The sequence below is a fragment of the Plantactinospora soyae genome (genome assembly GCF_014874095.1).
GTDB lineage: Bacteria > Actinomycetota > Actinomycetes > Mycobacteriales > Micromonosporaceae > Plantactinospora > Plantactinospora soyae.
Window position 1 is genome coordinate 7,176,946 of sequence record NZ_JADBEB010000001.1, and the last position, 56,640, is coordinate 7,233,585.

The window sequence follows — 56,640 nt, forward strand, 5'->3', positions numbered from 1 at the left end:
CGCCGGCGGTGGCCACGGCGAGTGCGGCCAGCCGGGTGGCCGCTCGCAGGAGCCGCAGGCGGGGACGGGTCATGACGCCTCCCAGAGGGATCACGTTGCAGGTGGTGCCGAGATCCTGTCGCCACCGACGCCGGACGTCAATATGGATGGCTCTCACTAAATGTCGTTCCGAGGTGTGGAGTTGGAGGGTGCACGGCCGGTCTTGACCAACCCGGTACCGTCCCCCACCACCTGAGGACGGAACGCCGATCCGCAGTTATGCGTCGTACACGGCGTTTGCGGTGTCGCCGCCACAGGCGCACCAGTTGTCGACCCCGAAGCAGTCAAACGGTGGTCACCGGCCGAGGCCGGCCAACCGTCGTCCAGTCGGTAGGTGCGGGTGGAACGAGTTCACCGGCTTCGTGGCGGCCGAGCCGTCGAAGGATCTCAGGCAGGTCCGAGGCAGGAAAACAGACCTGCAGCAGCCGCATCGCGAAGCTCGATGGTTCGGCCTCGTCGAACATCGCCAGGTCCATCGGTCTGACCTTGACGTCCCAGGCATGCGGAGCAGCCCAGTGCGTCATCCGCACGTAGAACGCGTCACGCGGTCCGGCCTGTGCGATGGCGGTGAGGAACCGGAGGCCGTCCTGGATGGGAAAGTCAATGAAGGCCCACCCCTTGCGGGACTGTACGTACTCGACCATGTGCGGCAACAGGTTCACCCAGTCCGCGTTGCTCTCACCGGCATCCTGGCAGCTGGTGAGAGTCTTGAACCCGGTGCGCCAGAGTGCCTCGACCAGCGGCGCCAGCATCTCGTCGATTTCGGCGCACCGGTCACCAACCCGGACGACACGAACCGGGTGAACATTGGTCGGGTCTGTCATTCGGAGCAGGTTACCTGACCGTCTACTGCCTGGAGGGTCGCGGCGGCGTCCGTTGTTCGGCCAGGAGCGGACGCCGAACCCAACTGCTGACTGTGACGGTGCAGAGTGCGTCTGCTGGAGATGCTGGTTGGACGATGTGGACGTTGGCGTCACCACCAGAGCCACTGGGCGTTGTGGCGATGCTGCCGGATGGTGGGGATGGTGTCCACGACCCCGTCGCCGCGATACTCCTTGGAGGCATTTCGGCACGCGACTCGTGCTGCTTGACGTTCCCTGCCGGCCCAGACGTGATCGATGAACCAGCGGGGCGGGCCACCTCCGCCGACGAGGAAGCGCAGGCCGGTTCGCGGATGATGCGGACCGTCTTTGTCCGTACGAGACATGGTTGACCCCTTCCGGGGCCGCGAATGCGGCCACTAAAGGGGGTGGAACGCGGCGCTCATTGCTGCACGGGGGTCGATCACGACTCGCAGGATAGACCAGGCGTCCACATCTCGGCACCTCCCGACGTCGACCAGGGCGGACGGCCGGTCACCGGGCGCGACGGCTCCCCGCCGAGCACCCTCACCCGGACGGCGACAGAAGAAGCCAAGCCGAATGAGGCAATCGCAATTCGGGCTTTCCAGCTTTCTGACGAACGGCCTCGCCCCACCAAGGTGCTTATCTACGTAATCACCTTGCCTGGCTAGACGGGCGCGCACTGTTAGCGGCAGGGATACTCGCGGCGGTTGTCGAGCGCGGCGATTACGTCTCGCCACTCGATCCTGGTGACGCGATTCCGGAAATACCCGGGTGGTGCCTCGGCCAGGCCGTCATGGACGTCGTTCCTACCGACGCGTCGGGCTCGCCTAGACTGCGCCAAGTGATCGTGCGCAGGGCCGGCATGGCGGACGTGGCGGTGCTCGCTGAGCTACGCGGCATCGACGGAGACAAGCTCAGGGCGTACGCGGGTTGGGTGGCCGCCCACGCGGAGACGCACCTGCCGTTCGTCGCCGAGATCGACGGGCACGTGGTCGGCGCCGCCTGGCTTCTCGTCACGGAACGGCTGCCCAGCAACGAGTCGCTGCGGCAGCCGGTTCCGGGCGGCCAGCCGGCCCGCAGCAACGTCAGCCGTCCCGGCGAGGCAGGCGTCGACCTTTCAACCTCTGTAGTCGGCCGGAGCGCCGGCCGGCTGGTGGTACGGGCATGTACCACAACCGGCGGGCGAGCGGGATACCGTCCGGTCATGACGCCACGACCGAGCGGTGACCCCGGCATCGGCGAGCGCATCCGGGCACGCCGCCTGCTTCGTAGCTGGAGCATCCGGTACGCCGCCAGCCGCGCCGGCATCTCGCACGCCACCTGGAGCCGGATCGAGCGGGGCAGGCAGGCTGCCGACAACCGCTTCACGCTGGCCGACATCGCGGCGGCGCTGGACTGCGCGCCGGCGGAGCTGACCGGTGTACCGGTACCGGCGGCTGATCGGGACGTGGTGGCCGCGCACGCCGAGGTACACGCCATCCGGCAGGCTCTGGTCGACACCGACCTGTCCGAACCGGGCGCCCGGCCCTCGACCTCGGTCACCGAGCTGGCTCGTACGGTCGCACTGGTCGACACGTTGCGGCAGGCGTGCGATTACGCCGGTGCCGCCCGCCTCATGCCGAACCTGCTGCGTGACCTGCACGCGGAGACCGCCGGCCCGGACCGCGCAGTCGCGTTGCGGTTGCTCTGCGACGTCACGTTCATCGCCTCGTCGGTACTGCGCAATCTCGGCCGCCCGGCCGACGCGTGGCTGGGCGCCGAGCGCTGCCGGGACGCAGCCGAGGCCACCGACGACGTGACGCTTCGGGGATACGCCGCCTACGCGCGTGCCTCCGCGGCCGCCGCCTGCGGCTCCTACCAGCGGGGACTCGCTCTGGCCGAACGGGCAGTGGACGAGTTGCGCGGGCACACCGGCCAGGCAGGCGTCGGCGAGGTGCGCGGCTCGTTACTGCTGATCTGCGCGCTGGCCAGCCGCGGCCGGGGACGCCTGGACGACAGCCGGGCCTGGTCGGCCGAGGCAGCCGAGCTGGCCGGCCGCACCGGCGAGACCTCCACGATGGGGCTGTACTTCGGTCCGACCAACGTCGCCATCTGGCAGATCGGTATCGAGGCGGACGGCGGCGATCCGGGCCAGGCCGCACAGATCGCCCGGGCCACGAACCCGGCGGCCATCCCGGTCGGCTTCCGGCAGGTGTTCTACTACGCCGACACCGCGCGGGCCCTGACCCGACTGCGTGGCCGGGACCGTGAGGCGATCCGCTTCCTGCTCACCGCTGAACGGGTGGCGCCCCAGCACGTACACACCTCGGCCCTGGCCCACGAGACCACCCGGGCCCTGCTGGACCGCTCGAACCGCCGCGCCGGCGGCACGGAACTCCGTGGCTTGGCCGAGCGCCTACAGATCACGGCCTGACCGCGACCGCCCCCGCTAGCCGAGCTGGGCGGCGGGTCTCCGGCCCGCCGAACCGGGAAGGGCACCGGCTCGCGCCGGTGGTTCGTTCGGCTCGGCGCATTCTCGGTATGCTGCCGTCGTCGATCTATGCTGCGGGCCCGGCTTCTACGGCGAAGGATCATCCGTGAGCTTCCCTCAGTTACGGGCTCGTACCCGCAACTTCACCCTTGGTCTTCCTCAGCGGTTCCAGATCCGTGGGGACGGTCGTCAGGTGCTGTTCACCCGCACGCGTGCCGGCGACGATCCTGTCGCATGCCTGTGGGCGTACGACGTGGCGGCACGACGCGAGCGGCTGCTGTTGGACCCACGCGAGCTGGCTCTCGACGACAGTGACCTGCCCGCGGCTGAGCGCCGTCGCCGCGAGCGTGCCCGCCAGCTCGGTGGCGGAATCACCGAATACAGTTGCGGGGCCGACCAGTCGATTGTCGCGGTCGCGCTCGGCGGTGGGCTGGTGGTGCTCGACACGGCCACCGGCGTTACCCGGACTCTGGTGTCGGCCAGTGGCGTGGTCGATCCTCGGCCGGATCCGACCGCCCGACTCATCGGCTATGTCAGCGGCGGCGGTCTGCACGTCGTCGACGTCGAAGGTGCTGACGTGCGAACGCTGGCCGTGCCGGAGGCAACGCAGGTCGGTTACGGACTCGCCGAGCACGTTGCCGCCGAGTCGATGCACCGTCGGCGGGGCTGGTGGTGGGCCCCCGACGGTCAGCGCCTGGTCGCGGCGAGGGTGGATGAGAGTCGCGTACAGGAGTGGCACGTCGCCGACCTCGCCGATCCCACCGCCGCTCCGCTGACCATGCGATACCCGGCCGCAGGTACCGCCAACGCCGATGTCAGTCTGATCGTTCTCGGCATCGACGGGAGTCGGGTCGACGTCGACTGGGACCGGAGTGAGTTCGAGTACCTCGCCGCCGTGAGCTGGGACCGCAACGGTCTGACCATCGCCGTACAGAATCGGGCCCAGACCTGTGTACGGGTGCTGCGCGTCGATCCGGACACCGGCGCCAGCCGGGTCGAACACGAACAGACGGATCCAGCCTGGGTATCTCTGGTGCCCGGCGTACCAGCCCGTACCACCGACGGCGCTCTGGTCTGGACCGCCGACATCGAGGACACCCGGCACCTACTCGTCGACGGCGAGCCGGTCACGCCGTCCGGCCTGCAAGTGCACGAGGTTCTCGACGTCGACGGGAACACCGTGCTGTTCGCCGGCTCGACCGACCCGACCGAGCGGCAGGTGTGGACCTGGTCAGCTGGCGCCGGGCTGTCCCAGTTGACGACTGCCGGTGTACACAGCGGGCACCGGGCCGGCGGTACGACCGTCCTCGTAAGCCGCAGCCTGGACAGCCCGGACGCGCAGATCAGTGTGCGACCCGCCGACGGATCTCCGGCCCGGCTCACCAGCGACGCGCGAACGCCGCCGCTGACCCCTCGGGTCGACCTGTTCGAGGCCGGTTCGCTCCGGCTGCGTACCGCTGTGCTCCTGCCCACCGGCTACCGGCCTGACGACGGCCCACTTCCCGTGCTGATGGACCCGTACGGTGGGCCGGCAGCCCAGCGGGTGCTCGCCGCGCAGTCGATGTTCCTGACTCCGCAGTGGTTCGCCGACCAGGGCTTCGCCGTGGTGATCGTCGACGGACGCGGCACCCCGGGCCGCGGGCCGCGCTGGGAACGTCTGGTGCACGGAAACCGCGGCACCGCTCCGCTGGACGATCAGGTCGACGGCCTGCGCGAGGCGGCACGACGGCACCCCGAGCTGGACCTGACCCGCGTCGGAATCCGCGGCTGGTCCTACGGCGGCTACCTTGCGGCACTCGCCGTCCTGCGCCGCCCCGATGTCTTCCACGCCGCGATCGCTGGTGCCGCGGTCGTAGACCAACGCCTCTACGACACCCACTGGCAGGAGCGCTTCCTCGGCCACCCCGATGACAACCCGGAGGCGTACGACCGGAACTCACTGATGCGTTACGCCCCCGAACTGCGGCGCCCGCTGCTGCTGATCCACGGACTGTTGGACGACAACGTCCATCCGGCACACATGCTGCGGCTCTCCGCGAAGTTACTGGCCGCCGGCCGGCCACACAACGTGCTGCCACTACCGTCCGGCACCCACATGGTCGGCGAGGACGTCGCCGCCCACCTTCTGGAAGCACAGGTTCAATTCCTCCGTACGGCGCTGGGCGGTGACGCGACCGCGCGGATACCCGGCGAGTGAGGACAGCGGTACACGGCACACTCGCTTTCTGGCATGCTCGTTGCCATGTCCCGCCGTGACAGACGATCGTCACGAAACGCTGCCATCTGGAGGGTGGTGCGGATCGCCAGTGCCGTGGTCCTCACCGCCGTGATGGCGTCGACGGTGACCGGCCGCAGAGGACCGGTGTTCGGGGTCCTCGCCCTCCTGGTCTACGGGTCGGTGCTGAGCCTTGGTGCGCTGTCCCCCTCCCGGCTACGCCGGTGGTCGGCTGACCACGTCGTCCTGGATTCCCTGATCGTCGTACCCCTCGCGTTCCTTGCACTCCTGCTGATCCCCGCGCTGGCGTGGTGGGGTGCCGCCCTGATCGCCCTGGTAGTGGGAATGGTCTTCGTGCCGTTCGCGGTGCGCCGACGTACCGGGCCGCCGCGGACCGCAGGGACCCCGCCGAGTACCCGTGTCGGGTAGCAGGCCCGTCGTGCTGCGCTCGGCAACGTTTCTGCTGGAGTGCATGCTCCGGGCTGGGATGCGCGAGGTCGTCACGGTGGAGCCGGTGACGGGTGGGATCGCGGCGCTCGCGGGCATAGCCACCCGTCGGGACGCGCCGTCGGTGTTCGTCAAGGCCTTCGCCGAGGCGCCGGCCGACGACGTCTTCGTCACGGAGGCCGAAGGGCTGGCCGCCCTACGCGAGCTCGGCGGCGTGGCGACACCCGAGGTGATCCTGGCGGACCGGGAACTGCTTGTGTTGTCGGTGCTGAGGCCGAGGCCGCGCAGCGAGAGCTTCTGGGAGCAGTTCGCGCACATGCTCGCCCGCCTGCACATGGGCACGACCCATCCCCGCTTCGGATGGCACCGCGACAACTGGCTGGGCCGCCGCCGGCAGACCAACACCTGGGATGACGACGGCTTTGCCTTCTTCGCACAGCACCGGCTGCTTCGATGGCTCGGGCAGCCCCGCGTTGAGGCGGTACTCGACCGTGGAGACCGGGCGGCGCTGGAGCGGCTGTGTCACCGGCTGCCCGACCTGCTGCCGGACCGGCCGGCATGCCTGACACACGGCGACCTGTGGGCACAGAACATCCTGGCCACGCCGGACGGTCAGCCCGCGCTGATCGACCCGGCGGTCTCCTATACGTGGGCCGAGGTGGACCTCGCCCATGTGTGGTCCACCTCGCCCCCGCCCGAGGCGCAACGGTTCTTCGAGGTCTATGCGGAGCTGACCTGCCTCGACAGCGACTGGCGGACCCGAATGCCGATTGTCCAGCTGCGACAACACCTCGCCGTGCTGGCCCAGTTCGACGACGACTGGGGCGCGGGCGAACAGGTCCGTGCCACCCTTGCCCCATTCCGGACACGAACCTGACCAGAGGCCCGACGGGTGACCGTGGCTACCGCACGAGTCATGACTCCGGACTGGACGATATGCGCGACGACTCGGGACTGCTGGGAGGGCGCACCGACGCGTTACAGAACCGCGATGGCATCGTCGAGACTGCCCGGAAGCTGCTCGCCGAGCGGGGACTCGACCTACCGATGACCGCGATCGCCCGGCGCGCCGGGGGCGCGGTCGCGACCCTCTACCGCCGCTTCCCCACGAAGGAGTCGCTCATCATCGAGGCCTTCGCCGATCAGTTCGCGGCCTGCGCCTCGCTCATGGACGACGCACTGGCGGATCCCGATCCCTGGCGCGGGCGCGGCACGTCCTCGGCAGCAGGTCCTGACCTGACCCGGCTTGTCCGCCGGTCCCAGGCCGACCCCGGTGCTCTCCGACGGCCCGCGAACCTCAGGTCGGCCGCGACGCGTTGGCCATGATGGTCAGGGCGGCTCGTCGCGGGAGTCGGCGCAGCACCGCGAGGTTGAGTCGATTCCTGGTGCCCGAGACGACCCGGCTCGGGGTACGGGAGGCGTCGAGCGCGCGCAGGCCGGTCTCCACCACCTCGCGCGGCGTCTGGAACCGCACCCCCTTCTCGCTGGTGGCGGAGGTGGCGTAGAACTCCGTACGCGTCGAGCCCGGTGACAGCGCCAGCACCCGTAGCGGCGTGTGTCGCAGTTCGTGGGCGAGTGCCTCGGTGAAGCTGAGCACGTACGCCTTGCTGGCCGCGTACACCGCCATGCCCGGGGCAGGCTGATAGCCGACGATGCTGGCGATGGCCCCGTCGCCCGCGGCGAGCAGGTCGGGAAGCATCACCCGGGTCAGCTCGGTCAGCGCGGCGACGTTGACGGCGACCTGGTCATGCACGGTCCCGGTGGCGGCCCCGGCGAACGGGCCCGTCGCGCCCAGGCCCGCGCTGCTCCGTGTGACGGTCGGCATCCAGGACACCCACGGCGCCCCGGTCCGCCGTGCCCGGCGGCCCACCCGGAGGGAGGCGGTCCGGCGGCAGGCCGCCCCGACCCGACCGGGCCGCCGTGGTCAGTGCGCTCGCACCCAGAACTCGTTGCCGTCCGGATCGGCCAGCACGACGGCACCGTCGTCGCCGACCTCGAGCCGAGTGGCCCCGAGCGAGACCAGCCGGTCGACCTCCGCCTGCTGGGCGCCACCGGCCGGGGCGAGGTCGAACCGCTGCCGGTTTGTCGCCTCTTTCGGAGCCAGCGGCGGGCCGCCCCACGCGACCTTTGTCCCGCCGTGCGGTGACTGGATCGCGGTCTCCTCGTCCTGGTCCCACACCAGCGGCCAGCCCATCGCCTCGCTCCAGAAGAGGCCGACCTCCCGGGTACCGTCACAGGTAAGCTCGCCGAGCAGGCCGCAGCCGGCGAGGAAGGAGTTGTCCGGCTCGATCACGCAGAACTCGTTGCCCTCCGGGTCGGCCAGGACGATGTGCCCCTCCTCCGGGCGCTGCCCTACGTCGAGGTGGCTGGCGCCGAGCCCCAGCGCCGTCGCCACTATCTGCCGCTGGTCGCGGCCGGCGCTGGTCAGGTGAAGGTGCATGCGGTTCAGCCCCACCTTCTCCGTGCGGCTCGGGACGAACCGGAGGCCGAGCTGGGTGTCCCCGCCGGGCAGAAACGCACCGGCGGCGTCCTCGACGACCTCCCGACCGAGCACGCCGGCCCAGAACCGCGCCAGACGAGCCGGGTCCCGCGCATCGAAGGTAACCGTCAGCAGTCGTGGGAGCATCACCGCACAGTAGACACGGAGCCGGAACGACGCCAAGGCATTTTGGCCGGGCCGGAGGTGTCCTCGGTGATGCTGCCCGCGTGCGGGGTGGCGCTATTCGAGGCTGGCCAGTTCGTCCGCGAACAGGCGGAGCGCCCCGGCTACCACGTTCTCGACCAGGTGATCCGGGTTGCCGGTACCCGGAATGGCCAACACGTGCGGCCCGCGACTCAACGTCCAGGCGATCCGGATCTGCGCGGGTGTGACGCCGTGCGCACGTGCGATGGCGAGGACCGCGTCGTTGTCGGCGACGCCGCCGGCCTCACGCCCGTCACCGGCGATCGCGAAGAAGGGTACGAACGCGATGCCCCGTTCACCACACGTGCGCAGGGTCGTCTCGCTGGTGCGCCTATCGATGCCGTACGCGTTCTGCACGCAGACGACGGGGGCGATCGCCTGGGCCTGGGCGAGATGTCGCGGACGGACATTGGAGATGCCCAGATGCCGGATCAGGCCGGCGTCGCGCAGCTCGGCAAGCGCACCGAAGTGCTCGGCGATCGAGTCGAGGTCGTGTTGGCGCAGGTTCACCACGTCCAGGTGGTCGCGGCCGAGTTGGCGCAGATTCTCCTCGACCTGGCCCCGCAGCTGATCGGGTCGGGCCAGTGGCAGCCAGCCACCGGACGGATCGCGGCCGGGACCGACCTTCGTGGTGATGACCAGATCGTCGGGGTACGGCGCCAGCGCCCGGTTGATCAGCTCGTTGGCCGAGCGCCGCGGGGAGAAGTAGAACGCCGCGGTGTCGATGTGGTTCACGCCCAGCTCCACCGCACGGCGTAGCACCCCGATCACCCTGTCACGGTCGGTTGGCGTACCGGGACGGAAGGCGGCGGCGCCCGTCAGTCGCATCGCGCCGAATCCGATCCGGTTGACGGTCAGGTCGCCGAGTGTCCAGGTACCCGCCGAAGCCGCACTGATCTCAGGAGTTGGCATCGGACGAACATAGCCATGACCGCTGACCTGCACAGTCGTTCGTCTGCCCGATAGTGCCACGCCAGGGTCCCTGTTACGTTAATTGTGGGTAGGAAACTGGGCCGCCCGGCTACGACCCGTGACGGGATCCCTGCCTTACCGCACGTCCGCTCGGCGGCAGGAGCGGACGCTCATGCTTCTTCGTACCGGCGGACGTCCACGCCCGGCAGCAGCCGGCACAGTTCGCGGTCGAGCGCGGCCTCGTCGGTCACCCGAACGCCGAATGGTAGGCGGATGTCGTGGTGCCGGTGCGGAGTCTCCGCCCGCAGGGTCAGCCCGTCGGCGTCGACGGCCACCGGCACCAACCGGGCGCCGGAGGCGGTCAGGGCCGGGTCCACCAGCGCGGCGAATCGGTGCACGACGTGCCGATGGTGCCGGACCAAGCGGGCCAGGTGCGCCGCCTCGACGGCGGCGACCGGGTCGGGGCGCGCCGCACGGTAGTCCTCGACTGGTACCTCGACGGCGACCCCGTGCCGTTCGACGTGCACGCTGTCGGGCTCGACCGCCCACAGGGCCACCGGCGGCAGGCCGAGCAGTGCCGTAACGGCGTCGTCGTCGCACGAGTCGAGGACGGCCGGGTCGAACCGGCGGACCTTGCCGGTCACGGTCAGCCACGCCCGGACCCGCGCGCGCACCGGCACCGGCACCAGGTGCGTGACATCGAGCCGGACGGCGCCATCCGCGCCGCGGGCGGCGACGAGCAGCCCGCCGAGCGGATTCATCGCGTCAACGGCCACGACGACCGTGCCGTCGGGGAGGACGGCGTGTGCGTCGATCAGGTCGGCGGCGGTGCCGGCCACCTCCAACCGCAGCGAGGTGCAGGTCACGAGGGCGGAGCGGACCTCGACCGCGTCGGGTGACGGCCGATCGTCGGTTCTCGCCGACGACCGGTCGGGTTCGGATGCCACCATCGGCCTCCTTCCGGCACGGTCAACTTGAGGCGAGCCTACCCTAATAGGTAAGGCTTGCCTTATTCAAGCGACCGTGGCGCAGGGAGGCCGGTGGCCTTGCCGCAGCGACCAGGTCAGGCCGGCTGGTAGGTCAGGCAGTCGCTGACCGTGGCACCCGGGCCGACCTGGACGGACGGCGCCGTGCAGGCCAGGTTGGTGTTGTGTACGCAGTCGGTGCGGGCGCACGCGCCGACGCTGCCGGTGATCTCCGCGATACCCCCGCGCACCGACGACTCGACGAACGTCGCGCAGGACGCGGCTCCGCCGGCCGCTGCGACGGTCACGGCCGGCGCGTGACACCCACCGTCGTTGAAGCTGCACGTGGTGGCGGCGCATTCGCGCACGGCAGGCATCTGCAAAAGGGTCTTCATGGTTCCTCCGCTCACTGTTTCCCACCTTGACCGACCGAGGTGCGATCAAGTCAAAGAATAACCAGAAAATCGTCCGGCCGCGCGTTTCCCCGGGTCACGCAAGAGGGCCTACGGTGGCATCTTGCCTGCTCAAGTGGGCAATGCGGATAGCCATGAAATTATCTGGGAATGCGCCTCGGCACGCCGGTCAGAAGGTAAGGCTGCGCTTTGTTCTGACCTTTCGGAAAGGCAAGGCTACCCTTTGCGATCGCATTCGGAGCGCATCCTCGCGGCGGCAATCCGCAACGGTGTGCGGTGTGCGGTGTGCGGTGTGCGGTGTGCGGTGTGCGGTGTGCGGTGTGCGGTGTGCGGTGTGCGGTGTGCGGTGTGCGATGAGGCGGTGCCCTCGTCGTCATCCGTACGCGCCGGCCAGGCGTGTGCGGACAACGCCCGCGCGGCCGGCCTGCCCGGCACGCGCGGGTAGCGCGCCCTCTCGTCCGTGATCTCACGGTCGAGGCTGCCGCAGGGAACGGGGCGGCGAACCGGCAGGAGCACAGAGCCGGGGTCGGTACCGATGCTCACCCTGGTCGGTGGAACTCCGCCCGCCAGCGCGGGTCGTCGTGGTCCCCCGGGCCGGCGATCTGCTCGATCCGCCTGCCTCAGCCGGAGGAATCCAGTAGCGCCGCCGCCGACGTATGCGGGAAGCTCAGGTCGATGGGAGCCCTGGACGCGTACGCTGCGGGAGTCACTCAAGGGCGCGTGGTCGAGTTCCGCCCGAGCGGGTCATCCATGGTCCCACTGATCCGCAGCCGCCAACTGGTGACCGTTGCTCCGGTCGACCCGACCAAACTGGAGGTCGGAGACATCGTCCTGGCGCGGGTCGCGGGAACCACCTACCTGCATCTCATTTCCGCGCTCAACGCCAGCACCGGCCGGGTGCAGATCAGCAACAACCGGGGACGCGTCAACGGCTGGACGAACTACGCCCGCGTCTATGGGATCTGCACCGCGATCGACGGAGTGCCCCGGCCCCGAAGCCTGGACAAGGTGCGACAACCGTGAGCGGGCCGACCCATCTGCTGAACCGCCCGCGCCCACCGCGCCGCGCCCCGCTGCGATGGACACCGCCTCCGGCCGCCGCGGGGGGCCGACCAGCGGCCGGCCCCCCGCAGTGGTTGCAGGCTAGGGCCAGGTCAGCCCCGCCACGAACGCCTCGGCCTCGGCGCGGGTGAAACTCCCGGTGAGGAGGACGAAGACGTTGCGACCGCCAGGGATGTCGACGGTGAGGATGTCGCCCTTGACGCCTTGGACATCTCCGGTCCGCCAGTGCGCGGGATGCCCCGCCACGGTGGCGTTCGGGACTTCGCCGGCCGGGTCCGCGCCCCGGTCCCGGATGTCCAGGAGCGAGCCGTCGGCCCTGCTGTAGACCAGCCGACCACCAGTCGCGAGGCCCTCCGCGGTCATGTTCGTGTCACAACGGGACAACACGGCCGTGGGCGGCGCGGCAGCGGTCGCGAACCGTACCGCGCATGAGCTGACCCGATCGAACCGGAGGCTGGATGCCGCGGCGATGAGCGCCTCCTTGCTGGTCCCGTTGATGCCCCGGGCCGCGACCCAGACGCCGGTCACGGGTTGCCAGAGGATCAACTGCTGCACCGCGTGGACGTGGTACTGGGCCGGTTTGTCGTTGACGGTGACCTCACCCTGCCGGGTATAGCCGCGCGTCTGTTCGAGCGCCATGGCGCCGGCCCAGAAGTCCACCGCGACCGGGCTGCCGAGCCTCAGGTACTCCGAGCCGAGCATGCTGGCCCAGCCAGCCGGCAAAGAAGGGTTGCCGGTCGGTGACTCCGTCTGGATGGTGGGCAGCCCGGGCGGTGGGCCCTCGACCGACAGGTGCAGGAGCGTCGGATCGCTGCCGAGCACGCTCGGGTCGTCCTGGACCGTGGGTCTGCCCGGGACGGACGGTGGCATCGGCACCGCCGCCGGCCCCTGCCCGTCGGTCCCGGCCTGGTCGATGCCCTGACCCGTCCCTGCCGATGTGGCCCAGACCGCCACCGGTCCACCGACTCCGACGCCGAGCACCGCCACCACGACGAGTGTCACCGCCGCGCGGCGACGCCGCCGCAGCGTCACGCCCCGGCTCGTCGCCCCGGTCAGGAGAGGCGCGACGTCGACCAGACCCTCGGCCTGGATGGCCATGCTCTGGCGCAGTTCGTCTTCGATGTTCATCGTGCTCCTCCCATCTCCTTGGCCAGCTCCTGGACGTTGAGGTCGCGGAGTTTGGCAAGTGCGCGCATGGCGTGGGTACGGACCGTGGGAAGCGAGCAGCCAAGGATCTCCGCGATCGCGGCGTCATCGAGATCCTCGTAGTACCGCAGCACCAGCACGGCCCGTTGCCGGTGGGGCAGGGTCAGCACCATTCGCCACAGCCGGTCCCGTTCGACCACCCTGGAGTCCGAGCTACCCACCGTCTCCTCACGGGTCGAGTCGCCGTACGGCATCTCGTGGTTCCTTGCCAGCCGCCACCACGAGCGATTCGCGTTGACCAGCATCTGCCGTACGTACGCGTCCTGCCGGCCGCCTGCGGATATCCGCCGCCAGTGGACGTACGCACGGGCCAGGACATCCTGGACCAGATCCTCAGCCCGGTGCCGATCACCGGCCAGCAACCGGGCCAGACGGACAAGGCTCGGTCCTCTCGTGGTCACAAACTCGTCGAATGTCACACGGCGCCCCCTCATCGTTCGCGTCACCGAGAGAGACGCCCCGGGCCCGGGGGCCTGTTGACAGCCGGCGGCCACTGTTCCGCCAGACGCGACGGCGTCCGAACCGATCGGCCTCAACTCGGATCAGGTTCAGGCTGACGGCGCTGGTCGGAAGGCCTGGGTCAGCATGCTGCGGGCGGGATGCTCTGCTCGTACTGGAAGATGTTCTGCGGGTCGTACTTCGCCTTGATCCTGCGCAGCCGGTCGAAGTTGGCCCCCCAGTAGGCGGTCTCCCAATCCTGCATCCCGATGTTCGGCACGTTGGCGTAGGCGCCGTTCACGTACGGCCGCAGTGCCTGGCTGAACTCGGCGATCCATGCCTGGGCGATCGGGGTGGTGGCGTCGCCGCTGTCCGGCACTCCTCGGGTGCCCCAGCCGGTACCGGGCTCGGAGTAGAAGAGCACCTCGCGGTGCGGGAACGCCGAGCCGCCGCGGGGTTCGGCCGCGTGGGCACCCGTGCCGAAGGCCTGGGTGAAGAAGTTGCTGTCCTCCGAGGGGGCGTCCGCCATGTACGCCCGGATCAGGTTGATCGCCTCCGTGGGGAACGGCTCGGTGGTGAACTGCGAGAAGAACTTCCAGTTCGCCGGCTCCTCCTCAGTCGGTATCTGGAATCCGGCGTAGATGTCGCCCCATCCCCCGGTCTGCACCGTGACCTCGGGACTGCCGACCGACAGGATCGATTCCAGCAGTTCCCTCGCCTCTGCCTCCGAGCCGTCGGCGAGGACACCGAACAGCAGGATCTGGGATTTGTGGATCTCAAGCTGGGTGCCGAGGCGGTTGTCGGCGAACGGTGCGCTGCGCTGCCATGTGTCGAAGACGCCGTGCAGGTCGTCAAGGCCTTCCCAGGTCGCTTGCAGGTAGGCGACTCCTCGTAGTGGCGTCACGTGGTAGGTGAGTGAGGTGACGATCCCGAAGTTGCCGTTGCCCGCTCCACGGAGCGCCCAGAGCAGATCCGGGTGGTTTCTCGGGTCCACCTCGATCGCCTCGGCACCGTCGGCACCCGATGCGACGACGATCTCCGCCCCGATCAGGTTGTCGCACGCCATGCCGAGGTAGCGGGTGAGGAAGCCAAAACCGCCGCCGAGGGTCGCACCGGACAGACCCACGCTTCCCTCCGTTCCCGTCGTGACCGCCAGCTCCTGCTCTGCGAGCGTGGTCACCGCCTCCAACTGGTTGAGGCCGGCGCCGACTGTCGCGGTGAGAGTGGCGGTGTCGATCTGGGCCGACTTCAGCTCGCTGACGTCGATCACGATGCCGTTGTCGACGTTCGACCAGCCCTCAAGGCTGTGCCGGCCGCTGCGTACCCGCAGTGCGACGTTGTGCTGCCGCGCCCAGGTGAGGGCGTTGACCACGTCCCGGGTCTCCTGGGCGAAGACGATGACCAGCGGATAGCGTACGAAAAGCTCGTCCCAACCGAGGCTCGCACTCGGATAGTCGGGGTCCCCCGGACGGACGATGCGGCCGGTCAGCTCAGCCGGCGGGCTCTCCACGCCGAGGGACGAGCCCGGGCCGTCATTGGCCGCGACGCCCTGGCTGCCTACGGCGATGATGCCCGGGACAACGAGCGCTCCGGCGCCAACTGCGGCCGTCGCCCTGAGCAGGTCGCGACGAGAAAGGTCGGGCATGGTCGTAGCCTCTCGATCGGGTTACGCCCGCATTCGACCAGGAGAGCAGCTGCCCTCCACCTGGCGCGCGCGAATTCACGGTAATACCGGAGGCTTCTTCGGATATCTGGAAACCCGTCCCGGAACCCGGTCGAGTGACGCTGGCCCGCCTTCACGGGGACCCATCAGGCGTTGGACCGCCGTACCGCGCCTCCGAGCCGGTCGTTCCCCGGCGGGGCAGGACGCCTGTTCGACGCGGGACGCCATCCGGGCGCCGCACACGCCAGTCGGGCCCCAACAGTGCGCCCGCAAAGTCCTCGTGGACCTGCGACGAATCTGCAAGATCGTCGCGGCGGTCACCATGCTCCACTTCGGCCAGGCCGGAACTACATGATCATATTCAACCGTCACATCCGCGCGACGAATGGCCGACCACGGTGGGTAGGGACGGAGGCAATATTGTCGATGCCCTGCGCCCGTGATAGCTTACGACGCGTTACGGAACGGGGCGCAATACTCACACCTTGAACGCGTAGTTCTGAGCATTCGGGCCCATGCTCAAACGGGGCGAGCAGAGCGATGGCGACCGAATTGTTGGTGGAGCGAGCAATGGCGCCACAGATGCTGGCAGCGGTACGCCGTTGCCTGCCGGCAGAGTTCACCGGGCGTCGTCTGCCATTCATCGGCGTCACCCGTTCACGAGGCTGCCACACCGAGGGACCGGCTAATCCCGGTGGCTGTCCGGCTGGAGTTCGATCCCGTTCGGCGCACCGCTGGCACCGCCTGTCTACCGACGACCACGGGTACCTCGGCGGCTCGTCGCCGGTCGACCTTCACCAGTACCTGGAAGATGAGGACAGCCAGTGAGGACATCCCCCACAGTCGGGCCGGTGCCGGACAGCGACCTGTCGGTGCTGGACTCGCCCATCTACCGGGCCGCCAAGGTACTGATAGTGACGCTGGGGGTGGCGTACGCGCTCAGTACCCTGATCCCCTTCGCCGATGAGCGCCCCGCCTTCCTCGACACCTGGTTCTATTCCACGGTGCTGGTGGCCACGTCTTTGCTGGCGCTGGCCCGGCCGATTCTGGTGCGGCGTAACCGCACCGCGTGGATCTGCGTCGGAGCGGGGATCGCCTCCTGGTCGGCCGGCGACATCTACTGGTCGGCCAGTTTCGCGACGGTCCGGACCAGCGAGATACCGGTTCCCTCGCTGGCGGACGTGTTCTACGTCGGCCTGTATCCGCTGGCATACGTCGGGTTCATCCTGTTGGCCCGGGCGACGGTACGCCGCCTGCCCACCTCGGTGTGGCTCGACGGCGTGGTCACCTCGCTGGCGGCCGGCGCCGTGTTCTCCGCCGCCGCGTTGACCGACGTACTGTCCGCCAACGCCGGTACGCCGTTGGCGGAGACGATGACCAATCTCTCCTACCCGGTCGGGGACCTCGTGCTCATGGTCGTCGCGGTCGCGGCGCTGGCGATGGTGCGGTGGCGCAACGATCCGGTGTGGTGGCTGCTCGGGCTGGGCGGGGCCGCCTTCGCCGTCGCCGACACGGCGTACCTGTTCGGCCTCGCCAACGACACCTACAACGACGGCACCTGGATCGACGGCATGTGGATGATCGGCCTCGCCCTGATGGCGCTGGCCGGTTCGTTGTTCCGCCGCCGACCCGTCGACGAGGTCCGGGGCTTCGCGGCGCTGCTGGTCCCGATCCTGTTCTCGCTCTGCGCGCTCGCGGTGCTCATCATCGGCACGCTCGTGTCGCTGCACCCGGTGTCGATCATCATGGCGAGCGGATGCCTGGTAGCCGCGGGCGTACGGACCGCGCTCACCTTCGAGCAGACCCGCGAGTTGACGCGTACCCGGGTCGAAGCGACCACCGACGAGCTGAGTGGGTTGGGCAACCGGCGGATGCTCGACTCCGCGCTGCCGAGCATGCTCGGCAGCCTCCCGGCGGGTGCGGCGTTGCCGCTCACAATCGTCAGCATCGACCACCTGCGGGAGATGAACCGCGTCCTCGGCTACGCCGCCGGCGACACGATCCTCAACACCGTCGGCCGCCGGTTGCACGAGGTCCTGCCGGCCGAGGCGGTCGCGGTCCGCCTGGGCGGCGCCGAGATCGCGATTCTGCGGACCGTCTCGGCGGGTACGGCGGACAGCATCGCCCGGGACACCGAGAATCTGCTACGCAGCTTGGGCGGCCCGGTCGTCGCCGGTCCGGTACCGGTGCAGATCGAGCTGAGCGCCGGCGTGGCCATCGCGCCGTCGCACGCGACAACGTCCGCCGAGCTGATCCACTGCGCCGCCGACGCGCTGCACGAGGCGAGGGCGAACCGCTCGGAGGTCGAGATCTACGAACCCCGCCTCCGTGGCGACCTGCACTCGCATCTCCTGCCGGACCTGCTACGCGCCGACGAGAGCGAACAGTTCTTCGTGTACTACCAGCCGAAGGTCGACCTGGCGACGCACCGACCGGTCGCGCTGGAAGCCCTGCTCCGCTGGCGTCATCCGACGCATGGCTGGATCGAGGCCGTCCCGCTGCAGCGTCTGGCGGCGCGGGTAGGGCTGACCCGCCGACTCACCCGAATTCTGCTGCTGTCGGCATTGCAGACCTGCGCGGCGTGGCGACGAGATGGCCACGATCTCGCAGTGGCCGCGGACGTCTCGATGGCCGGCGTACTCGACTCGCACCTGCCGTACGACGTGGTCAAGATGATCAACAAGGTCGGGTTGCCGCCACCGGTGCTGACTCTGGAGATCGCCGAGGAGGCGCTGCTCATCGACGCCCACCGCACCGCCACGGCCCTGAACCAGTTCCGTCACTTCGGCGTCCGCCTCGCGCTGGACCACTACGGCCGCTCCGCCCCCTCCCTCACCCACCTGCGCGGCATGGCGGTCGACGAACTGAAGCTGGACCCGTCATTCGTCGAGCCGATCGTCGACAGCACCCAGGACGCCGTCGTGGTCCGCTCCACCGTTGAACTGGCCCGATCCCTGAACATCAGCACGGTGGCGGAAGGAGTCGCCTCCCCCGACCTACTCGACGCCGTAACGCTGTCGGGCTGTTCCGCCGCCCAGGGCAGCATGTTCGGCGAGCCGATGAGCGTGGACGACATGCACAACTGGCTGACATCGCTGCACCAGGCCCCGGTCGCGAAGGGCTTCCTCGGCTGACAGCGGGTCGTCGGCCAGGCGGCGCCGACGACCCGGCCGTACCTCATCGCTGGATCGGAGCCACTCGTTCCGATCCCGGGCGCTACCACCGACGACGTGTCAACGGGTGAGACTCCACAGCTGCACCCGGTCGTCGTCGCGGGCGATCGCGACGAGGTCGCCGACCGGGCTGACCGCAAGCTCGGTGAAGGCGGCGGGGGTGTCCCTGGCGATCGTGACACCGGTCGGCGCCCGCCGACCGATGTCCCAGAACTGGACCAGGTTGGGACCGTGGCGCAGCAGGGTCGTGCGCACGTCGAGAAATGCCACGTCCCGGATACCGAGGTCGGTGCTGGAAAGCCGGTCGAGTATCCGGCGCCCGGGGACATCCCACAGCAGGATGGTGTCGTCGAGGTCGGTCGTGGCCAGCAGGCTGCTGTCGGCGGAGAAGGCCAGCCCGTTGACCAGTCCTCTGTGTCCGGCCAGCGGTGCGCCGAGCGGTTGGTAGGTCGTACCGTGCCACAGCTGCACGGTGGTGACGTCGACCGCGGCCACGATGGTCCCGTCTGGGCTGAAGACCACCTCGTCGGAGGTCTCCCCGGTGAACGTGACGGCAACGGGTTCGCGGGTACGCGCGTTCCACCACCGGATCCGGCCGCCCGCCCCGACAGTGGCCAGCCGGGTGCCGTCGGGGCTGAACGTCACGTGGTGTGCGCCGCCGCCGCAGGTCACGCACCGGTGGTAGGACGGGTCGGCCAGACCGGTGATCGGTGCGCCGAGTTGTCGGCGGCTGGCCACGTCCCACAGACGTACGGTGTCGTCGCGGCCTGCTGTGGCCAGCACGGTGCCGTCCGGGCTGAACGTGACGTCGTAGATCTCGTCGGTGTGCCCGGAAAGCGGCTCGCCGACGGGCTGCCGGGTGGCGACGTCCCAGAGTTGGACCGTACGGTCCTCGCCGACGGTGGCCAGGAGCGTACCGTCCGGGTGGAACGCCGGGCGACTCCCGGTCAGCAGCTCCGGGACCGGCTCGACGCCGCGGACGGGTCCGGCGGTGGACGGGTCCGGCCCGGGCGGCGCTGGTGACGGCCGATGGCTGTCGGCGCCGAGCAGTACGGCGAGCCCGACGGCCAATGCCAAGGCGACCACCCGGCTCCCGGTACGGCGGAGCGCCTGCCAAGGCCACGTCGCTGTCCCGGACGCGCTGGCCAGAGCGGTCGGAGCCGCCGTCGCTGTCGTGCCGATCGCGGCCGATCCACCGGTTGGGCCGAGGGCCGCCGCTGGTGTGCCTACGTGTACCGGGATGGCGATGACGGCTGGTGCCGGCGCGTCGATCGGGATGGCGGTGACCGCCGGCAGCTCGGTGCCGTGCCGCGTTGCCTGGGTGGGTCCGGCCCGGCTCGGGTGCCACGGGCCGGCGCCGACCGTCGGCGGGCCGCCGGACGGGTCGCCGTGCGGATCGGCGGCGGGGAGCCGGGTGGGCGGGCAGTACAGGGCGCCCTCGGCGACGACGAGTTCCGGATAGTCGATCACCGTCGGTGGGATCCCGAGGATGCGGTGCAGTGTGGTTCCGGCCAGCGGGATGCGCGACGCACCGCCGACCAGGAACACCGCACCGACCTCGCTGGTCGGCACGCCCAGGTCGGCGAGCAGACGCAGGGCCGTCGTGGCCGTCCGGTCCAGCAGCGGCCGGGCGGCGGACTCGAACTCGTCGCGGGTCAGGCGTACCGGCCGGTCCAGGATCGGCACGTACAGGTCGCCGGCGGGGTGGCGGGACAGGTGCTCCTTCAGACCCCGCGCGCTGTCCCAGAGCAGCCGTCGGTGCTGCCAGTCGGCCGGGCCGTCCGGCCGGTCCAGGCGCTGCCATCCCGGATGTGTCGCGCCGGTGCTGGTCCGGGCGTGTCGGACCACGAGATCGTCGAAATCGAGCCCACCGAGGTTGTCGAGCCCAGCGGTGCCGAGCACCGCCATCCCGGTCCCGGTCGGGCCCAGGACGGTCACGTCGAACGTGCCGGCACCCAGGTCGTAGACGACGACGCGGCGGCCGGGCGGCATCCGCCAGCCCCGCACCACGGCCAGGTACGCGGCCGCGCCGACCGGCTCGGCGACGAACCCGACCTGATGCACCCCGGCCAGCCGGGCGGCCTCGGCGAGCACCCGGAGCCGTGCCGCTCCCCAACTGGCCGGATGGGTGAGCACCACCTCCAGAGGCATGCCGCCGGTTGCCCGCAGCGCCTCGACGTACACCCGGTGGAGCACGGCGCCGACCAGCATCGGGACCGGGAATGTCCGCTGACCGAGCCAGAGCGCACCGTCGTCGACCCGCCGCTTCGGGTTGGGTTCGAAGGCGCCGGGGTCGCCCACGGCGGCACGTAGCGCGTCTGCACCGGCGAGCAGGGTCGCGTCGGGTCCGGCGAAGACCGCCGACGGCAGCAGTGGAGAGGCATCGAACAGCAGCGGCCGGATCCGCCCGTCGAGCCCGGCCAGCATGGCGACCGTGTGTGATGTGCCAAAGTCCACGCCGAGCCGGTACGCGCGTCCCGCCACGGCGGAAGTGTATGCCCACGCCAGCGGGAGAATCGGTTGACCGAAGGAGGATTGCGCGGCCGGCAACGTCTAGCGGGTGGCGACCCGGGATTCGTGTCTGATCTGGGTAAGGAAGAAGTCCCGGATGTCCTCGGCGAGCAGCTCCGGCACCTCCATCGCGGCGAAGTGGCCGCCGCGCTCGAACTCCGACCAGTGCCTGATGTCGTACAGCCGCTCGGCCAGCGGTCGTACCGACTGCGTGATGTCCTGCGCGAACACCGCCACGCCGACCGGTACCGGGCACGGTTCGACCCGCCGCGGTGTCTCCCGGGACAGCCGCGCCGAGGAGGCTGCGGTGGCGGTCAGCCAGTACAGCGAGATGTCGGTGAGCATCCGCTCGTCACTGATCGGCGTACGAGGGTCGGTCCACTGCGCGAAGCGCTCGGCGATCCAGGCCAGCTGGCCGACCGGTGAGTCGGTCAGCGCGTACCCGATGGTCTGCGGCGTGGTGGCCTGCAGAGCCTGGTACGGCGGCCGGTTCGCCATCAGCTTCCTGATTTTGTCCAGTCGGGCCTCATCCGCTTCGGACACCTCGACGTCGGGGTCCGGCCGGGTCGGCAGGTAGTTGACGTGCACCCCGACGACCTGCTCGGGTGCCACCGCGCCGAGCGCCGTCGAGATGCCCGCGCCGAAGTCGCCGCCCTGCGCGCCGTAACGCTCGTACCCGAGCCGGCGCATCAGCTCAGCCCAGGTCCGCGCGACCCGGACGATGTCCCAGCCCCGCTCCTGGGTCGGCCCGGAGAAGCCGAAACCCGGGATGGACGGGATCACCAGGTGGAAGTCGCGCGACAGCGGCTCAATCACGTCGAGGAACTCCAGGAACGAGCCGGGCCAGCCGTGGGTGAGGATCAGCGCGAGCGCGTCCGGTTTCGAAGACCGGACGTGGACGAAGTGGATGTTCTGGTCGTCGATTTCGGTGCTGAAGTGCGGAAGCTCGTTGAGCTTGGCCTCATGCTCGCGCCAGTCATAGCCGGTGCGCCAGTACTCGGCCAGTTCCTTGAGCCGCGCCAGCGGAAAGCCGTAGTCCCACCCGGCGTCGGCGACCTCGTTGGGCCAGCGGGTGCGGGAGAGCCGGTCGGCCAGGTCGTCGAGGTCGGCCTGGGGGATGTCGATGCGGAACGGCTTGATCATGCTCTCAACTCCGGGAGGATTCGTTCGGCCGCCAAACGTTAGGACACTAAACGTTTAGGATTCGAACGGTAGCATGATCGTTGGTGCTCCGAACGATTCGTTAGACTCGTCACGTGCCGGACCAACCCGAGGAGACGCCCGCCAGCTGGGAGCGCCTGCCCAGCTGGCTGCTGACCCAGACCGCCAACCACGCGCACCGCCTGGTGGCCGAGGGGTTCTCCTCCGTCAACGCCCGCGGCTACCACTACCGCCTGCTGGCGACGCTGGAACATCTCGGCCCGGCCAGCCAGGCCACGCTGGGCCGACGGAGCGGCATCCACCTCAGCGAGATGGTCGCGACGATCAACGAACTCGCCGATCGCAAACTGGTCGAGCGCGCCCCGGACCCCTCCGATCGGCGGCGCAACATCATCTCGCTCACCGCCGGGGGCAAGCGGCAACTGCGGCGTCTGGAGAAGCAGCTGGCCGAAGCCCAGGACGAACTGCTGGCCCCCCTGTCACCCGAGGAGCGGCAGCGGTTGACCGAGCTGCTGTCCAGGCTGTTGGACCACCACGACCGGCGAACCGGCACCCCCGGATAGCCAGCGCGCCGACCGGGGAGCGGCCCCCAGATCTTCGCGCGAAGGCCCGTCGGCAGTCCGCCACGCCCGGCTACCCGGCCACACCCGCCGGAACCGCACCCCAGCCCGGCCAACCGACCGAGACCACCGCTCAACGTCGAGGTCCGGCACGCGATACCCGACGAACGCGGGTACCGGCCGACACGCTCAGTGCCGTCGCGGTATTAATGCCATCGCGCCGTACGTCGGGCGACGCGTGATCGAAATCAACGGTACGGAGTCCCCGGCGGGCCGGACGGTCGAGGCGTCCTCGTCCAAAACTCGGCCGGATGTCAAAATCGGTTGGCGTTACTCCTCCTATCTCGACATCATCTGATTGGACAGAATTCCAGGCACAGAACGCGGCCGGCCGTCACGGAAAGCCAGCGCCGGTTGCGCAGACGTTATTTTCGATCTTTCTGGAAGTTCTGCTGACCAGCGCATATTCAGCCAGAGAAGATCTGGTCGCGGCGATGGCTGACCGACGAGCCAAATGGCCGTTCCGGACCACTCCACTCCGAGTCAAATGTCTGCCACTGGTTCCTCGACCGTGTGTGCCATTCTGAAGGCCCTCGTCAGCTGGGAGATAAGATGCGTCGGTCCAGATCGGCACTTCTCGTTCTCGGGGCCACGGTGTTGATATTGGGTGCCTGGACGGCGGCGGTTCTGTTGAGTCCGGCATCCACAAGATCGTGGACATCGGTCGTACTCGCGATAAGCGTCGTCCTGACGATCGCCCAGGTGCTGGGCCGGCGGCGGGCGATCACAGCGGCGGTAGCCGGGTCGACAGGCCGCTACCCCCGAACCGCCACCCCGCAGCAGCCCGCTCGGGACTACGTCGTGCCCTTCGCGGCCCCGCCATCGGCGCTGATCATCGGGCGGGACGAGGAACTCGACAGAATTCTGCGCTTTGTACGTCGGCGCGAGCCTCGCGGACCACGGGTGGTCGTCATCCACGGGCCGCCGGGAATCGGGAAGACCGGCCTCGCGGTCAAGGCGGCACATCGGTGTGCGGACGACTTTGCCGACGGCGTGCTGTTCGCGTCGCTGGGTGGACCGGTGCTGGAGGCGGGCACCCTGGACGTGATCACCGAGGAGGTTCTCGCCGGTTTCATCGACTCGCTGCAGGGGCCCGACGAGTCGATTCCGGCCGGGCTCGGCGCGCGGCGCGACCGCTTCCGGCAGCTGACCCACGACGTTCGCGGCCGGGTGCTGGTCGTCCTGGACGACGCACCTGACGACCCTGTCGGACTGCGGTCGTTGCTGCCGGCCGGAGACGACGCGGCGGTGTTGGTCACCGCTCGCGAGCCACTGTCGATTCCGGGCGCACTCACGGTCGAGCTCACCCCGTTGGCGGACCGGCACGCGATCAGCCTGTTGCGTCAGATCGTCGGCGCCGAGCGGATCGCTCAGGAGGAGGAGGCGGCCCAGGCCATCGCGCGACGGGCGGCCGGCTCGCCGCTGGCGCTGCAGATCGCCGCCGCCTCGCTGGTCAGCCGGCCGTACTGGACGCTGGCCGCGGCGGTGAAGAACATGGACCTGTTGGAGGAGCCCGCTCCGACGGCCAACGGATCAGTGCCGGCAGGACGGTCGCTGGATCCGAGCTTCGCGATGCTCACCCAGGAGGAGCGGGCGGCGCTGACCGTGCTGGGGCTGCTGGAGTCGGCCACCTTCGCGCCCTGGGAACTCGCCGCGCTGCTCGGCAACGACGTGGAGACCGCCCAGCGGCTCAGCGACCGCCTCGTCCATGCCCGCCTGGTGGAACACATCACCGATGACGCCACGGGTGTTGCCGTCTACCGGATGCTGGAGCATGTCCGCGACTACGTGCAGGCTCGACTGCGGGCACAGCCGATGGACGACGGCCGACTTGCCACCGCCCGGGTACGGCTGGACGAGTTGCGTACGGCACGGCGCAACCGCGACCTGCAGAGCATCCTCAACGACCACGTCTATCCGAATCTGGACATGGGACTACTGGGGTACGCGCTCAGCCACGCGCGCGACGCCCTCGCCCAGTCGCGGGAGAACATCGAGCAGGCGCGCCAGAACCTCGGACTCGCCCGCTGCGGTGCGACAGCCGACTCGGAGGGCGGATGGCCGGCGCAGCTTGCCGCGATCCGACTGTCCGAGGCGTACGAGGGGGAAGGGCTCGCCCTCGCGGCGCTGGCCGAGTTGCTGGCCGAACTCGGCGGGGTCGACGACGCATTCGAGATGGCAGCAAAGGCGCTGAGCACCGAGGCAGCGCAGGCAGCCCCGCGTGCGCTGAGGTGTCAGGGCAAGTTGCAGCGTCGGCAGCGTCGGCTCGACGAGGCGGAGAAGACGTTCAATCTGGCGATCGAAGGGGCCCGGACCATCCGCGACGGTGCCGAGGAGGGTCGCGTCTGGCGCGAGATGGCGATTCTGTGGGCGTGCCGGGGATATACCGAGGAGGGTCTGGCGGCAGTGGACCAGGCCATGGGGCTGGACCTGCGGGAGGATGCCGCCGCCCGGTTGCTGCCAAGCCTTCTCGTCTCCCGGGCGGTGGTGCTGCTCGACGCCGCGGACCGCAGCACCGGGTCCGGACGCGCCGGCCTACTCGCCCGAGCCGACGACTCGCTGTGTGAGGCGAGGCGGACGGCCGACGTCCAGGGGCAACGGCTCTGGCGGGCATGGATCGACTACGAGCGGGCCCGTACGGCACATCGGTCCGGCCACTTCGATCACGGCCGCCGGCTGGCGTTCCGGGCGATGGAAGAGTTCACCCAGATGCGGCATCGATACGGCACCGCGCGCTGCCGGCTGGAGGTCGGGCGCATCTATCTCGATCAGCAGCGTCCGCAGGAGGCCCTGCCGGTGCTCGAGGAGGCGAGGCTGACGCTGTCCACCTGCGGTGGCCGGTGGATCGAGGCCCAGACGGCGGTGGTTCTCGCCGAGGCCCAGGAACAGGTCGGCCGGGTGGGCGAGGCGATGCGGGAGTTGGCCCTGGCGATCGGCCACTACCAGGAACTGGGCGACCGCGCGGGTCTTGTCACGGCGAACCGAGCGCTGGACCGGCTGCGGGACTCGGTGCCGCGGCAGCGTGCCGGGCGACGAGGGGTACAGGTCGGATCCGGCCGGTTGCTGCCGTCGCGGGCCTGGCCGAGCCGGGTGTCGTGATGTCGGTACGCCGCCGGGTGCCCGTGGCCCTTCGTCCCGTCGGCAGATGGTGGTCCCGCAACCACGTCCGGATCGCGGCGTGCATGACGGGCACGGCGGGCTTCGCCGGAACGCTGTTCGGCAATGACGACGTCACGGTCGCCGGGGTCGTGATGGCGGTTCTGATCGGCGTCTGTACCGGCGCGCCCGTCGCGCTGATGGAGCGCACGATCCGGGCAACCATCGGAGAGCGCGCTTCCCGGTCGTCGACGCGTATCGGCCCCCGGTTGCCGACCGCGCGGGAACTGCTGGCGGCACCGCCGCCGGAGAGCCTGAGCACCTTTCGAGGTCGGTCACCCGAAATCCGAGCGCTGATGGATCTGCACGGGCAGGAACGCCGGTCTCGAGAACGTGATCCTCAACAGGCGGCCGGTCCGGTGCTGTTGCGGATCCACGGGCAGCCCGGGGTGGGCAAGACCGTACTGGCCCAGGAGCTCGCCCGTCACCTCGCACCCGAGTACCCCGACGGAGTCATCTCGGCCAACTTCGGCACCGCGGGCGACTCCCGACCACCAGCGGAGATCCTCAAGGAACTCCTGCTGCAACTGGGCCTGCAGGAGAGCGACATGCCGGCCGACACGACCGACCGGGCGGGCTTCCTCCGCTCGGTGACCGTCGGCAAGCGGATCCTGTTCATCTTCGACGCCGCGCGGCATCACGACCAGGTGCTACAGGTGCTGCCGACAGAGCCGGGCTGCGCGGTGGTCGTGACCAGTCGCCGGGATCTCGGCCCCGGTCTCAACATCTCCTCGTCCTCGGCTCCCCCGCTGGAGGTTCCGTCGCTCGAGGACGCCTTGGAGATCCTTGCCGCAGTCACCCGTACCGGCTGGGAAACCCAGGCCGAGCAGGCGATCGAAGTCGTCGAGTTGTGCGGCCGGCTACCCCTGGCGATCCGGTCGGCCGCCGAGCGGGTCGCGCTGGACGGGACTGACCTGCGGCACGTGGTCGACCTGCTCCGGCCGCCGAAGACGAGGCTGGGCTGGTTGGAACAGGGAGGTCACGGCGTACGGGAGCGGCTACTGTCCGAGTACCAACGGCTCGTACCGAGTCAGCAGCGGGCGTTGTGCCTGTTGACGCTGGTGGAGTCCCCGACCTTCGTGCCCTGGGTCCTCCGGCCCCTCCTCGATGTGCGGCCCGACGAGGCGGAGAACATCATGGCGTCGCTGGGCGCCGCACAGCTGCTGGAGAACGCGAAGCACGACCAGGCGACCGGCGTCGCCCGTTACGGGTTCAACCCGTTGGTCCGGCTGTTCGCCAAGGCGATGTTGTCCGAGCACGCGGTGAGCATCGCCGCGGCCCGGAACCGGCTCGAGGACGCCTACCTGGAACTGGTCGACGACGTGCTCACCGAGTTCGACGAAGGGTACGTCAGCACCCGTACCCGGCACTGGATCTCGGCCAACTCCCGGGCGCCGGGCCGCGTCGCGGCGCTGCCCGACTTCGGCGTACGGGCGGAGTACCACAACCTGGTCCGGCTGGTGAGCGCCGCGCGGGAGCAGGGGGAGGCGGGGATGTCGTGGCGGATCGCCGCCAGACTGCAGGGCTGCGTACCAGAGCGGGCGGCGCTCAGACAGAATCTCGACGCGTTCGACAGCGCCGTCGCGGCGGCCAGGACGGACAACTCGGCGCTGGGTGAGGTCGACGTCTGCCTCGCCAAGGGCGCGTTCCTCGTCGCCCTGGAACGGTACTCCGAGGCCATCGAGATACTGACCGAGGCCGGTACGCATGCGGAGGAGGTACAGAAGGCTGCGGGTACGCAGACAGGCCAGCCCGACGGCCAGGCCCGAGAGGCGGCCGTACGGCGGGTCGCCGCGGCGGCGGTACGGCGGGCCCGGATCCAGCGCAAGATCGCCGAGGCGTACCTCCAGATGGGCGCGTACCGGGAAGCCAGCGTTGCCCTGGAGAGCGCGGCTGAGCTGGCCGAGCGGGCGGCCAGCGGCGAGGAGGAACAACTGGTCGCGTTGCTGCGGGCCGAGACTCACCGGGTGACGAGTCCGCATCCGACCAGCGCCGACATCCTGGAGGGGCGGCTGCACGATCCGGTGTACTTCCGCGCGCATCTCGGGCTCTCGGAGGCGGCCCGGCGGCGCGAGCACTGGCGTACCAGCGAAGAGCATCTCCTCACCGCGGAACAGCACAGCAGTGGCGATGCCAGGCGAACCGCCGCCGTCTGTTACCGACTCGCCCGGCTCTATATCGAACGCTGGCGGCACGAGGCAGGAGACCTGGGGGTACCGCTGCCGTCCACCCCGGGCACGAACGACACGGCGCCGGATCCGTCCCGGACGGCCTTGGCCGATCTGCCGAAGATGGCTGTCCGGCGGGCTGCCGAGGCTGCGGTCGCGTTCGCGCGGATGGGGAACGACATCGGTCTCGCCCGTGCCCGCTGTCAGGAGGTGCGCGCCCTGATCATCGCCGGGCACCTCGGCGAGGCCGAACGGCTCAGCCAGGACGTCTGGCAGTCCGTCATGATGTTGGATGCCTCCGCCGGCCCGGCCTGGTCGGCCCTCCTGGCGCGCTTTGCCCGCAGCTCCGGCGAGCTCCTGCTGCACCGTGGCGACATCGGCGCGGCATGGCGCACCCTGGTCCGTGCCGCCAAGCTGTACGCGACCAACGACGACTGGGCCTGTCACGCCGAGATCTGGCGGCTGCTGCGCATCGTCGAATGCCGTTACCCCTTCCCCGAGAGCACGGCATTGGTCGGGCTGGACCAGACTCTCGAGGACGCCGTGACGGCTACCGTTCGGCCGACGTTGTGGAGCGGCGAGCGGGCACCACTGTCATCCCTCGTACCGCTGGCGCGAGACGGACGGACGGAGTCCAGGTCGCAGGCTCGTGCCGAGCCGTCTGCCGGCGAGCCGGCTGTCGACCGTACGGGCAGTCCGGCCAGCGAAGGCGATCCCTGGTCCCGCCGTACGATCGCCGGCTGACTAGGTATGCCTAGACGGCCCGCGCGCTCCGCTAAACCCGGCTGACCAGTAAAGATAGGTAAGCGCTTCCGATGTGGCAGCACCCTCGTCAACCGACGATTGATCCATCAGCGGTTGACAACGAGGAGGCAGGCCATGTTCATACATCCGGACACCTTTCTGGTTCTGGCGAACGATCGTCGCCGTGAATTGATCGCCGAGGCCGACGAGGTGCGCCTGCTCACCAGCGCCCACCGGGCCCGCCGGGCCCGTAAAGCCCTGGCCGTCGGCGCACAGCCCACCGGTACCCTGGCGTCGTGCGAACCATCCGCGGCGGTGCCAGCCCGATGATGATCGGGCGGGAGAGCGAGCTGCGCCGGTTGACGCAGCTCGCTTCGGCGCGTGAGTCGGCGGTCGCGATCATCGCGGGCGAGCCGGGCATCGGAAAGACCCGGCTGGTCCACGAACTGCTGACAACCGTGCCGGCGGAGACCGTGGTGCTGGTCGGGCAGGCGGAACCCGGCTCGCTGTCCCGGCCGTACGAGGTGCTCCTGGACGCCATCGACGGCCGGCCAGAGGTCGACGAGGAGCAGCTTGCGGCCCTCGCGGACCCACGGCGCAGCCCGGTCGAGCGCCTGCACACCGGCCTCGCCATCCTGGCCGACCTGATCGGCGACTCCCCTGCCGTCATCGTCTTCGAGGATCTGCACTGGGCCGACTCGGAGAGCGCGGCACTGTTCGAGCGGATCGCCGACCAGCGCGGGCCGCGGCTGCTCGTCGGAACGTACCGGCCGGACGAGGTGACCCGCCGCCAACCGGTGGCCGGCCTGCTGGTCCGGATGGAACGCCGGCACACCGTCACCCACGTACGCCTGGATCGGCTCACCCCCGCGCAGACCGCGGCGTTGCTGGCGGCGGCCACCGGCGCCCCGGCACCGATGCGTGCCGTGACGGCGCTGCACCACCGCACCGGCGGCAACCCGTTCTTCCTGGAGGAGCTGCTGCGCGCGCTGCCCGGGTACGACCTCGAGGCGCTGGTCGAGCAACCGCTGCCGTGGAGCCTCGCCGACGTGCTACGCCGCCAGGTCGACGACCTCGACCCGGTCAGCCACCGCATCGTCGAGGCGGCCGCCGTGCTCGGCCACCGCATCCCGTTCGACCTGCTCGCCGACGTGACCGGTACGGCTGAGGACGAGCTCATCGCCGTGCTGCGCGACCTGGTCACCCGGGGCGTCCTGGTCGAGTCCGGCGACGACGAGTTCGCGTTCCGGCACGCGCTGGTACGCGAGGCGATCGCCGACCAGATGCTCGGCCGGCAGCGTCGCCGGCTGCACGAGGCGGCACTCGACGTACTCCTGAACGGTGGTGCCTCCGACCCAGCCATGGTGGCGCACCACGCCTGCGGCGCTGGCCGGTACGACGACATGATCGCCGCGGCCCGCCGTGGCACTGCGCTCTACCTCTCCCTCGGCTCCGCCTACCAGGCCCTGCAGCTGGCGGAGATGGGGCTCGACGAGGTGCCCGACGACACCGACCTGCTCGCCTCCGCCGCCCGAGCGGCGTGGCTGGCCGGACTGCTGGACGACGCCCTCCGGTACGGCCGGCGCTGGCGTGACCTCGCCGGCACCACCACCGACCGGGCCGAGTCGCTGTACCTCCTGGTCCGCATCGCCTGGGAGTCCCGCGAGACCGACGAGATGCGCGCCCTGACGCACGACATCGGGACCCTGATCGCGCAACTCCCGCCCGGCGCCGACCAGGCACGGGCGATGACCGCGATCGCGCAGTCGGCGTACCTGCGTGGCGACCTCAACGCGGCGCTGCTCTGGTCCGACCGCGCGCTGGTGCTGGCGGACGAATTCGACCTGTCAGCCGTACGCCTGGCCGCGCTGTTCGAGAAGGGCTCGACGCTCAGCGCGCACCCGCAGACCGCCGCCGACGGCCGCAAGATCCTGTCCACCCTCGTGGACGAGGCCGAGGAGGCGGGCGAGTGGGTGCTGGCTGCCCGTGCCCTCAACATCCTGGTGCAGGGCGAGCCACCCACCTCGCCCGCCGAGTACGCCGCGACACTGGAACGGATGCGGGTCGACGCCGAGCGAGCCGGCTTCGAGTCACTCGCGGTGGCCACGTACTTCCAGGGCCGAGCCCGGCTCGCGTTGCGGGCCGGCGACCTGCGCGCCGCGATCGGGGCGCTGGAGGAAGGGCGCGAGCAGGACCGCAGCTACCGGCGGCGGGGCCGCTGGGCCGACTATCACGGGGTCTTCCTCGCCGGGCTCCATCTGGAGGCCGGCGCGCTGGACCAGGTCGAGCAGCTCATCACCGACCTGGCAGCGCTGCCCGACAACCCGTCGACCATGATTCCCGGCCTCGCCTTCCACCTCGCCTGCCGTCGCGGCGACCTCCCGCACGCCGAAGCGAGCCTGGACGAACTCATCGCGGCGCTACCCGAGCAGACGTGGCGCAGCAATGACCAGGCCCACGACCTGATCTCCGCCGCGCTGGATATCGGCTTGCCGGCGCACCGGCTCGACCAGATGGCGACCGCGCTACTCGACACCGACGTGTGGGACGCGTACCGGACACTCGTCGACGCCCAGCTCGCGGAGGCGCGCGGCCAGCACGCCGAGGCTCTGGCCGGCTACCTGCCCATCGCCGAGGCCCACATCCTGGGGCCGGCGACCCGTGGCACCGTACGCGTGGGCGCCGCCCGCTGTCTGCTCGCGGACGACCGGCGCGAGGAGGCCAGCACGCAGGTGGAGGCAGCCGTACCCCTGCTGGCCAAGTGGCATGGCTGGCGGGTGGCCCAGCTCGCCCAGGTCCGCGCCCAGCTGGGCATGGCGCCGGTCGACGCGGCGCCCGCGCTCACCGGGCCGGCCGCCCTGACCCCCCGCGAGCGGGAAGTGGCAGTGCTGATCAGCGACGGGCTGACCAACACGGAGCTGGCCCGGCGGCTCTACATCTCACCGAAGACCGCCGCCGTGCACGTCTCGAACATCCTGCGGAAGCTGGGCGCCTCGTCCCGGACCGAGGTGGGCGACCTCGTCGGGCGGCACTGACCGGCACCGCCGGTTCCCGATCCGCTCTGGTTTCCGATCCGCGCGCCGGCGCCGCAGCCGCGACAGCCGGCAGCGTGGGTGGTACCCGATCCGGATCCAGACGGGCGGGAACGGGGGGGTTGTCGCTGCGTAACCGGTCAGGCTGACGTCGTCCGTCCGCGCCACCTCGTCGTGTTCCTCGGCCGAGCTCAGTGGCCGTTGGTCCCGGAACCGCGCGGCGTGCGCTGCGCCCCGGCCGGGTCAGGCCCGCCGCCGGTACCGTGGCGGCGGGGCAGCGGCAGCCCGATCGGGTTGCTCGGGGGCAGTACGGAGCGGCAGGCGTCGGTGATCGGGGCCAGCAGCACGACGGCACGCTCCGGATCGACGCCGGTCCAGGCCGCTGCGGCGAGGTCGTCGGTGACGTCCTCGATCCGCTCGTAGGCGGCGACGCCGGTGGCCGTCGGTGTGCCGTCCTCGTCAAGCCACCCGCGTTCGAAGAGCCGTCGGGCCGCGGCGTCCCACTCACCGTCGGACCAGCCCCGATTCGATTGCAGGACCTCGCGGCCGAGGTCCGTTGCGGCCCGCCAGACCAGCGGCTCGCAACCACCCAGCCCGGCCGCGAGCAGCGCGGCGACGTGCCCGTCCCCCCGATGCTCGCGCAGCGCGGTGGCAGCCTGCCACAGCCGAGCCAGCGGGTCCCCCGGTACCGGCAGCGCCGCGTTGGCGGCACCGAGCGCCCGACCGGCCGGGTCGAGACGGCCGACCGCTTCGGTCAGCAGATCGGCGGCCGCCTCGACGGTGCCGGCCGGGATGCCGGCGGTGAGCCGGGCCAGCGCGTCCGTCGCCCCGGCCAGCCGCGCGGCGAGCGTTTCCGCCGGGGTCGCCCGCTCCCAGACATCGGGCAGGGCACGGACCACCATGGCGGGCGCGAAGTTGAAGAAGACGGCGACGACCGGCGCCGCCCCGACCGGCCCGAGCGGTGCCGCGCGGCCGGCGAAGTACCCCCGCCAGTAGCCGCGTAACCCCGCCGCCTCGTACGCCTGCCGCGCCTCCGCCGCGAAGTACGTGACGGCGTGCACAGGTTCGTAAAGTGTCCACATCCGCCGTACGGTCCTCACACCACCAGCATCCCATCCCGCGTACCCGCTTCTTTCAGAGGCTGCGGGCGTTGATGTCGCCGTCGGGGTGGTACGCCACCACGAAGCCACTGGCCGGCGACGTCCTGAGGGTGCGACAACGGCTATTCGAACCGGTCAGCGAGCTTCGTCAGCTTGGTGACGTACGCCGACCAGTCATGGTCGTCGGGGATGTTGCTGTCCTGCCGCCGCCGGCCGATCACTCCGTCGTGCTGCTCGCGCATGACGTCCGCGTGACCGGCGTGACGGGCGAGGTCGCAGGTGACGTGGATCATGATCCGGTGCAGCGTCACGTCCTGTACATCCGGCCCCCACCACGGCACCCGCCCCGGCGCGTCGAGGGGTAGCTGTTCGATCGTCTGGTCCGCGAACACCCCGACACGGCGATACAGCTCGATCAGCCCATCCTTCGTCTCGTCCTCCCGCGCGTACCAGTCTGCCTGCGGGTCCTCCTCGAAGGAATGCGTGGAAACCAAGTCCTGAGGTGTCGGGAACTCGCGCCCGAACGTGGGCCCGAAGTAGCCGGCCTCGACATTGAGGCAGTGCTTGAGGACTCCCAGCAGGTTGTTGCCGGTCGCGGTGCGGGGCAGCCGGGCCTCGCGTTCGCTCAGCCCATCGAGCTTCCAGATCAGGTCATCACGGGTCACCTGGAGGTAATGGTGCAGCGCAGCCTTCGGATCACCCAGATCAGCCATGTCTACCAGTCTTCCTCATCTTCCCGCGCCATCCGGGCGAGGTGTCGCATGCGAGATCAGCGCCGGGCCGGGCAAGGCGGCAGCCGGTTCCCGCCGGTCACGGACGACTCGTGAGCCATCGGGCAGCGGGATCGGCGCGTCGTCCCTCATCGTTCGGATCGGGTACGTGGCCGCAGCACGCCGGACTCGTAGGCGTACACCATCTGGGCGCTGGCGTGGCGCGGATGCGACCTTCGCGATCAGGGCGTGGACGATCCGCGGATGTCTGGTGCCCTTCACGTCGACACCGTGGCCGCCACAACCCGGGTGAGAATTTCGGCAGAACCTGTCGAGAACTGCTGCCGGTCGTTCGTCATCCCGACGAGGCACTTCTTCCAGCCATGAGGAGCAACCATGAAGTACGCGATGCTGATCTTCGGCGACGACCGCGAGTGGACCGCGTTGTCCCCGGCCGACGAGGAGGACGTGATGAAGCAGGTCTATGCGTGGTTCGAGCGGTGGCAGCCGACCGGCAAGATCGCCGACGGCGGCGTCGAACTACAGGCTCGGGAGACGGCGAAGACGGTGCGCGCCGGCGAGAACGGCGGGCCGGTGGTCACGGACGGGCCGTACCTGGAGCTCAAGGAGGTCATCGGCGCGGTGATCGTACTGGAGTGCGAGGACATCGACGAGGCCGCGCGGATCGCCGCCACCTGGCCGCTCGCCGCCGGGATGAGCGCTCTGGAGGTTCGTCCGGTGATGAGCCGCGGTTAGGGCGCGTCGCAGCGGTGACGCCGGGCGCCGGTGTCACAGCCGGCGCCTGAGCTCACCCACCCGGCGCGACATCAGCTCCCGCTCGCTCGGATTCGTCGCCAGTTCCAGGGCCCGCTCCGCCGCCGGCAGCGCCTCGGCCGGGCGGTCGAGCGTGGCCAGCAGTTCGGCCCGGGCAGCGTGCCACAGGTGGTAACCGGCCAGCCGGTCTCCGAGCGCGTCGACCTCGTCGAGCGCCGGGGTCGGGCCCACCGCGAACCGCGTGGCCACCGCCCGGTTCAACAGCACTACCGGCGACGGGTCCAGCACGTACAGCCGGTCGTACAGCGCCCGCACATCGGCCCAGTTGGTGGCCTCGTAGGAGCTGGCCAGCGCGTGCAGCGCGGCGATGCCGGCCCGCACCTGGTACGGCCCAGGCCGGCCCTGGCGCACCGCTGCCCGCAGCCGCAGCGCTGCCCGTTCGATCGCCGCCTCGTCCCACAGCAGCCGGTCCTGCTGGTCGAGCAGCACGATGCGACCCCACGAGTCGAACCGTGCGGCGGCGCGGGCGTGGTGCAGCTCCAGCAACGCGGCCAGGCCGGCGACCTCGGGCTCGCGGGGCAGCAGCGCGGCGAGTTGGCACGCCAACTCGACCCCCTCGCGGGCCAGCTCGCGCCGCTGGACGGAGCGGCCACTGGACAGGTACCCCTCGTTGAACACGAGATAGATCACCGCGAGCACGGCGGGCAGCCGGTCGGCGTACTCGTGCGGCTGCGGCGCCTCGAACCGGATGCCGCGTTCCCGCAACTGGCGCTTGGCCCGGGCGAGCCGCTGCGCCATCGTCGGCAGCGGCACCAGGAACGCGGCGGCGATCTCGACCGTACTCAGACCGCTGGCGGCGTACAACGTCAGCGCGATCCGGGCCGGGGTGGCGAGGTCCGGATGGCAGCACGCGAAGATCATGGCCAGTCGATCGTCCGCGCCCGGTTCTGGCAGCGGTCCCGCGACCGTCCGGGCCATCTTCTCCCGGCCGACGGCGTCACGGCGCAGCCGGTCCAGCGCCTTGCGCCAACCCGTGGTGACCAGCCAACCGGTGGGGCTGTCCGGCACACCCTCGTCAGGCCAGCGCTTGAGCGCCTCGGTCACCGCGTCCGACAGCGCCTCCTCGGCCCGGTCGAAGTCGCCGAGCCGCCGGCTGAGCGCGCCGAGCATCCCCGCCGCGTCCATCCGCCAGATCCGGTCCACCAGTTCGGCCACGTCGTCCACCTCACCAGGGTGCAACACGTGCGGGACCGAGGCGTCCCCTGTCCGGTCGCGGAAGCTTCAGGGTGGGGCCGGCCCATCGTGCTGTCGGGTACCCGACCCACCGTCGCCCACGCGACCGTCTACCCGTCGCCTCGCCACCGGCGAGGGGAACACGGCTGGCAGCACCCCGGCTGTGGCGGCAGGTGCCCTGGGTGAACCGGTTTCGGGCCGGCGAGCCGGTATCCGGACCCGATGATCAGACCGTCGTACAGTGCGTATGTGAGGTTCACCCGTGCCGAGCTGGAGGCTTTCCGTGGTGGAACGCTGCCCGATCTTGTGGAGCCCGGTGTGCGATTGCTGTTCGTCGGCGTCAACCCTGGCCTGCGGACGGTCGCCGTGCAGGCCCACTTCGGTCGACGGGGCAACCGCTTCTACCCGGCGTTGTACCAGGCCGGAATCGTGGACCGGCTGATCGACGCCTCGGCGGGGCTCGCTCCTCACGACCGTGCGCACCTGGCAGCCCGCGGTGTCGGCATCACCAGCCTGGTAGCCGGTGCGACCGCGCGTGCCGACGAGCTCAGCGCCGCGGAGTTGGTTGAGGGCGCCCGATCGCTGACTCAACGGGTGGCGCGGGTCGGCCCGAAGGCTTCGGCTGTGCTGGGCGTCACCGCCTTCCGTATCGCGTTCGAACACCCGAAAGCCGTTGTCGGCCGTCAGCCGGAAGATCTTGGTGGCGCACAACTGTGGGTGGTGCCCAACCCCAGTGGTTTGAACGCGCACGCCACAATCGCCACCCTCGCGCAGGCGTACCGTGCGGTCGCGATCGCTGCGGGGATCGAGGTCTACGACACGGCGAGTTGACGCCGGGCGAGCGGCGGGCGCGTCTCCCCCGCTGAACAAGCGAGTCGTGGCCACAGCCGTAACGTGGACCCGCCTACGTCATCATGAGCAGCTCCTGCAGTTCCGGAAGTCGGCCGAACAGGACGGGGAGGCCGCGCAGGCCGTTGCGCACGGACTCGTGCGACAGCGCGAGGTCAGGGCCGGTGCTCCCCTCGACACCGGCGATGCAGCGGATGTTCCCACCTCGTGAACCCCAACCAGGCGTCGATCATGAACACAAACCAACTTGGACCCGACGGCGGCAGCGCTCCGCCCCCTGCGCCATAGCCGTCGAGGACCGAGCGGAAGATGGCGGGCTGAATGTCGTCGAAGCCAGGTCCCTTCGCGAGGTTCAGCGCGGTCGAGCCGAGCTCACTGGACAAGTCGAGCATCCCCGAGAGCTCCCAGTGGAGCACCACCGGCCGACCCTGTTGAGAGAGCAGGTTCCACGGTTGGATGTCCCGGTGGGTCAATCGAGTGCATGGTCCCTTCGGCGACGTTCAGCTGAGCTGTTCGGCCAGTCCGACGATGATGCCCTCGGGGCCGCGGACGTAGCAGAGCCGATAGCTGTTTTCGTACTGCGCCAGCTCGCCGACGAGTTCGGCGCCGTGGGCGCGCAGGCGGGCAACGACGTCCTCAATGTCGTCGACGGCGAACATTATGCGGCGAATTCCCAGCGTGTTCGCCGGTGCATCCTTCGGCTCGGCGCTGATCGCTCTCGGCCTGTGGAACATCGCCAACTCGACTCGGCCGTGGCCGTCGGGGGTCCGCAGCATTGCGACGTCCTGTCGGACGTCGTCGATCCCGATGACACGCTCCACCCAACGTCCCTCGATCGGCGCCCTGCCCTCCAGTTCCATGCCGAGTTCGACGAAAAACGAAATAACAGCGTCAAGGTCGTCGACAACGATGAGGACATTGTCCATCCGCTGAATCGTCATGCCGGGTCTCCTCGTGTCGTACGGCCACGGTGGCCGCATCCGCTCCCGGGACGGAGCCAGCAGACCGTTCTCGACATCCTCTGCAGCAGCTTTTTCGAGACCCTCCTGACGCGGCAGTACGCGCCACACGCCAGTCGTACCGGACATCTGCGGTGGTGGGAGGCGAAGTTGTCCCGAACTCGCAGGAGCCGGGAGGGCACGACGCGGCGCCGGCCCGGCAACCCATGATGATGACGGGTCGGCGGCAGCATCGGGACGGCGAGGCCCTTCGGATCTGCTGCGCCTGGTGTAAGCGCGGTGGCCATTACCTGGCTTCTTCGTCGCCGACGAGGTTTCCCTTCATGAGCCACGTCGGGCCTTCGGCGTAGGTGCTGGCCTCAGCGAAGAACGCGCCGAAGTAGGGGCCGCTGGCGTGAGTGTTGAACGCGTCGGCGTCCGCGTAGACCTCGTTCAGGTAGAAGATATCCGGGTTCTTCTCGTCCGCGATGACCTCGAACCGGCGCGAGCCCGGCTCGTTCGCGATGGAGTCACGCGCAACCTTCTTGGCAGCCCGAATGAAGTCGTCGCGATGCTCGGACTGTACGGTGAAGGAGACGAGAAATTGGTACATCGGGACCGCTCCTCGATCGTGATGTGATGCCAGCTCTACGTCCCTGGCGGCGCGTCTGGTCGCGGTCGGGATCTCTAGCTCGAGCCGTACCCGGAGTTGAGCCAACGGGCTCCGATCACGATCCCGTGTCCCACGCTACCGACACACGCCACGACATCTCGAACCGATCATGACGCCGCGAATACCCCTCGATGACGAATGCAAACTGCGCGAGACTACGTAGCCGTCCGCTGAGGGCGTCGGTGTCATGGTGATCAAACCGACTCCCCAGACGACCGCTCTGAGGTCGAGGCTACCGCTTGCGCAGACGAACCCGGCGGATCTCTGCCGGGCCAGACAGGGGTCAGGCCGGTTGGTGGGACACGACCCCGCGGATTGCCTCGATCACGGTGGACGTGCGGGGGTCTGGGGCCATCGTGATGCGGAGTCCGTTCATCACGTACCCGAAGGCGATGCCGCTGGCCGGATCGGCGTAGCCGAGCGAGCCGCCGAGGCCGGGGAAGCCGAAGGCGGTGGGCGACCACCAAGGCTGTTCCGGCAGCGGCAGGCCGAAACCGAGCGCCGGCCGGGTCGGCATCATCAGCACCCGGTCGATTCCGCTGGCCTGCTCACGGGTGGCGGCGGCGAGGGTGGTCGCGTCGAGGATCCGGACGCCGTCGACCTCCCCGATCAGCCCGGCGTAGAAGCGGGCCAGTGACGAGGCGGTGCAGATGCCGTTGCCCGCGGGGATCTCCGCCGTCCAGGTACGCGGATCGGTGAGCAGACCGAGCGGCGGGTCGGTCACCATCGTCGACCGGACCACCAGCGACGTCGGATCGGTGTACGCGGCGAGCGCCTCCCGCAGCGCTGCCGGCGCCGCCACGGTGGCGGTGGGCGGGGTGACCGGCTGCTCGACGATCCGGGCCACCCGGTGTGTCTCGGCGATGGGCAGGCCGATCCAGAAGTCCAGGCCGAGCGGTTTGGCGATCTCATCGGCGAAGTACGTGCCGAGGCTGCGGCCGGAGACACGACGTACCACCTCGCCGACCAGCCAGCCGTAGGTGACCCCGTGGTAGCCGTGCGCGGTACCCGGCTGCCAGGCGGGTGCCTGTGCGGCCAGCGCGGCGACGATCGGTTCCCAGGTCAACGCCTGCTCCAGCGGCACCGGACGGTCGAGTACCGGCAGCCCTGCCTGGTGGGACAGGAGCCAGCGGACCGGGATGTCGCCCTTGCCGGCCGCCGCGAACTCCGGCCAGTACTCGGCGACGGGTGCGTCCAGATCGAGTTGCCCCCGCTGGGCCAGCAGGTGCGCGCAGGCGGCGGGCGCGCTCTTGGTGGTCGAGTAGACCAACTGGAGGGTGTCTTCCCGCCAGGCGCGACCGGTGGTGGGATCGGCGACCCCGCCCCAGAGCCGAACAACCTCCCGGCCGTGCCGGTAGACGCTGAGGGCCGCGCCGATCTCGGACCGCGTTTCGAAGTTCGCCAGGAACGCCTCCCGAACCGGCTCGTAACCCGCCGCGACGGTGCCACTGACCACGGACATGCGCTTCTCCTCCTGCAGGGTCGGGCCCGGACGACGATCAGCCCAGACATGGACGTCAGGATATCTTGACGTCACCAGTCAGGGAACCCTGACGACCATATGCTTGCGGGATGGCGGAGGAGATGGTTCCGGGGCACGCGAACCTCATCGCGTTCCGGTTGCCAGACGGAACGCTGAGTACCGACGCCTCAGCATCGGCCAGCACCGCCGGCTACCGGGCCCGGTGTAGTTGCGGTTGGGTCGGAACCAGCGACTATCCGGCCGCCGAAGAGGGGCGCTGGATGGCCACCTCCGAGTGGGGTGGACACATCAGGCCGATCCTGGCCGCCACTCCGCCCGGCTGGCTGCTGGGCCGCTCCGACACACTTCGGGACAACGTCGCCGAGCTGGCCGCTACCTGGCCGTTGCAGGCGCTCGGCGTCCTCGCCGAGGTGGAACGTTGGCAACGGCCGCTGATCGAACGGGCCGTGATGGCGGCCCGGGAGGCCGGGCTCTCCTGGGCCGAGATCGGCAAGGCGCTCGGCATCAGCCGGCAGTCGGCGCATGAACGGTTCCGCAACGTCGCACCGTCCAAGCCACCCGCCTAAGGCCCTCGGCGACGCCCTCGCGATCGACGCCGGCGCATACGACTATCCACCGGACGCCACCGGCCAGGAGCGGCAGTTCGACTACTCGTTCGGCCTCACCCGAATCCTGGACGGTGTGGAAACCCTCGTCCGGTACCGCGCCGAAACGACGAGGTAGTCCGGAAACCAACGCCGGGTGAAGCTGTTCGGGCAGACGCAGGAGGCCCCGACGGCACCACCACCACCGTCCTGAGCGGTACCCGACAGGCATGATTGTCGCCGTGCGCTACCTGATCTCTCACCCCGACGCAGTGGCCGAGCTTCGCGATCTTGACGTCGCGCTCTACGACGGTACTGCGCCCATCCCGAAGAACCTGGACGACGTCGAGTTCTACGCCATTCCGTACGGGGTCATCGACCCGCGCCTCTGCGAGCCGATCGCCTGGATGCCCCGGCTCAAAGTGGTGCAGACGGTGACCGCCGGCTACGACCACATCCTGCCGTTCCTGCGGCCCGGCCTGATCCTGGCCAACGGCCGCGGCGTGCACGACGCGGCCACCGCCGAGTTGGCCGTGGCGCTCACCCTTGCCGCCCGGCGACGGCTGCCGGACTTCGTCCGTGCGGGCGGCGAGGGCCACTGGGCCTCGGGCTGGTCGACCGGGCTGGCCGACGCCCGGGTACTGATCGTCGGGTACGGCTCGATCGGCGCCGCGATCGAGCGCCGGCTTGCCGGGTTCGAAGTGGAAATCAGCCGGGTGGCACGGAGCGCCCGCCCCGGCGTACGGCCGGTCTCCGAAATTGCGGAAATGTTGCCACAGGCCGACGTTGTCATCTTGGTCACCCCGCTGACCCCGGAGACCGAGGGTCTGGCGGACAAGGACTTCCTCGCCAGGATGGCCGACGGCGCCCTGCTGGTGAACGTGTCACGGGGGCGGGTGGTGGACACCGAGGCGCTGCTCGCCGAACTCGACGCGGGCCGGCTGCACGCTGCCCTGGACGTCACCGAACCCGAGCCGCTGCCCGCCGACCACCCGCTGTGGTCCGCGCCGAACGTCCTGATCAGCCCGCACGTCGGCGGCCTGACCGCCGCGTTGGCACCTCGAGCCCGCCGACTGCTGGTCGACCAGGCCCGGCGGTACGCGGCGGACCAGCCGCTCACGAACGTCGTCATCGGGTCGTAACCTCGGCCGCGGCTACGCCCTGTTACGTCTTTCGCTGCCCGGTCTCCGATGGAGCGGCCTGATGGCGCCTCCGCTGACTGGAGCCGGTATAACGGGGTGCGACTCGACGGCCGGCGGTCGTAGAGTGCTCTCCTTGTGAGCAGAGCTGCCGAGATCTTCGTGCCGGCGCGTCTCGGGACAGGCTTTCGGTGGTTACTGGCGTCGTCATGGTCGACGAACCTGGGCGATGGTGTCGCCGCCGCAGCCGGTCCTCTGCTGGTCGCGTCGCTGACCCACGACCCGTTCCTGATCTCGCTGGCGGCCATGATGCGGTGGGCGCCGCCACTGGTGTTCGGCCTCTACGCCGGAGTGCTGGCCGACCGGCATGACCGCCGCTGGGTAGTGATGGCCGCGAATCTCGTCCGTGTCGCGGTGCTGTGCGTGCTGACCTTCACGTTGCTTACCGGCACCGTCGCGGTGACGGGTGCGCTGGTGGCGTTGGGGTTGCTCGCCACGGCCGAGGTCTTCGCGGACAACACCTCCACGACGCTGACGCCGATGCTGGTGCACCGCGACGACCTTGCGGTTGCCAACTCCCGCTTACAGGCCGGGTTCATCACCCTGAACCAACTGGCCGGCCCGTCGATCGGGGCCGCGCTGTTCGCCGCCGGGGTCGTGTGGGCGTTCGCGACCGAACTCGTCCTGGTCATCGCGGGCGTGATTCTGGTGTCGAAGGTCGTGCTACCCGCCCACGGCCGCGACGCATCGGATGTGCAGAGCGGCGTGTGGCGCGACATCGTTCTGGGCTTGCGGTGGGTGGTGCACAACCCGGCGGTCCGGACGCTGGTGCTGACCATTCTGATCTTCAACGTCACCTTCGGTGCGGCCTGGTCCGTGCTGGTGCTCTACGCCACGCAGCGCCTTGGCCTCGGTGCCATCGGGTTCGGCCTGCTCACCACGGTCTCGGCCGTCGGCGGCCTGCTCGGGATGGGACTCTACGGCTGGCTCACCCGACGGGTGAGTCTAGGTAACGTGATGCGTGTGGGGCTCATCATCGAGACCCTCACCCACTTCGCCCTCGCCGTGACGACCTCGGCGTGGGCCGCGATGCTGATCTTCCTCATCTTCGGCGCTCACGCGTTCATCTGGCACACGACCTCGATCAGCATCAGGCAGCGCGCCGTCCCCGCGCACCTGCAGGGCCGCGTCACCAGCGTGAACACCATCGGTGTGTACGGCGGCCTGGTGGTCGGTTCGGCCGTCGGCGGTGGCCTGGCCACCCACTACGGGGTCACGGCGCCATTCTGGTTCGCGTTCGCAGGTTCGGCCCTCTTCGTTGTCCTGCTCTGGCGGGAGTTGACCCGCATCGTCCACGCCGAGGCGCCGTAGGGAATCGTCCTTCCCTGGCCGCACCCCGACGCCTCAGGCGCAGCCCCAGTTTTCCTGAACCTGGATCGTGACCGGGACGCTCTGCGTCTCCACCCCGTCCGATGCCGTCAGCTCCGGCTGGTATATCCCGAACGGTAGCGGCGGCAGGGTCATCGCGATCAGATTGAGCGCGGTGTGACCGTCGCTCGATCCGGGTGGGATCGGCGTATGCGGCAGGCTTGTGGTCGTACCGGCCGGCAGTTTCCGCGCTCCGACCTCGATCGGCGTCGACCACTGCCCGTCGATGGTGATCCAGAAATATGTCCACCAGGATTCGCCGGCCGGGATGCAGATGCGCTGTCCGACGCTCGCCAGCTGCCAGGTTGCCGCCGACGTGCTGGTACCCGCCGCAGCGGCCGGCTGGCTGCCGATCAGCGCCAGCGTGAGTACGGTGATCAGCCCAAGCGCCAGCCGAGCGACGACGAAGGTCGATCGCAACATCGAAGCCTCCCAAAGCTCGTTCGAGAGGCGGCTACCACCTGGAAATGTCTCACCCGAACCGCCGCCCCGAATACGACAGCCTACCGCGATTGTTTCAGAAAATTACCGGAAGTTGTCGACCCAGAACCTCAGCCACACATATCTGGCCGGGCATCCACGCATTGACAGCGGTCTTTGGCGGGCTCACGAGCCGATCGTCACCCTGAACTTCCGCTCTGGGCCCGGCCCCCGGGCTCCTCCCCCTGTGAGGGCGTGGGTGAGGGTGCGGCGACGCCCGGGGCGGGGCCTCGGTGGGCAGAGGGTGCCTGGCCATTGCCCGACGTGGCTCCGCTTGACCTTGACACAGTGACAAGGTCTTCACTGTTAGCCAAGGAGGTGGTCCCGATGGCCATGCCGGACGACGACACGAACACGTTGCGAGCGCTCCAGGGGCTGGGGCACAGCATGTCCTCGGTGCGGCTGAAGGCAGCGCTGGCGGTCGGCACGACCCCGAACCCGTGGTTCATCGACACGCTCATAGCACGATGCGCGATCGAGCCCGAGTTTCAGGTGCGCGAAGCGCTCACCTGGGCACTCACTCGCCACCCGTCATCAATGACGGTCCCAAAGATCATCCATGAACTCCGCTCGGAGCGTGCGCAGGCACGGAGCCAGGCGTTGCACACGCTTTCCAAGATCGGAGATCGGCGAGCCTGGCCGGCGATCACACGGGCGCTGCTCGGCGACGCCGACGACGAGGTGGCGCGGAGCGCTTGGCGGGCGGCGGTCGTACTCGTGCCCGACGGCGAAAGATCCGAGTTGACCGCAGTCTTGGCGACGCAGCTCGGGCGCGGTGGGCGTGAGATGCAGTTGAGCCTCAGCCGGGCGCTGATCGCACTCGGTGAGGTGATCACCCCGACTCTGCGTACCGCGATGACGGATCTCGACCCTCGCGTACGTCAGCATGCGATCGCCACGGAACGGCTGTTGCGCAACCCGGATGCCGGATTCGAGTTCGCGATCGAGGAGGCGAAGAAGATCGTCGCCCTCGGCGTGACCAGCCAGGAGAGTGACAGGCAGTGTTGATCGGTGAGGTGGCACGACGCTCCGGAGTCAGCGCCCGCATGCTCAGACATTACGACTCGCTCGGCCTGGTGCGGCCGACGGGTCGTACCGAGGCGGGTTATCGAGAGTACTCCAGGGAGGACATCCGGCGAATCTTCCATATCGAGAGCCTACGGTCATTGGGACTGTCACTGCGTGAAGTCGGGCAGGCGCTCGACAATCCCGAATTCGCGCCCTCGGAACTCGTCGACGACCTCGTCGAGCGAACGCGAGAACGCATTGCGGGTGAGACGGAGCTGCTCGCGCGACTCCGTCGGATCGGTGCCGTGGGACCCGCCGACTGGGAGGACGTTCTCCGGATCGTGGCACTCCTTCAGGCACTGGGGTCGGAGAGCGTCGGGCAGCGCCAGCGCGCGGCCTTGTCCTCAGTCGAAGATGTTCCGGTGCCGGTGGAAGCTCTGGTCGAGGCAGCGTTGAACGAGACGGACCCGAACGTGGCCGGAGCCCTTCGATGGGCCCTGGCACGAACGGGCGATGGCGGATTGGCGCTGCTGGCAGAGGGCCTCGGCTCACCAGCGGCCGAGGTGCGGAAACGTGCCGTCGAGTCCATCGCCAGGATTCCGAACGGCGCGGCGACCGCACTGCTGCAGGAGTCGCTCACAGACCCCGACGTCCCGGTCCGCAGATCTGCGGCTCTGGCGCTCGGGGCACGCGGAGTAGCCGACGCGGTCCCGACGCTCGTCGAAATGGTCGTCGAGGGGACGAACGACGTCGACGCGGCCGACGCACTGACCGTGCTGGCGCGTGATTCCGCGTTGGCGGAACAGATAGCTACCAGGCTCGTTGCCTGCCTCGCCGACGGCACGATGGAATCGTCGGCACGTCGACGGCTGACACAGGCGCTCGCGGAGATCCCGGGGAACACGGCGTCACATGCCCTCGCAGATCTGTCCCATGACGACGACCGAGCCGTTGCGCTTACTGCGACATACATCGCCAAGCTACGCAACGCACAATAGTGCATCTATCCCCGGGGGCTTCCACCCTGATCGCACAGTGAGGTTCTGACGTGGCAGGAGCGAAAGTGCCGGTGCGAGGATCCCCGAGTGTCGCAGCCGCCGGGAGGATCCGGCGGTCCGGCTCGAAGCGTGTCAGGCGATGAACCGTACCTCCGGGAAGGCCGGGTTCGGGCCGTCCAGTAGGCGCCCCCGACCGCGTAGGTGCAGGTCGAAGAACGCGAGCGGGTACGCCTGCTGGATCCGTACCGCCCGGACCGGGTCGAGGGTGCCGATAAGGTCGGCGAGTTCCTCGTCGCTCATCCCGGTGATGGTCGCCAGTTGCGGGTACAGCCACTGGTGGTCGATGTAGGACGAGTGGGCGGCGCCGTCGGCGTGCACGTTGAGCCGCCATCCGTGCAGGTAGTAGGACCAGATCTCATCGACGCTCGGCTCGGCGGCCCGGTTGTACTCGGCGGTCATCAGCATGAACGGCCGGTCGATGTCGCCGACCGGTGGGTTCGACTGCATCGGGCCGTCGAAGCTGAGCCCGGCCCGGACGCGCCGGTCCTGGGTCATCACGAGAGCGGTCGCGGTCGCGCCCTTCGACCAGCCGAACATGCCGATACGACGCAGGTCGAGCGCGGCGCCCAGGCCGATGGGCAGTCGGCGGCGCCCGGCGTCGGGGTTGCGGCCGGCGGCGAGGTCTTCGATGCAATCGAGGACGAACCGGATGTCGTGGGTGGAGTCCCACGGTGTGAACGACAGGTCGAGGGGGACGGTGAGCCGGCCGTCGGGGAACTCGCTGAACCCGTCGTACGTGTGATCCACCGTGACCACGACGTAGCCGTGACTGGCGAGTTCCTGGACCACGATGGTGGCCTCGGCACGGTTACTGTCGTTGCCGTGGGAGTAGACGATCACGGGCAGCCGTCCGGGTGTCCGCAGTACCGGCGCTCCCAGGTGGCCGGCCGTGAGGGGTGCCGCCACGGCGTCGGCGTCGAACCCGGCGGACGCGAGCAGCGCGCGCATCGGCGCGGCGGGCAGCCACGGCGCAACCGGGTGACGCCGGGCGTCGTGGGTGGCGGGGTACCAGACGCCGGCCATCAGTTCGCGGTAGTGCCCGGGGCCGGCGACGGGATCCGGACGGGATCTGTCGACGAGGTGCAGCGACACGGTGCCGACCCGGTGCGGCCCGGTGGGTGGGGGCAGGGTGAGCCGGGCCGGGCCGGGCGACGCCGGGGCCGCCCACCCGCGGCCGGCGCCGGCGAGCGGTACGGCGACCCCGCTGGCGAGTGCGGCCGCGAGCAGGTGTCGGCGGGTCAGTGCGGTGGTCATCGGTCCTCCCGGGTGTCGGTGGTCTCGACCCGCGCGATGAGCAGCTTCAGCCGTTCGATCTCTTCGGCGAGCGCGGTGTTGCCGGCGGCGGTGAGCGTGATCCAGGTACGGCCGCGCCGGCCTTCGTAGCCCTTCTCGATCTCGATCAGAGCGGCCTCCTCGAGCACGCTCAGGTGTTTGGAGAGGTTGCCGCCGGTCAGTTCCAGTTGGGTGCGTAGGTAGCCGAACTCGACCCGGCGGGCCTCGTGCGCGATGGTGAGGATGCCCAATCTGACCCGCTGGTGCACCACGTCGTCCAGGCCGTTGGCCGGATGGGTGGACGGCACGTTCGGGTGGGGGATGTCGGCCTCGGTGGTCACCGCTGCCACCGGCGGGCCACCGCGAAACCAACCGCGCCCAGCAGCAGCGCGGCGCCGCCGATGGCCTGCGGCAGCAGCAGGTCCGGGTGGTGTCCCAGGAAGCGGGGAATTCTGAAGGTGTCGATCGGCACCAGCACCAGCGCCAGATATCCGAGGGTGAACAGCAGCAGCGCGACGTGCCGCTCCAGCCAGGCCAGCACCAGCAGCGCCACCCCGATCGTGCCCACCGGCGCGACCAGGCGGTCCAGCAGCATCACCCAGGACGGCAACGGTTCGGTCGGCGGCGCGGTCGGCAGCGGCTGGCTCTGCCAGTACACGAACGCCAGCAGCCAAACGACGGCGGACAGGACCGCCAGCGCGACCCCGGTGAGCACGTACGGCAGCACCCGAGCGCCCAGCCCTCGCGCCCGGGTGACCCGCACGGCGTACAGGGCGATCGCCGTGTACGCCAGCAGCAGCGCCGGCAGCCAGTAGAACCCCCTGCTCAGACCCCGGAGGCGGCACGCCCCGCTGCCGCCCTCGGCGAACGCGCGCCCGCAGTCGGCGTAGAGGAAGAGCCAGCCGACCGGGATCGCCACCAACGCCACCACGGCCAACACCAGCAGCGCGACCCAGGTCACCCGCTGGTCGAGCCGCACCCGGTGGGCGAGGGTACGCACATCGGAGAGCAGCCGCCGGGGATCACTGTCGGCGGGTATTGAGTCAGTAGTCATGCCAATAGGTTTCCATAGCAAACCTATTGGCGCCAGTAACAACTTCGCCACGAGGGCGTGCAGGACATCCGGGGGGCCACCCCGGCTAGGACAATAAGGACTAACCGTCCAGGGATCTCAACGATGCGTCCAGTCTCCGCAGTAGCTCTCCCGCACGGCCGCCACCACTCGGGGCGTACGGGTAACGCATCAGAACGCCCACCACGGTGGGATCTGCCAGACCTCTTGCCCTCTCGATGTAGTCGGCGCCAACGTTGCGGTCGTCACCGGCATCGAGCTCGAAGGCTCGAGCCGCGTGGGCGGCCGAGCCGAGGATGTGCAGGACCTGGGTCGCCTTCGCCAAGGGGTGCAGGAACGCCGCACTGGCCGCAGCAACGGCCGCCCGCGCAGCGTCGCTCGCGGCGGCCTGTCCCGCATCGCGCGTCTCCTGATACGCCCGGTGCGCCGCCCACGCGCCGTCACGGATCGCCTTGCTCCGCTTGGCTCCATCCACGAACACCTGCGCGGCGTCGATCGCGGCCCGTGGGCGCCGATCATCAGGACGTACCCGTTCGAAGATCGCCAATGCGGGCCTCGCGCACGCCACCGCGTAACCGGCGACGGCCCGGAGTTCGGGCACGCTGAGTTCGATCGTCAGCTTGTCGTCAGCTGCTGCCATGCTGTCAACGGTATCGTTCAACTGCCGGTTTAAACTCTGCCGAGAGATTGGCCGGGAATCGAGGCGAAACCCTCAACACGTGGGGCGGCACAGGCGGACTGAGCCGGCATGCGAGACCCGGACTACCCACCCGGACGATGAGTGGATCGCGCTCGACGAGGACGAGCTCAGATGCGCTCTCGCCGGGTCAGCTGCGGACCCACCGGTGGTAGGCGTCCAGGTCGACGTTGCTGCCGCAGATGATGGTGACCACGTGGCGGCCGGCGAAGCGGTCGGGGTCTTCCAGGATGGCCGCGACGCCGAGCGCCGCTGAGGGTTCGACGACCAGGCCGGCGCGCTCCAGGAGCATTCGCATGCCCGCGACGATCGATGCCTCGCGGACCAGGACGGCGTCGTCGGCGACCGCGAGGAGGTCGTCCAGGACCGCGCGGATGGGGTACCGGCCGGCGACGCCGTCGGCGATGGTGCTGGTCGAGTCGGTGGTGACGACCCGGCGCTGGTGCCAGGAACGGGTCATCGCGGGTGCGCCGGCGGGCTGCACGCAGATCACCTCGACGCCGGGCGCCAGGGTCTTCAGGACATGGCCCACACCGGTGGCCATGGCACCGCCCCCCAGGGCGATCAAGACGGCGTCGAAGGACGGTGTCCGGTCCGCCAGTTCCAGTCCGATGGTCGCCGCGCCCTCGCAGGTTTCGATGTCCAGGCTGTCCTCGACCAGCCGGACGCCGCGCTGTTGCGCGATACCCGCCGCCCGCTCGCGGGCGGCCTCGAAGTCGCCGTCGACCAATTCCAACTCCGCACCCAACGCGCGGATCCGATCGAGCTTGGCAGCCGGCGCCCAGCGCGATGCCACGACCGTCACGTCGAGGCCACGGCGGCGACCCGACCAACCCAGCGCCTGGCCGAGGTTACCGGCGCTGGCGCACACCACGCCCACCCGGCCCTGGTCGGCCAGCAGGCCGGTGACAAGCTCGGTGCCGCGGGCCTTGAAACTGCGCACCGGGTTCGCCGTTTCCAGCTTGATACTCACCGCGCAGCCAAGCTGGCGCCCCAACGCGTCGCACTCGTACAGCGGAGTATCCAGAAAGATCGGGTCGATCGCCCGGCGGGCGACGCGAATCCGGTCAAGATCGAGGCGCGTCGTGAGCATCGTCAGCCAACATACCGCCCGGCGGCGTCGCCTTTGACCGTACGGCGGGTACCCGGATCCTCGACCTGCGGGTCAGGGGCGCCTGCCCGTGTACTTGTTGCTTCGCCCGGCCGGCAGGGCTGCCCGCCGACGGGTACCCTCGGCCGGTGTTCTCGCCTCAAGGCCCGTCTTTGGGTGAACTCTGCATCCAGGCACTGTCCTCGGTCGAGCGCGGTTACGACCTCCTGGCTCCGAAGTTCGACCACACGCCCTTCCGCACCCCGCAGAGCATTCTCGACGCGACCGCCCACACCCTGGCCGAACTCGGACCGTTCCGCCATGGGCTGGACGTCTGCTGCGGCACCGGCGCCGGCATGCTGGTTCTCGGGTCGCTGTGCCAAGGACGGATCACGGGCGTCGACTTCAGTGCCGGCATGCTCGCGCAGGCACGCGGCGCGCACCCGGACGCCACCTGGGTACGGGCCGACGCCCGGGCCCTCCCACTCGCCGAGGACTTCGACCTCGCGGTCACCTTCGGAGCGCTCGGGCACTTCCTGCCCACCGAACGACCCGCCCTCTTCGAGGGGGTGTACCGCGCGCTGCGCCCCGGCGGGCTCTTCGCCTTTCCGATCGGCACGCCGCCGCCCCGTACCTCGGTCTCGCACTGGGCGGCGCTCGGATTCGACCTGGCCATGCGGGTACGCAACGCCGTGTGGCGTCCGCCATTCGTCATGTACTACCGCACCACCTCGCTGTCCGCAGTCCAGGACGACCTGACGGCGGCCGGCTTCACCACGACGGCCGTCGCCCTGACCCTCCCGGGCGGGCAGGGCGACGGCAGCCCAGGGTGCCAACTCATCCTCGCGGGTAAGCCGGCAGCCCCGCACTGATACCCCTCGTCGAATCGCGCGGCTCGCCCGGTTGATGCGACGCACCAGTCACCGCGGCGACGAGCCCGGACTCCTCGCGATCATGGGTGTCACAGCAAGGTGCGCCAGTACGGCCAGAAGGCCTCGCCGATCAGCAGGGTCAGGATCAGCAGCCAGGCCACCGGGATCGCGGTGTGGAAGCGGATGATCGCCTCGGACGCGGTCCGCCAGGACGCCGGCACGGGAAGGTGACCACGGCCGAGATTGTGCAGCGAGGTGTAGCTGAACACGATGATCGTGACCACCCACACCACCATGCAGTACGGGCACAACGCACCGATCTGGTACAGGCTCTGCACGAGGAGCCAGTGCACCAGACCGATACCGAAGACCGTGCCGGCCTGCAGGCCGAGCCACCACCAGCGGGGCAGCCGGATCCCACCGAGTACGGCGACGCCGGTGGCGACCACCAGTGGGAACAGGGCCACCCCGAGCAGCGGGTTAGGGAAGCCGAACACCTCGGCCTGCGCGGTGTTCATGACCGATCCGCAGGACAGGATGGGGTTGATCGAGCAACTGGGTGTGTAGCCGGGGTCCCGCAGCAGCGCGATCTTCTCCACGATCAGCACGAACGCGGCGGCGCCGCCGAGCAGCCCGCCGATGGTCAGGACCCAGCCGGTCAACCGGTCGCTGATCGCGCTCTCCTCATCCAGATCGGTGCCGCCGACCGGGTCGGATCGGACGCCTGTGGTGCTGGCCATGGTGGCTCTCCCCTACCGCGCCAAGGCGTCGTCGATGGTCTTCTTGAGCGCCTCGTACGTGGGCTGCTGCTCGTACCGCGCGCCGTTGACGAAGAAGGTGGGCGTGCCCTGGACGCCGACCCGCTGGCCGTCCTCGGCGTCCGCCCGGACCCGGGCGTCCACCTCGGGGCTGGCGATGTCGGCGCGGAACCTCTCCACGTCCAGACCCAGCTCACCGGCGTACCCGACGAACGTCTCCACCTGAGACTGCTCCTTGTGACCCCACGCGGTCTGGTTGTCGAACAACTTGACGTACATCTGCTCGAATTTGCCCTGCCGTGCGGCCGCCTCCGCCGCGTGCGCCGAGTTGAACGCGTTCGGATGGCTCGCGATCGGGAAGTACCGCACCACGTACGTGACCCGGTCCCCGTACTCCGCGCGCAGCCGTTCCACCCCCGGGTACGCCGCGCCGCACGCCTCGCACTCGAAGTCCAGGAACTCCACCACCGTGACCTTGCCGTCGGCTGCGCTGGAGAGCCGGTGGCTGTCCGGCCGGACCACCGTCTGGGCCACCTCGCTCGCCGGAACGTCGTCGCCGCCGTCGCGGTTGACCACCAGGACGACGGCCAGCACGGCAATCGCGATCGCGACCAGGCTCAGCGTCACCTTCAGGTTGGTGTCCAGCCCGCCCCGACGCGCCTTGCGGACCGTCTTTCCGGCCGCTTTCGCCCGTTGGCTGGCCGGTCCGGCGGCTTTCGGTACACCGGATCCGGGGTTCTTGCGCTGCTTGCTTGTCGAACCACGGTTGGTCTTGGGCTTGGTCTTGTTCGGTGGCACGGTCGGTTCCTCTTTTCATTAGGTCAGGATCGGCTGTACTGCTTGCGACAAGGCGGGCGACATCCGGCGAGGTGCCCCGGCCGGTGCGGACCCGCGACCACGGCAGGCGGACGGGACCGGTTGCTCCCGCACGGGCGTGATCAGCGGTTGGTCGGGCAGACGGAAGCCACCGAGGGCCCAGCGGTGCGGTCAGAATGAACGCGCCGGGTGGGGCTACCGCGAAAGGGACGTCATGCCACGCCTATATGCGCAGTACGCCCAGCCACTCGGAACCGATCGACGGCGGCCGCACAAGGGGAACACCCACCCGGACCCACCAGTACGCCGCGTGCGCCACCAGCGGCCGGCGAACCGCGCCGGCCAGGGCCAGCCCGGCCAGCGCCACAACCACGAACAGGCAGGCACCGGTGACGGTCTCACCTGGACCGGGCCGGTCATCCGGCGCGCCGCCGTGGCCCGTCTCCATCGCCAGCGCTCCCGCCAGCGACGCCTGCAGAACAACGTTGGGACAGGCACTGTGACCCGCCATCGACGCCGGCGCGAGCGGTCCGTCACCACACGATGAGCCGCTGAACAACGCGACGGCGAACAACGCTCCGATGATCGTGAACCAGCGCAGCAACGGTACCGAGGACACCCGGCCGGCCGCGACAGTCACCAGGCCAGAATACGTGACCCGGAGCTGACCTCGCGGATCGCCGCCCTCCTCCGGGCCATGCTCACCGGCGCGGCCGGCAGTCAGCAATCGAACGCCGGTTGACCGCAATCTGGTGTACGGCGCGGACACCTCACCGTTCCTAGGGTCGGTACTCGTGACCAGCTATGACGTGACTGCCGTGTCCGGGGCGCGACCGGAGTCGGTCTACCGGCTGCTGACCGTTGGCGCGACGTGGCCGGAGTGGAGCCCGATCGACGCGGTGCGCATCGAGGGCGGTGGCGACGCCGGTTCCCCGCAAGGGGTGGGCGCGACCCGCGTGTTCCGCACCGGGCGGAACGAGAGCCATGAGGAGATCGTGGAGCTGGTGCCGGACCGGCGCATGGTCTACGTGATGAGGTCGGGCGCCTTCCGGACCTATCGCGCGACGGTCGACCTGGCGCCGGTCGGGCAGGGAACGCGCATCCACTGGTACGGCTCGTTCCGGGCTCCCCGGGGCACCGGGTGGCTGTGGCGGCTCTACCTGACGTGGTACATGCGCAGAATGGTGAACGGCCTGGCCGCGTACCCGGTTACCTGAGGCGGTACTGCGACGGGCGCATGCCGGTCTCGCGCAGGAACGCCGACGACAGGTGAGCGGGACTGGAGAAGCCACAGCGTACGGCTGCCTCGCTCACGGTCCGGCCGGCGTCGAGCAGCCGTGCTGCCTCCCGTACCCGCAGACGGGTCCGATAGCGTGCCGGCGTCTCGCCTGTCGCCTGCTTGAACACCCGCAGGAAGTGGTACGGGCTCAGCCAGGCCGCGGCGGCGAGGTCCGCGAGGGTGAGTGGCTGGTCGAGCTGCTCACGCATCAGCGTGATCGCCTTTCGTACGCGAGCGTCCTCGCGGCCCGGTGACGTCCCGCCGGAACGGGTGGCCAGATGTACGGCGAGGAACTCGGCCGCGGCGTCCGCGTACATCGCGTCGGCCCGCTGGTCGGCGGCGGCCGCCACGGACCGCAGCAGCGGAGCGAGCAGGTCATCATCGTCGGTACACGAGGCCGGTCGCCGGCCGAGCTCGCCGGTCACTCGTTCCACCACGTCCACGGGCAGGTGCACGTGAACGCTGCTCATCGGCGTGGACGCGGTGTAGCGCACCTCGGTGGGTACGCCCGGCGTGGCGCGGCCGACGTGTCCCGCGACGATCGGATGCTCACGCCAGCCGTCCGCCGTCTGGAGACGCATCAGCCCCGCGCCGCCGGTGATCAGCCAGAGATGGTGGTCGGTGGAGGCAGGTAGCGTCATCGCGCCGGCCGCGCCGAGGTGCTCGAACCGCTGCACCAGTAGGGACCGCCAGCCGGCATCGTCCCAGCTCGACAGGTGGCGGACGACGAACCGGTCCGCGTCGAAGCCGGCGTAGCCGCCCATGTCGAAGCGGGTCGTCCGGCGCACGTCGCGAGTCTACAAGGAGGGGTCCGCGGGACGGCGACCGATCGGCGCTGGTCCACGGCGTGCGAGCGTCACGATCTGTGTGTCGCCTTCTTGAAGATCTCGAACACGGCCAGGTAGTTCTTGCCGCTGAAGCCCTCGGCGATCGCCCGCTCGGCGATTGCCTTCATCAGCCGCGGCTGATCGGAGTGGACGCCCTGCTCCACGCACGTGCGGGTGATGTGATCGAGTGCGTTCACGTTCATCTCCATGGTCCCGAAGTCGCCGGGATAATGCCCCCTGTCCAGGTCGGGTGCCTGCTCCACGAGCGTCGCGTCCACCACGGTGGGCATGAACCAGTTGATGGCGAGATCGGCGAACTGGGCCGCTGGGACGTTGGCCGAGGCGACCAGCGCGGTGGCGTGCAGGAAGCCGTTCATGGTCGCGTACATCATGTCGAGCAGCGCCGTGTTGTACAGCACCGCCAAGCTCGGGTCCGAGCCGAGATACCGGGGGTCGCCGATGCTCGCCAGCGTCGGCGTTCAGCCACAGGTAGCGGTGGCCGCCGACGTGCCCGATCCATACCAGCGTGACCTCGTCCCACGGGATCGTGACCACGCGCCGGCGCCAAGGCCGCACCCGCAGGCGGACGCCGTCGGGTCCAAGGCCGGCGGGTGGGCCGGCGAGCTGTGCGATCAGCGAGAGCAGCGAGACGGCGCCCCAGCCAGCGACCGCGAGCAGCAGCGGGGCGAGGAGCCACAGCCGCGGCCCGTGCGCGCCGAGCAGGGCGGCGTAGCCGAGCACCAGCGCGACGGCGATCAGTGGCCGCGAGGACCTTCCAACGATCCGCCACCGCGCCCCCATCAGCCGCAGCTCGTCCGGGTCCGTTCGTGTCATTGGCGCCTCCCCTGCCTCAGGACGGGGCTCACTGTAGGGGGGTTGTCCAATCCAGCGGCCCCGCGCCTCGGCAACCGTCGCGCTGACCAGCGAACGCCCGCTTCCGGAACTCGTCGTCGCCGCGCCGTGGACCGTTGACCGGACGACACGAGCGGTTGATGGCGCGTCACTGCCTCGGCAACTCAGCGCGGTGCGGGAGGGTCGATAGTGGACGCTGGCCCGCGCTTGCTCCGTTTCGGCCGCCGCGTTCAGGGATGGCTGGTCACGGGCAACTGGCCGGTGCTGCGGAGGATGTCGCGGTAGACGGCGAGTGCGGGCTTGGGCCGGTAGGTGTCGGTGACGATGCCCAGTGTTCCGGTGGGTTCCGTGGAACTGCTGTCGGCGTCCCTGAGGCTGAACAGTTCATAGTGGGTGATGTTCAGAGACTCGTGTTCGGCGACGATGACGCCGAGCATGTCCGACAGTGAGTCGCACTGTGCCTGCTCGGTGCGCGGTGGCCCGCTCGGGGTGCCGTTCTCGACGATGTGGATGGGAGTGCTGGGCGGGATGTGCGCGCGGGGCAGCGACCCGCCCCGCAGGTGGTGCAGGGCGTGGGTGGTGAGGGATGCGGTGTCTCCCGGGTTGCCGCGCGGGGCGACGGGCGAGAAGGCGTCGGGGTACAGGCCCAGGCCGACGTAGTCCACGTGGGCCGCGAAGTCCTGGTACGGGAGTGCGGAGAGGTATGACCAGAACTGGTCGTCGCCGCCCAACCATTCCGCTGGTTCGGCGACGGAGAAGCCGATCCGCACGTGCCGGAGGCCCCGCCGGTCCAGTGCGGCGCGTGCGTGCGGGATGCCGAGGGTCAGGGCTTCGAGCACGCCGGGTGCGCTTCCATCGATGAGCGGGATGGGGAAGTTCGGCTCAAGCGTCACCTGGAGGTACCGGGTCAGGTGACCGTAGCGGTCGATGACGCTGTCGAGGAAGGCCAGCCATCCGGAGACTTCGGCGGCCCGGGGGATGTAGCTGACCACGAGGTCCAACTCGCGGCCTCCCTCGACGTACCACTGGTCGGGCATCGTGAGCTGAGCGAGTTCGTTCTCGGCGCCGAGTGAGGTGACGACGTCCGGCGGTGTCGCGTCGCCGAAGAAGTGGACGTACTCGCGGATGACGAAGGGGCGGCCGCCCGCGAGGTCGTCGACGAGGTGGCCGATCGCGGCGACATCGGGTGGGTGGGAGCAGACCGTGCCGGCCCGCCCGCCCGGATAGATACCGAACTTCACGCTTCTGCACTCCGATGTTGGTCGGTTCGCTGGGTTGGCCAGCCGATCTCGTGTGACCGGATCCGCCGTACCAGGGTCCTGATCCAGGCGACTTCGGCGGCGACGATGGTGCGCCAGTAGGCGACTTCGAGCATGTGCACTTCGGGTACGTCGCCGTCGGGTGGCTCCGAGAGGACGGCCAGCTCCTGGTCGAGCCGGTCGGCCCGACCAAGCAGGATGGACGCCGCCTGATCGATCGGAAGAACTCCGACGTAGGCGACCGCCATGACGAAGTCCACGGACGCGGCTGCGGTGTCGCGCACCCCAGCGGCGACCTTGCGGCGGAAGTCAGCGAGACCTGCGGCGGTCAACTCGTAGGCCGTACGGGGCGGCCGGTTGCCCACCCGCTCGGGAAGCCGGGAGGAGACCAGGCCTGCCTTCTCGAGCGCCTTCAGCAGGGACGTGACCGTGCTGCGGGTGACCGGAAGGTATCCGTATCGCTCGC

Annotated in this window: 53 protein-coding genes (2 of these 53 cut by a window edge); 21 read left to right on the forward strand and 32 right to left on the reverse strand. The window is 69.8% G+C overall.

Annotation, left to right across the window (positions count from 1 at the left end; translation table 11 throughout):
* Together H4W31_RS31425 and H4W31_RS31430 are read right to left on the reverse strand one after the other, a co-directional pair.
* A protein-coding gene (locus H4W31_RS31425; RefSeq protein WP_192769937.1) for an SGNH/GDSL hydrolase family protein crosses the window boundary here: on the reverse strand, positions 1 to 73 show its 5' portion. 821 nt of this gene lie to the left of the window's left edge; 73 of the gene's 894 nt are visible here — the first part of the coding sequence; the start codon lies at positions 71 to 73; its stop codon lies off the left edge, out of view.
* Between the two features lie 250 nt (positions 74 to 323).
* Entirely contained in the window at positions 324 to 863 is a 540-nt protein-coding gene (locus H4W31_RS31430) for a hypothetical protein (protein WP_192769938.1), read from the reverse strand.
* 862 nt (positions 864 to 1,725) lie between these two features.
* Between H4W31_RS31430 and H4W31_RS31435 the strand changes: the two genes are divergently transcribed.
* From H4W31_RS31435 to H4W31_RS31455, 5 genes are all read left to right on the forward strand, one after another.
* A complete protein-coding gene (locus tag H4W31_RS31435; RefSeq protein WP_318783510.1) occupies positions 1,726 to 3,297 on the forward strand; it encodes a helix-turn-helix domain-containing protein in 1,572 nt (523 codons plus the stop codon).
* Between the two features lie 163 nt (positions 3,298 to 3,460).
* On the forward strand, positions 3,461 to 5,551 hold the full coding sequence (locus H4W31_RS31440) for a S9 family peptidase (protein WP_192769939.1): 2,091 nt from the start codon (positions 3,461 to 3,463) through the stop codon (positions 5,549 to 5,551).
* Positions 5,552 to 5,644: 93 nt separating this feature from the next.
* Complete coding sequence (locus H4W31_RS31445) at positions 5,645 to 5,998, forward strand: hypothetical protein (RefSeq protein ID WP_192769940.1); 354 nt, start codon at positions 5,645 to 5,647, stop codon at positions 5,996 to 5,998.
* 10 nt (positions 5,999 to 6,008) lie between these two features.
* Complete coding sequence (locus H4W31_RS31450; protein WP_318783511.1) at positions 6,009 to 6,893, forward strand: fructosamine kinase family protein; 885 nt, start codon at positions 6,009 to 6,011, stop codon at positions 6,891 to 6,893.
* Positions 6,894 to 6,952: 59 nt separating this feature from the next.
* The gene (locus H4W31_RS31455) at positions 6,953 to 7,342 is read left to right on the forward strand and encodes a TetR/AcrR family transcriptional regulator (RefSeq protein ID WP_192769941.1); all 390 of its coding nucleotides are present in this window, start codon (positions 6,953 to 6,955) and stop codon (positions 7,340 to 7,342) included.
* Here H4W31_RS31455 and H4W31_RS31460 read toward each other — a convergent pair.
* The 5 genes from H4W31_RS31460 to H4W31_RS31480 all read right to left on the reverse strand — a co-directional run bounded on the left by H4W31_RS31460 (position 7,314) and on the right by H4W31_RS31480 (position 10,971).
* Positions 7,314 to 7,841 (reverse strand): SDR family NAD(P)-dependent oxidoreductase, encoded by a 528-nt coding sequence (locus tag H4W31_RS31460; RefSeq protein WP_192769942.1) that lies wholly within the window; start codon positions 7,839 to 7,841, stop codon positions 7,314 to 7,316. The genes H4W31_RS31455 and H4W31_RS31460 overlap by 29 nt on opposite strands.
* 99 nt (positions 7,842 to 7,940) lie before the next feature.
* Entirely contained in the window at positions 7,941 to 8,642 is a 702-nt protein-coding gene (locus H4W31_RS31465) for a VOC family protein (protein ID WP_192769943.1), read from the reverse strand.
* Positions 8,643 to 8,735: 93 nt separating this feature from the next.
* Positions 8,736 to 9,611, reverse strand: coding sequence for an oxidoreductase (locus H4W31_RS31470; protein ID WP_192769944.1), 876 nt, complete (start codon positions 9,609 to 9,611; stop codon positions 8,736 to 8,738).
* A 170-nt stretch (positions 9,612 to 9,781) separates the two neighbouring features.
* On the reverse strand, positions 9,782 to 10,561 hold the full coding sequence (locus H4W31_RS31475) for a DUF2470 domain-containing protein (protein ID WP_192769945.1): 780 nt from the start codon (positions 10,559 to 10,561) through the stop codon (positions 9,782 to 9,784).
* 113 nt (positions 10,562 to 10,674) lie between these two features.
* Complete coding sequence (locus H4W31_RS31480) at positions 10,675 to 10,971, reverse strand: DUF1540 domain-containing protein (RefSeq protein WP_192769946.1); 297 nt, start codon at positions 10,969 to 10,971, stop codon at positions 10,675 to 10,677.
* Between the two features lie 768 nt (positions 10,972 to 11,739).
* On the opposite strand from H4W31_RS31480, the gene H4W31_RS31485 reads away from it, so the two are divergent.
* On the forward strand, positions 11,740 to 12,012 hold the full coding sequence (locus H4W31_RS31485) for a hypothetical protein (protein ID WP_225945768.1): 273 nt from the start codon (positions 11,740 to 11,742) through the stop codon (positions 12,010 to 12,012).
* A 120-nt stretch (positions 12,013 to 12,132) separates the two neighbouring features.
* Here the strand turns inward: H4W31_RS31485 and H4W31_RS31490 are convergent, their stop codons facing one another.
* The 3 genes from H4W31_RS31490 to H4W31_RS31500 all read right to left on the reverse strand — a co-directional run bounded on the left by H4W31_RS31490 (position 12,133) and on the right by H4W31_RS31500 (position 15,340).
* Complete coding sequence (locus tag H4W31_RS31490) at positions 12,133 to 13,179, reverse strand: hypothetical protein (protein WP_192769948.1); 1,047 nt, start codon at positions 13,177 to 13,179, stop codon at positions 12,133 to 12,135.
* Positions 13,176 to 13,676, reverse strand: a complete 501-nt coding sequence (locus tag H4W31_RS31495; protein ID WP_192769949.1) for a SigE family RNA polymerase sigma factor — start codon at positions 13,674 to 13,676, stop codon at positions 13,176 to 13,178. Before H4W31_RS31495 ends, H4W31_RS31490 begins: the two co-directional genes overlap by 4 nt.
* A gap of 161 nt (positions 13,677 to 13,837) precedes the next feature.
* Entirely contained in the window at positions 13,838 to 15,340 is a 1,503-nt protein-coding gene (locus H4W31_RS31500) for an FAD-binding oxidoreductase (protein WP_192769950.1), read from the reverse strand.
* Between the two features lie 869 nt (positions 15,341 to 16,209).
* Between H4W31_RS31500 and H4W31_RS44500 the strand changes: the two genes are divergently transcribed.
* Positions 16,210 to 18,492 (forward strand): EAL domain-containing protein, encoded by a 2,283-nt coding sequence (locus H4W31_RS44500; protein ID WP_192769951.1) that lies wholly within the window; start codon positions 16,210 to 16,212, stop codon positions 18,490 to 18,492.
* Positions 18,493 to 18,591: 99 nt separating this feature from the next.
* Here the strand turns inward: H4W31_RS44500 and H4W31_RS31510 are convergent, their stop codons facing one another.
* Both H4W31_RS31510 and H4W31_RS31515 read right to left on the reverse strand, forming a co-directional pair.
* The gene (locus H4W31_RS31510; protein WP_192769952.1) at positions 18,592 to 21,015 is read right to left on the reverse strand and encodes an Hsp70 family protein; all 2,424 of its coding nucleotides are present in this window, start codon (positions 21,013 to 21,015) and stop codon (positions 18,592 to 18,594) included.
* A gap of 69 nt (positions 21,016 to 21,084) precedes the next feature.
* Complete coding sequence (locus H4W31_RS31515; protein WP_192769953.1) at positions 21,085 to 22,185, reverse strand: epoxide hydrolase family protein; 1,101 nt, start codon at positions 22,183 to 22,185, stop codon at positions 21,085 to 21,087.
* A 113-nt stretch (positions 22,186 to 22,298) separates the two neighbouring features.
* Here H4W31_RS31515 and H4W31_RS31520 point away from each other — a divergent pair, with 113 nt between their 5' ends.
* The 5 genes from H4W31_RS31520 to H4W31_RS31540 all read left to right on the forward strand — a co-directional run bounded on the left by H4W31_RS31520 (position 22,299) and on the right by H4W31_RS31540 (position 31,926).
* On the forward strand, positions 22,299 to 22,766 hold the full coding sequence (locus H4W31_RS31520) for a MarR family winged helix-turn-helix transcriptional regulator (protein WP_192769954.1): 468 nt from the start codon (positions 22,299 to 22,301) through the stop codon (positions 22,764 to 22,766).
* 609 nt (positions 22,767 to 23,375) lie between these two features.
* Complete coding sequence (locus H4W31_RS31525) at positions 23,376 to 25,922, forward strand: ATP-binding protein (RefSeq protein ID WP_192769955.1); 2,547 nt, start codon at positions 23,376 to 23,378, stop codon at positions 25,920 to 25,922.
* Positions 25,923 to 26,005: 83 nt separating this feature from the next.
* On the forward strand, positions 26,006 to 28,891 hold the full coding sequence (locus H4W31_RS31530) for an NB-ARC domain-containing protein (protein WP_192769956.1): 2,886 nt from the start codon (positions 26,006 to 26,008) through the stop codon (positions 28,889 to 28,891).
* Between the two features lie 135 nt (positions 28,892 to 29,026).
* Positions 29,027 to 29,221, forward strand: coding sequence for a hypothetical protein (locus tag H4W31_RS31535; RefSeq protein ID WP_192769957.1), 195 nt, complete (start codon positions 29,027 to 29,029; stop codon positions 29,219 to 29,221).
* Complete coding sequence (locus tag H4W31_RS31540) at positions 29,188 to 31,926, forward strand: ATP-binding protein (protein ID WP_318783512.1); 2,739 nt, start codon at positions 29,188 to 29,190, stop codon at positions 31,924 to 31,926. The genes H4W31_RS31535 and H4W31_RS31540 overlap by 34 nt, the downstream gene beginning before the upstream one ends.
* A 188-nt stretch (positions 31,927 to 32,114) precedes the next feature.
* Here H4W31_RS31540 and H4W31_RS31545 read toward each other — a convergent pair whose 3' ends face one another.
* Positions 32,115 to 33,005 (reverse strand): SCO6745 family protein, encoded by an 891-nt coding sequence (locus H4W31_RS31545; protein ID WP_225945770.1) that lies wholly within the window; start codon positions 33,003 to 33,005, stop codon positions 32,115 to 32,117.
* A 140-nt stretch (positions 33,006 to 33,145) separates the two neighbouring features.
* Positions 33,146 to 33,736: a DinB family protein gene (locus H4W31_RS31550; RefSeq protein WP_192769958.1), complete on the reverse strand. Its 591-nt coding sequence runs from the start codon at positions 33,734 to 33,736 to the stop codon at positions 33,146 to 33,148.
* A gap of 393 nt (positions 33,737 to 34,129) precedes the next feature.
* On the opposite strand from H4W31_RS31550, the gene H4W31_RS31555 reads away from it, so the two are divergent.
* Entirely contained in the window at positions 34,130 to 34,489 is a 360-nt protein-coding gene (locus H4W31_RS31555) for a YciI family protein (protein WP_192769959.1), read from the forward strand.
* A gap of 33 nt (positions 34,490 to 34,522) precedes the next feature.
* Here H4W31_RS31555 and H4W31_RS31560 read toward each other — a convergent pair whose 3' ends face one another.
* Positions 34,523 to 35,731 (reverse strand): RNA polymerase sigma factor, encoded by a 1,209-nt coding sequence (locus H4W31_RS31560; protein ID WP_318783513.1) that lies wholly within the window; start codon positions 35,729 to 35,731, stop codon positions 34,523 to 34,525.
* Between the two features lie 258 nt (positions 35,732 to 35,989).
* Here H4W31_RS31560 and H4W31_RS31565 point away from each other — a divergent pair, with 258 nt between their 5' ends.
* Positions 35,990 to 36,571, forward strand: a complete 582-nt coding sequence (locus H4W31_RS31565; protein WP_192769961.1) for a mismatch-specific DNA-glycosylase — start codon at positions 35,990 to 35,992, stop codon at positions 36,569 to 36,571.
* Positions 36,572 to 36,744: 173 nt separating this feature from the next.
* Here H4W31_RS31565 and H4W31_RS43275 read toward each other — a convergent pair whose 3' ends face one another.
* The 4 genes from H4W31_RS43275 to H4W31_RS31585 form a co-directional block, all read right to left on the reverse strand.
* Positions 36,745 to 37,008: a hypothetical protein gene (locus H4W31_RS43275; protein WP_225945772.1), complete on the reverse strand. Its 264-nt coding sequence runs from the start codon at positions 37,006 to 37,008 to the stop codon at positions 36,745 to 36,747.
* Positions 37,009 to 37,089: 81 nt separating this feature from the next.
* Positions 37,090 to 37,530, reverse strand: a complete 441-nt coding sequence (locus tag H4W31_RS31575; protein WP_192769962.1) for a VOC family protein — start codon at positions 37,528 to 37,530, stop codon at positions 37,090 to 37,092.
* Between the two features lie 304 nt (positions 37,531 to 37,834).
* Complete coding sequence (locus H4W31_RS31580) at positions 37,835 to 38,140, reverse strand: putative quinol monooxygenase (RefSeq protein WP_192769963.1); 306 nt, start codon at positions 38,138 to 38,140, stop codon at positions 37,835 to 37,837.
* A 343-nt stretch (positions 38,141 to 38,483) separates the two neighbouring features.
* On the reverse strand, positions 38,484 to 39,662 hold the full coding sequence (locus H4W31_RS31585; protein ID WP_192769964.1) for a serine hydrolase domain-containing protein: 1,179 nt from the start codon (positions 39,660 to 39,662) through the stop codon (positions 38,484 to 38,486).
* A 110-nt stretch (positions 39,663 to 39,772) separates the two neighbouring features.
* Between H4W31_RS31585 and H4W31_RS31590 the strand changes: the two genes are divergently transcribed.
* The 3 genes from H4W31_RS31590 to H4W31_RS31600 all read left to right on the forward strand — a co-directional run bounded on the left by H4W31_RS31590 (position 39,773) and on the right by H4W31_RS31600 (position 42,777).
* Positions 39,773 to 40,249, forward strand: coding sequence for a hypothetical protein (locus H4W31_RS31590; RefSeq protein WP_192769965.1), 477 nt, complete (start codon positions 39,773 to 39,775; stop codon positions 40,247 to 40,249).
* 248 nt (positions 40,250 to 40,497) lie between these two features.
* The gene (locus H4W31_RS31595) at positions 40,498 to 41,409 is read left to right on the forward strand and encodes a 2-hydroxyacid dehydrogenase (protein WP_192769966.1); all 912 of its coding nucleotides are present in this window, start codon (positions 40,498 to 40,500) and stop codon (positions 41,407 to 41,409) included.
* Positions 41,410 to 41,544: 135 nt separating this feature from the next.
* Positions 41,545 to 42,777 carry an MFS transporter gene (locus tag H4W31_RS31600; RefSeq protein ID WP_192769967.1) on the forward strand — a complete coding sequence of 411 codons (1,233 nt, stop codon included), beginning with the start codon at positions 41,545 to 41,547 and terminating at the stop codon, positions 42,775 to 42,777.
* A gap of 33 nt (positions 42,778 to 42,810) precedes the next feature.
* Here the strand turns inward: H4W31_RS31600 and H4W31_RS31605 are convergent, their stop codons facing one another.
* Positions 42,811 to 43,257 (reverse strand): DUF5980 family protein, encoded by a 447-nt coding sequence (locus H4W31_RS31605; RefSeq protein WP_192769968.1) that lies wholly within the window; start codon positions 43,255 to 43,257, stop codon positions 42,811 to 42,813.
* Positions 43,258 to 43,647: 390 nt separating this feature from the next.
* On the opposite strand from H4W31_RS31605, the gene H4W31_RS31610 reads away from it, so the two are divergent.
* Both H4W31_RS31610 and H4W31_RS31615 read left to right on the forward strand, forming a co-directional pair.
* The gene (locus tag H4W31_RS31610; RefSeq protein WP_225947353.1) at positions 43,648 to 44,322 is read left to right on the forward strand and encodes a HEAT repeat domain-containing protein; all 675 of its coding nucleotides are present in this window, start codon (positions 43,648 to 43,650) and stop codon (positions 44,320 to 44,322) included.
* Positions 44,316 to 45,320, forward strand: coding sequence for a HEAT repeat domain-containing protein (locus tag H4W31_RS31615; RefSeq protein WP_192769970.1), 1,005 nt, complete (start codon positions 44,316 to 44,318; stop codon positions 45,318 to 45,320). Before H4W31_RS31610 ends, H4W31_RS31615 begins: the two co-directional genes overlap by 7 nt.
* Before the next feature lie 132 nt (positions 45,321 to 45,452).
* Here the strand turns inward: H4W31_RS31615 and H4W31_RS31620 are convergent, their stop codons facing one another.
* From H4W31_RS31620 to H4W31_RS31640, 5 genes are all read right to left on the reverse strand, one after another.
* Positions 45,453 to 46,634, reverse strand: a complete 1,182-nt coding sequence (locus tag H4W31_RS31620) for an alpha/beta hydrolase family protein (protein ID WP_192769971.1) — start codon at positions 46,632 to 46,634, stop codon at positions 45,453 to 45,455.
* Positions 46,631 to 47,002: a transcriptional regulator gene (locus tag H4W31_RS31625; RefSeq protein WP_404825637.1), complete on the reverse strand. Its 372-nt coding sequence runs from the start codon at positions 47,000 to 47,002 to the stop codon at positions 46,631 to 46,633. Before H4W31_RS31625 ends, H4W31_RS31620 begins: the two co-directional genes overlap by 4 nt.
* Positions 46,990 to 47,706, reverse strand: coding sequence for a hypothetical protein (locus H4W31_RS31630; RefSeq protein ID WP_192769972.1), 717 nt, complete (start codon positions 47,704 to 47,706; stop codon positions 46,990 to 46,992). Before H4W31_RS31630 ends, H4W31_RS31625 begins: the two co-directional genes overlap by 13 nt.
* 100 nt (positions 47,707 to 47,806) lie before the next feature.
* The gene (locus tag H4W31_RS31635) at positions 47,807 to 48,364 is read right to left on the reverse strand and encodes a putative immunity protein (RefSeq protein WP_192769973.1); all 558 of its coding nucleotides are present in this window, start codon (positions 48,362 to 48,364) and stop codon (positions 47,807 to 47,809) included.
* 187 nt (positions 48,365 to 48,551) lie between these two features.
* On the reverse strand, positions 48,552 to 49,514 hold the full coding sequence (locus H4W31_RS31640) for a threonine ammonia-lyase (protein ID WP_192769974.1): 963 nt from the start codon (positions 49,512 to 49,514) through the stop codon (positions 48,552 to 48,554).
* A gap of 146 nt (positions 49,515 to 49,660) precedes the next feature.
* On the opposite strand from H4W31_RS31640, the gene H4W31_RS31645 reads away from it, so the two are divergent.
* A complete protein-coding gene (locus H4W31_RS31645; RefSeq protein WP_192769975.1) occupies positions 49,661 to 50,383 on the forward strand; it encodes a class I SAM-dependent methyltransferase in 723 nt (240 codons plus the stop codon).
* An 89-nt stretch (positions 50,384 to 50,472) separates the two neighbouring features.
* On the opposite strand, the gene H4W31_RS31650 is transcribed toward H4W31_RS31645, so the two are convergent.
* From H4W31_RS31650 to H4W31_RS31660, 3 genes are all read right to left on the reverse strand, one after another.
* Positions 50,473 to 51,123 carry a vitamin K epoxide reductase family protein gene (locus tag H4W31_RS31650; protein ID WP_192769976.1) on the reverse strand — a complete coding sequence of 217 codons (651 nt, stop codon included), beginning with the start codon at positions 51,121 to 51,123 and terminating at the stop codon, positions 50,473 to 50,475.
* A 12-nt stretch (positions 51,124 to 51,135) separates the two neighbouring features.
* A complete protein-coding gene (locus H4W31_RS31655; protein ID WP_192772541.1) occupies positions 51,136 to 51,786 on the reverse strand; it encodes a DsbA family protein in 651 nt (216 codons plus the stop codon).
* Between the two features lie 394 nt (positions 51,787 to 52,180).
* Complete coding sequence (locus tag H4W31_RS31660) at positions 52,181 to 52,726, reverse strand: hypothetical protein (protein WP_192769977.1); 546 nt, start codon at positions 52,724 to 52,726, stop codon at positions 52,181 to 52,183.
* Positions 52,727 to 52,751: 25 nt separating this feature from the next.
* On the opposite strand from H4W31_RS31660, the gene H4W31_RS31665 reads away from it, so the two are divergent.
* Positions 52,752 to 53,174 (forward strand): SRPBCC family protein, encoded by a 423-nt coding sequence (locus H4W31_RS31665; RefSeq protein ID WP_318783516.1) that lies wholly within the window; start codon positions 52,752 to 52,754, stop codon positions 53,172 to 53,174.
* On the opposite strand, the gene H4W31_RS44505 is transcribed toward H4W31_RS31665, so the two are convergent.
* From H4W31_RS44505 to H4W31_RS31685, 4 genes are all read right to left on the reverse strand, one after another.
* Positions 53,167 to 54,024 (reverse strand): helix-turn-helix domain-containing protein, encoded by an 858-nt coding sequence (locus H4W31_RS44505; RefSeq protein WP_318783517.1) that lies wholly within the window; start codon positions 54,022 to 54,024, stop codon positions 53,167 to 53,169. The two genes, H4W31_RS31665 and H4W31_RS44505, sit on opposite strands and share 8 nt — an antisense overlap.
* Before the next feature lie 68 nt (positions 54,025 to 54,092).
* On the reverse strand, positions 54,093 to 54,488 hold the full coding sequence (locus H4W31_RS31675) for an imine reductase family protein (RefSeq protein WP_225945773.1): 396 nt from the start codon (positions 54,486 to 54,488) through the stop codon (positions 54,093 to 54,095).
* Positions 54,489 to 55,145: 657 nt separating this feature from the next.
* Positions 55,146 to 56,156 (reverse strand): hypothetical protein, encoded by a 1,011-nt coding sequence (locus H4W31_RS31680; RefSeq protein WP_192769979.1) that lies wholly within the window; start codon positions 56,154 to 56,156, stop codon positions 55,146 to 55,148.
* On the reverse strand, positions 56,153 to 56,640 hold the 3' portion of the coding sequence (locus H4W31_RS31685) for a PadR family transcriptional regulator (RefSeq protein WP_192769980.1). The gene runs 97 nt beyond the window's last position; only the last 488 of its 585 coding nucleotides appear in the window; its start codon lies beyond the right edge, outside the window; its stop codon occupies positions 56,153 to 56,155. Before H4W31_RS31685 ends, H4W31_RS31680 begins: the two co-directional genes overlap by 4 nt.

Excerpts from the sequence above, each read along its gene's own strand:
- H4W31_RS31515 (WP_192769953.1), bottom strand. The coding sequence starts at position 22,185 with ATGATCAAGCCGTTCCGCATCGACATCCCCCAGGCCGACCTCGACGAC.
- H4W31_RS31585 (WP_192769964.1), bottom strand. The coding sequence starts at position 39,662 with ATGTCCGTGGTCAGTGGCACCGTCGCGGCGGGTTACGAGCCGGTTCGG.
- H4W31_RS31620 (WP_192769971.1), bottom strand. The coding sequence starts at position 46,634 with ATGACCACCGCACTGACCCGCCGACACCTGCTCGCGGCCGCACTCGCC.
- H4W31_RS31630 (WP_192769972.1), bottom strand. The coding sequence starts at position 47,706 with ATGACTACTGACTCAATACCCGCCGACAGTGATCCCCGGCGGCTGCTC.
- H4W31_RS31500 (WP_192769950.1), bottom strand. The coding sequence starts at position 15,340 with ATGCCCGACCTTTCTCGTCGCGACCTGCTCAGGGCGACGGCCGCAGTT.
- H4W31_RS31605 (WP_192769968.1), bottom strand. The coding sequence starts at position 43,257 with ATGTTGCGATCGACCTTCGTCGTCGCTCGGCTGGCGCTTGGGCTGATC.
- H4W31_RS31575 (WP_192769962.1), bottom strand. The coding sequence starts at position 37,530 with ATGACGATTCAGCGGATGGACAATGTCCTCATCGTTGTCGACGACCTT.
- H4W31_RS31525 (WP_192769955.1), top strand. The coding sequence starts at position 23,376 with ATGCGTCGGTCCAGATCGGCACTTCTCGTTCTCGGGGCCACGGTGTTG.
- H4W31_RS31455 (WP_192769941.1), top strand. The coding sequence starts at position 6,953 with ATGCGCGACGACTCGGGACTGCTGGGAGGGCGCACCGACGCGTTACAG.
- H4W31_RS31490 (WP_192769948.1), bottom strand. The coding sequence starts at position 13,179 with ATGAACATCGAAGACGAACTGCGCCAGAGCATGGCCATCCAGGCCGAG.
- H4W31_RS31555 (WP_192769959.1), top strand. The coding sequence starts at position 34,130 with ATGAAGTACGCGATGCTGATCTTCGGCGACGACCGCGAGTGGACCGCG.
- H4W31_RS31640 (WP_192769974.1), bottom strand. The coding sequence starts at position 49,514 with ATGCTCACGACGCGCCTCGATCTTGACCGGATTCGCGTCGCCCGCCGG.
- H4W31_RS31545 (WP_225945770.1), bottom strand. The coding sequence starts at position 33,005 with ATGTGGACACTTTACGAACCTGTGCACGCCGTCACGTACTTCGCGGCG.
- H4W31_RS31610 (WP_225947353.1), top strand. The coding sequence starts at position 43,648 with ATGCCGGACGACGACACGAACACGTTGCGAGCGCTCCAGGGGCTGGGG.
- H4W31_RS31430 (WP_192769938.1), bottom strand. The coding sequence starts at position 863 with ATGACAGACCCGACCAATGTTCACCCGGTTCGTGTCGTCCGGGTTGGT.
- H4W31_RS31550 (WP_192769958.1), bottom strand. The coding sequence starts at position 33,736 with ATGGCTGATCTGGGTGATCCGAAGGCTGCGCTGCACCATTACCTCCAG.
- H4W31_RS31535 (WP_192769957.1), top strand. The coding sequence starts at position 29,027 with ATGTTCATACATCCGGACACCTTTCTGGTTCTGGCGAACGATCGTCGC.
- H4W31_RS31635 (WP_192769973.1), bottom strand. The coding sequence starts at position 48,364 with ATGGCAGCAGCTGACGACAAGCTGACGATCGAACTCAGCGTGCCCGAA.
- H4W31_RS31475 (WP_192769945.1), bottom strand. The coding sequence starts at position 10,561 with ATGGTGGCATCCGAACCCGACCGGTCGTCGGCGAGAACCGACGATCGG.
- H4W31_RS31485 (WP_225945768.1), top strand. The coding sequence starts at position 11,740 with ATGGTCCCACTGATCCGCAGCCGCCAACTGGTGACCGTTGCTCCGGTC.
- H4W31_RS31465 (WP_192769943.1), bottom strand. The coding sequence starts at position 8,642 with ATGCTCCCACGACTGCTGACGGTTACCTTCGATGCGCGGGACCCGGCT.
- H4W31_RS31530 (WP_192769956.1), top strand. The coding sequence starts at position 26,006 with ATGACGGGCACGGCGGGCTTCGCCGGAACGCTGTTCGGCAATGACGAC.
- H4W31_RS31650 (WP_192769976.1), bottom strand. The coding sequence starts at position 51,123 with ATGGCCAGCACCACAGGCGTCCGATCCGACCCGGTCGGCGGCACCGAT.
- H4W31_RS31580 (WP_192769963.1), bottom strand. The coding sequence starts at position 38,140 with ATGTACCAATTTCTCGTCTCCTTCACCGTACAGTCCGAGCATCGCGAC.
- H4W31_RS31460 (WP_192769942.1), bottom strand. The coding sequence starts at position 7,841 with ATGCCGACCGTCACACGGAGCAGCGCGGGCCTGGGCGCGACGGGCCCG.
- H4W31_RS31590 (WP_192769965.1), top strand. The coding sequence starts at position 39,773 with ATGGCGGAGGAGATGGTTCCGGGGCACGCGAACCTCATCGCGTTCCGG.
- H4W31_RS31480 (WP_192769946.1), bottom strand. The coding sequence starts at position 10,971 with ATGAAGACCCTTTTGCAGATGCCTGCCGTGCGCGAATGCGCCGCCACC.
- H4W31_RS31595 (WP_192769966.1), top strand. The coding sequence starts at position 40,498 with ATGATTGTCGCCGTGCGCTACCTGATCTCTCACCCCGACGCAGTGGCC.
- H4W31_RS31470 (WP_192769944.1), bottom strand. The coding sequence starts at position 9,611 with ATGCCAACTCCTGAGATCAGTGCGGCTTCGGCGGGTACCTGGACACTC.